At 73.5% G+C, this 57671-nt stretch carries 45 protein-coding genes (2 of these 45 cut by a window edge); 32 read left to right on the top strand and 13 right to left on the bottom strand.

The window, feature by feature from the left end; all coding sequences use genetic code 11:
* Positions 1 to 255, bottom strand: partial view of an NUDIX hydrolase gene (locus tag ACZ6C1_RS12385; RefSeq protein ID WP_469240210.1) — the 5' portion only. The gene continues 201 nt to the left of window position 1, outside the view; 255 of the gene's 456 nt are visible here — the first part of the coding sequence; it begins with the start codon at positions 253 to 255; its stop codon lies off the left edge, out of view.
* Between the two features lie 271 nt (positions 256 to 526).
* Here ACZ6C1_RS12385 and ACZ6C1_RS12380 point away from each other — a divergent pair, with 271 nt between their 5' ends.
* The 8 genes from ACZ6C1_RS12380 to ACZ6C1_RS12345 all read left to right on the top strand — a co-directional run bounded on the left by ACZ6C1_RS12380 (position 527) and on the right by ACZ6C1_RS12345 (position 12379).
* The gene (locus ACZ6C1_RS12380) at positions 527 to 3838 is read left to right on the top strand and encodes a S8 family serine peptidase (RefSeq protein ID WP_469240209.1); all 3312 of its coding nucleotides are present in this window, start codon (positions 527 to 529) and stop codon (positions 3836 to 3838) included.
* Between the two features lie 177 nt (positions 3839 to 4015).
* Positions 4016 to 5035, top strand: a complete 1020-nt coding sequence (locus tag ACZ6C1_RS12375; protein ID WP_469240208.1) for an aspartate-semialdehyde dehydrogenase — start codon at positions 4016 to 4018, stop codon at positions 5033 to 5035.
* 179 nt (positions 5036 to 5214) lie between these two features.
* Positions 5215 to 7779 (top strand): aminopeptidase N, encoded by a 2565-nt coding sequence (gene pepN / locus ACZ6C1_RS12370; protein WP_469240207.1) that lies wholly within the window; start codon positions 5215 to 5217, stop codon positions 7777 to 7779.
* Between the two features lie 183 nt (positions 7780 to 7962).
* A complete protein-coding gene (locus ACZ6C1_RS12365; RefSeq protein WP_469240206.1) occupies positions 7963 to 9606 on the top strand; it encodes a sensor histidine kinase in 1644 nt (547 codons plus the stop codon).
* The gene (locus tag ACZ6C1_RS12360; RefSeq protein ID WP_469240205.1) at positions 9603 to 10010 is read left to right on the top strand and encodes a roadblock/LC7 domain-containing protein; all 408 of its coding nucleotides are present in this window, start codon (positions 9603 to 9605) and stop codon (positions 10008 to 10010) included. The genes ACZ6C1_RS12365 and ACZ6C1_RS12360 overlap by 4 nt, the downstream gene beginning before the upstream one ends.
* A complete protein-coding gene (locus tag ACZ6C1_RS12355) occupies positions 10007 to 10384 on the top strand; it encodes a DUF742 domain-containing protein (RefSeq protein WP_469240204.1) in 378 nt (125 codons plus the stop codon). Before ACZ6C1_RS12360 ends, ACZ6C1_RS12355 begins: the two co-directional genes overlap by 4 nt.
* Positions 10365 to 10985 carry a GTP-binding protein gene (locus ACZ6C1_RS12350; protein WP_469240203.1) on the top strand — a complete coding sequence of 207 codons (621 nt, stop codon included), beginning with the start codon at positions 10365 to 10367 and terminating at the stop codon, positions 10983 to 10985. The genes ACZ6C1_RS12355 and ACZ6C1_RS12350 overlap by 20 nt, the downstream gene beginning before the upstream one ends.
* A complete protein-coding gene (locus tag ACZ6C1_RS12345) occupies positions 10982 to 12379 on the top strand; it encodes a cytochrome P450 (RefSeq protein WP_469240202.1) in 1398 nt (465 codons plus the stop codon). The genes ACZ6C1_RS12350 and ACZ6C1_RS12345 overlap by 4 nt, the downstream gene beginning before the upstream one ends.
* Positions 12380 to 12392: 13 nt before the next feature.
* Here the strand turns inward: ACZ6C1_RS12345 and ACZ6C1_RS12340 are convergent, their stop codons facing one another.
* The 3 genes from ACZ6C1_RS12340 to ACZ6C1_RS12330 all read right to left on the bottom strand — a co-directional run bounded on the left by ACZ6C1_RS12340 (position 12393) and on the right by ACZ6C1_RS12330 (position 14939).
* Positions 12393 to 13502 carry a terpene synthase family protein gene (locus ACZ6C1_RS12340; protein WP_469240201.1) on the bottom strand — a complete coding sequence of 370 codons (1110 nt, stop codon included), beginning with the start codon at positions 13500 to 13502 and terminating at the stop codon, positions 12393 to 12395.
* 2 nt (positions 13503 to 13504) lie between these two features.
* Positions 13505 to 14434, bottom strand: coding sequence for an SAM-dependent methyltransferase (locus ACZ6C1_RS12335; protein WP_469240200.1), 930 nt, complete (start codon positions 14432 to 14434; stop codon positions 13505 to 13507).
* A 184-nt stretch (positions 14435 to 14618) separates the two neighbouring features.
* Positions 14619 to 14939, bottom strand: coding sequence for a hypothetical protein (locus ACZ6C1_RS12330; RefSeq protein ID WP_469240199.1), 321 nt, complete (start codon positions 14937 to 14939; stop codon positions 14619 to 14621).
* 195 nt (positions 14940 to 15134) lie between these two features.
* Here ACZ6C1_RS12330 and ACZ6C1_RS12325 point away from each other — a divergent pair, with 195 nt between their 5' ends.
* Positions 15135 to 15803: a TetR/AcrR family transcriptional regulator gene (locus tag ACZ6C1_RS12325; protein ID WP_469240198.1), complete on the top strand. Its 669-nt coding sequence runs from the start codon at positions 15135 to 15137 to the stop codon at positions 15801 to 15803.
* A 12-nt stretch (positions 15804 to 15815) separates the two neighbouring features.
* On the opposite strand, the gene ACZ6C1_RS12320 is transcribed toward ACZ6C1_RS12325, so the two are convergent.
* The 3 genes from ACZ6C1_RS12320 to ACZ6C1_RS12310 are packed head-to-tail and all read right to left on the bottom strand — an operon-like array spanning position 15816 to position 18637.
* Positions 15816 to 16718, bottom strand: a complete 903-nt coding sequence (locus ACZ6C1_RS12320) for a LysR substrate-binding domain-containing protein (protein WP_469240197.1) — start codon at positions 16716 to 16718, stop codon at positions 15816 to 15818.
* Positions 16719 to 16732: 14 nt separating this feature from the next.
* Positions 16733 to 17653 carry a DMT family transporter gene (locus ACZ6C1_RS12315; protein ID WP_469240382.1) on the bottom strand — a complete coding sequence of 307 codons (921 nt, stop codon included), beginning with the start codon at positions 17651 to 17653 and terminating at the stop codon, positions 16733 to 16735.
* 57 nt (positions 17654 to 17710) lie between these two features.
* Positions 17711 to 18637 (bottom strand): EamA family transporter, encoded by a 927-nt coding sequence (locus ACZ6C1_RS12310; protein WP_469240196.1) that lies wholly within the window; start codon positions 18635 to 18637, stop codon positions 17711 to 17713.
* A 107-nt stretch (positions 18638 to 18744) separates the two neighbouring features.
* Here ACZ6C1_RS12310 and ACZ6C1_RS12305 point away from each other — a divergent pair, with 107 nt between their 5' ends.
* Positions 18745 to 19257, top strand: coding sequence for a MarR family winged helix-turn-helix transcriptional regulator (locus ACZ6C1_RS12305; protein WP_469240195.1), 513 nt, complete (start codon positions 18745 to 18747; stop codon positions 19255 to 19257).
* Between the two features lie 102 nt (positions 19258 to 19359).
* Here the strand turns inward: ACZ6C1_RS12305 and ACZ6C1_RS12300 are convergent, their stop codons facing one another.
* The 3 genes from ACZ6C1_RS12300 to ACZ6C1_RS12290 are packed head-to-tail and all read right to left on the bottom strand — an operon-like array spanning position 19360 to position 22001.
* On the bottom strand, positions 19360 to 19587 hold the full coding sequence (locus ACZ6C1_RS12300) for a hypothetical protein (RefSeq protein WP_469240194.1): 228 nt from the start codon (positions 19585 to 19587) through the stop codon (positions 19360 to 19362).
* Positions 19588 to 19607: 20 nt separating this feature from the next.
* Complete coding sequence (gene malQ / locus ACZ6C1_RS12295) at positions 19608 to 21731, bottom strand: 4-alpha-glucanotransferase (protein WP_469240193.1); 2124 nt, start codon at positions 21729 to 21731, stop codon at positions 19608 to 19610.
* Positions 21732 to 22001, bottom strand: a complete 270-nt coding sequence (locus tag ACZ6C1_RS12290; protein ID WP_469240192.1) for a hypothetical protein — start codon at positions 21999 to 22001, stop codon at positions 21732 to 21734.
* A 269-nt stretch (positions 22002 to 22270) separates the two neighbouring features.
* Between ACZ6C1_RS12290 and ACZ6C1_RS12285 the strand changes: the two genes are divergently transcribed.
* The gene (locus ACZ6C1_RS12285) at positions 22271 to 25270 is read left to right on the top strand and encodes a beta-N-acetylglucosaminidase domain-containing protein (protein ID WP_469240191.1); all 3000 of its coding nucleotides are present in this window, start codon (positions 22271 to 22273) and stop codon (positions 25268 to 25270) included.
* Between the two features lie 169 nt (positions 25271 to 25439).
* Here the strand turns inward: ACZ6C1_RS12285 and ACZ6C1_RS12280 are convergent, their stop codons facing one another.
* The gene (locus ACZ6C1_RS12280) at positions 25440 to 25973 is read right to left on the bottom strand and encodes an HNH endonuclease (protein WP_073751115.1); all 534 of its coding nucleotides are present in this window, start codon (positions 25971 to 25973) and stop codon (positions 25440 to 25442) included.
* Between the two features lie 234 nt (positions 25974 to 26207).
* On the opposite strand from ACZ6C1_RS12280, the gene ACZ6C1_RS12275 reads away from it, so the two are divergent.
* The 14 genes from ACZ6C1_RS12275 to ACZ6C1_RS12210 all read left to right on the top strand — a co-directional run bounded on the left by ACZ6C1_RS12275 (position 26208) and on the right by ACZ6C1_RS12210 (position 45198).
* Positions 26208 to 27269, top strand: a complete 1062-nt coding sequence (locus ACZ6C1_RS12275) for a mechanosensitive ion channel family protein (RefSeq protein WP_469240380.1) — start codon at positions 26208 to 26210, stop codon at positions 27267 to 27269.
* A gap of 211 nt (positions 27270 to 27480) precedes the next feature.
* On the top strand, positions 27481 to 28641 hold the full coding sequence (locus ACZ6C1_RS12270; protein WP_469240378.1) for an ROK family transcriptional regulator: 1161 nt from the start codon (positions 27481 to 27483) through the stop codon (positions 28639 to 28641).
* A gap of 23 nt (positions 28642 to 28664) precedes the next feature.
* The gene (locus ACZ6C1_RS12265; RefSeq protein ID WP_469240190.1) at positions 28665 to 29993 is read left to right on the top strand and encodes an ABC transporter substrate-binding protein; all 1329 of its coding nucleotides are present in this window, start codon (positions 28665 to 28667) and stop codon (positions 29991 to 29993) included.
* Positions 29990 to 30931, top strand: a complete 942-nt coding sequence (locus ACZ6C1_RS12260; protein ID WP_469240189.1) for a carbohydrate ABC transporter permease — start codon at positions 29990 to 29992, stop codon at positions 30929 to 30931. Before ACZ6C1_RS12265 ends, ACZ6C1_RS12260 begins: the two co-directional genes overlap by 4 nt.
* A gap of 5 nt (positions 30932 to 30936) precedes the next feature.
* Positions 30937 to 31818, top strand: coding sequence for a carbohydrate ABC transporter permease (locus ACZ6C1_RS12255; RefSeq protein WP_469240188.1), 882 nt, complete (start codon positions 30937 to 30939; stop codon positions 31816 to 31818).
* Between the two features lie 6 nt (positions 31819 to 31824).
* Positions 31825 to 33090 (top strand): 6-phospho-beta-glucosidase, encoded by a 1266-nt coding sequence (locus ACZ6C1_RS12250; protein WP_469240187.1) that lies wholly within the window; start codon positions 31825 to 31827, stop codon positions 33088 to 33090.
* Positions 33087 to 34064, top strand: a complete 978-nt coding sequence (locus tag ACZ6C1_RS12245; protein ID WP_469240376.1) for an N-acetylglucosamine kinase — start codon at positions 33087 to 33089, stop codon at positions 34062 to 34064. The genes ACZ6C1_RS12250 and ACZ6C1_RS12245 overlap by 4 nt, the downstream gene beginning before the upstream one ends.
* Before the next feature lie 158 nt (positions 34065 to 34222).
* Positions 34223 to 35632: a hypothetical protein gene (locus ACZ6C1_RS12240; RefSeq protein WP_469240186.1), complete on the top strand. Its 1410-nt coding sequence runs from the start codon at positions 34223 to 34225 to the stop codon at positions 35630 to 35632.
* 17 nt (positions 35633 to 35649) lie between these two features.
* Positions 35650 to 36798 carry a glutamate ABC transporter substrate-binding protein gene (locus tag ACZ6C1_RS12235; protein WP_469240185.1) on the top strand — a complete coding sequence of 383 codons (1149 nt, stop codon included), beginning with the start codon at positions 35650 to 35652 and terminating at the stop codon, positions 36796 to 36798.
* Between the two features lie 37 nt (positions 36799 to 36835).
* On the top strand, positions 36836 to 38107 hold the full coding sequence (locus ACZ6C1_RS12230; RefSeq protein ID WP_469240184.1) for a zinc ribbon domain-containing protein: 1272 nt from the start codon (positions 36836 to 36838) through the stop codon (positions 38105 to 38107).
* Between the two features lie 41 nt (positions 38108 to 38148).
* Complete coding sequence (locus tag ACZ6C1_RS12225; protein WP_469240374.1) at positions 38149 to 40749, top strand: serine/threonine-protein kinase; 2601 nt, start codon at positions 38149 to 38151, stop codon at positions 40747 to 40749.
* Between the two features lie 3 nt (positions 40750 to 40752).
* Entirely contained in the window at positions 40753 to 42357 is a 1605-nt protein-coding gene (locus tag ACZ6C1_RS12220; protein ID WP_469240183.1) for a PP2C family serine/threonine-protein phosphatase, read from the top strand.
* 79 nt (positions 42358 to 42436) lie between these two features.
* The gene (locus ACZ6C1_RS12215) at positions 42437 to 43795 is read left to right on the top strand and encodes a vWA domain-containing protein (protein ID WP_469240182.1); all 1359 of its coding nucleotides are present in this window, start codon (positions 42437 to 42439) and stop codon (positions 43793 to 43795) included.
* Positions 43796 to 43848: 53 nt separating this feature from the next.
* Positions 43849 to 45198 carry an FHA domain-containing protein gene (locus tag ACZ6C1_RS12210; protein WP_469240181.1) on the top strand — a complete coding sequence of 450 codons (1350 nt, stop codon included), beginning with the start codon at positions 43849 to 43851 and terminating at the stop codon, positions 45196 to 45198.
* Here the strand turns inward: ACZ6C1_RS12210 and ACZ6C1_RS12205 are convergent.
* Positions 45195 to 46193, bottom strand: a complete 999-nt coding sequence (locus tag ACZ6C1_RS12205) for a methyltransferase domain-containing protein (protein WP_469240180.1) — start codon at positions 46191 to 46193, stop codon at positions 45195 to 45197. The two genes, ACZ6C1_RS12210 and ACZ6C1_RS12205, sit on opposite strands and share 4 nt — an antisense overlap.
* A 110-nt stretch (positions 46194 to 46303) precedes the next feature.
* On the opposite strand from ACZ6C1_RS12205, the gene ACZ6C1_RS12200 reads away from it, so the two are divergent.
* The 7 genes from ACZ6C1_RS12200 (at position 46304) to ACZ6C1_RS12170 (ending at position 57363) form a co-directional block, all read left to right on the top strand.
* A complete protein-coding gene (locus ACZ6C1_RS12200; protein ID WP_469240179.1) occupies positions 46304 to 46708 on the top strand; it encodes a globin in 405 nt (134 codons plus the stop codon).
* A 162-nt stretch (positions 46709 to 46870) separates the two neighbouring features.
* The gene (locus ACZ6C1_RS12195; protein WP_469240178.1) at positions 46871 to 47218 is read left to right on the top strand and encodes a hypothetical protein; all 348 of its coding nucleotides are present in this window, start codon (positions 46871 to 46873) and stop codon (positions 47216 to 47218) included.
* Positions 47191 to 47925, top strand: a complete 735-nt coding sequence (locus ACZ6C1_RS12190; protein WP_469240177.1) for an ABC transporter ATP-binding protein — start codon at positions 47191 to 47193, stop codon at positions 47923 to 47925. The genes ACZ6C1_RS12195 and ACZ6C1_RS12190 overlap by 28 nt, the downstream gene beginning before the upstream one ends.
* Positions 47926 to 47939: 14 nt before the next feature.
* Positions 47940 to 50156, top strand: a complete 2217-nt coding sequence (locus ACZ6C1_RS12185) for a hypothetical protein (RefSeq protein WP_469240176.1) — start codon at positions 47940 to 47942, stop codon at positions 50154 to 50156.
* 163 nt (positions 50157 to 50319) lie between these two features.
* Entirely contained in the window at positions 50320 to 53553 is a 3234-nt protein-coding gene (locus ACZ6C1_RS12180) for an FtsX-like permease family protein (RefSeq protein ID WP_469240175.1), read from the top strand.
* A gap of 1 nt (position 53554) precedes the next feature.
* Entirely contained in the window at positions 53555 to 56290 is a 2736-nt protein-coding gene (locus ACZ6C1_RS12175; RefSeq protein WP_469240174.1) for an ABC transporter permease, read from the top strand.
* Positions 56287 to 57363 carry an ABC transporter ATP-binding protein gene (locus ACZ6C1_RS12170; RefSeq protein ID WP_469240173.1) on the top strand — a complete coding sequence of 359 codons (1077 nt, stop codon included), beginning with the start codon at positions 56287 to 56289 and terminating at the stop codon, positions 57361 to 57363. The genes ACZ6C1_RS12175 and ACZ6C1_RS12170 overlap by 4 nt, the downstream gene beginning before the upstream one ends.
* A gap of 13 nt (positions 57364 to 57376) precedes the next feature.
* On the opposite strand, the gene ACZ6C1_RS12165 is transcribed toward ACZ6C1_RS12170, so the two are convergent.
* Positions 57377 to 57671 carry the final stretch of a DUF8010 domain-containing protein gene (locus ACZ6C1_RS12165; protein WP_469240172.1) on the bottom strand. The gene runs 365 nt beyond the window's last position, so 295 of the gene's 660 nt are visible here — the last part of the coding sequence; its start codon lies beyond the right edge, outside the window — the gene reads right to left on this strand; it ends in the stop codon at positions 57377 to 57379.

Genomic DNA, 57671 nt, shown 5'->3' with positions numbered 1-57671 from the left:
GGTGGCGGCGCCCAGCCGGCGGGTGTAGCGCCGGCGTATCGAGTCGATGCCGAGGAGAGCCGTCATCTCGGCCCGGTAGCCGGTCTCTTCCTCCACCTCGCGCACGACGGTGTCGAGGGGGTCCTCCCCGTGGTCCATGCCACCGCCGGGCAGGGTCCATTCCCTGGTGCCGTCGGTGACGATTCCCCGGGCCAGCAGGATCCGTTCGTCCCGTACGCACACGGCGTAGGCGGCGACTCTCAACCTCTCGTTCATGGGCCGAGATTAGACGGGCCAGGGCCGGACGCGCCGGTGGGATTTCGGACCGCACACGGACCGCACACCCCTTGGAAAGGTGAACAGTCAACTACATATGGGCCTTTGAGGCCGATTCGTCTTCGATGGCGTACGGCCCGCGGTGGCGGATGTACGCCATAAACCCATCCTGACCTCCGACAACCCTCCACAAAACCCCGTCACTTACGAAAGGGTGAGCGGTCATCCGGCACCGAATTCCGGACTCTCTCTTTCACATACAGGGATGCTGATGACCACCCTCGAATCCCAGGGCTCCATATCAGGGAGCCCGGCCCCCGGCCACAGACGGGCGGCCCGCGTGGCCGCCGCAGCGGGGCTGGTGGCCGCGCTCGTCGCGGCCGGCACCGCCCCGGTCTTCGCCGCCGAACCGGCGGACCCCGCGCCGCCCAAGCCGGCCCCCTCGTCCGCCACCGCGGACAAGCTCGGCTCGGCCGACACCGAGCGGCTCGCCGAGGCGGAGGCCACCGGCCGCAAGACCGTCACCGTCATGGTGGCCACCGCCCCCGGTCAGACCGAGCAGGTCGCCGCGCAGCTTGACGGAGTCGCGGGCGCCACGGTCGGCACGACGTACGACAAGCTCGGCTACGTCCGCGCCACCCTGCCCACCCCGAAGGCGGAGTCCGCGCTCGACCAGGCGGCGAAGCTGCCCTCCGTCAAGGGCATCGACCTCCAGTACGAGATCGAGCTGGACGACCCGTCGCCGGACGCCGGCCAGTCCGCCGCCCGGGGCGCCGCCACCGGCACGACGACCACGTACCCGGGTCCGAGCGCCAAGACCCCCGCGAAGAACCCGTACAACCCGTCCTTCGAGACGGGCGCGGTCGACTTCGTGAAGAAGTACCCCAAGGCCGACGGCCGGGGCGTGACCATCGGCATCCTGGACTCCGGGGTCGACCTGGACCACCCGGCGCTGCAGAAGACCACCACCGGTGAGCGCAAGATCACCGACTGGGTCACCGCCACTGACCCGGTCGGCGACGGCGACGGCACCTGGCGGCGGATGAACGTGGCCGTGGAGGGGCCCACGTTCACCGCCGACGGGCGCACCTTCACCGCGCCGGCCGGCAAGCACGCCTACAGCCGGTTCGCCGAGGCCGTCACCAAGGGCGGCGACATGGCCGGTGACCTCAACCGGGACGGCGACACCACCGACGCGTGGGGCGTGCTGTACGACGCCGCCGCCGGCACCGTGCGGGTCGACCTCAACGACAACGCCGACTTCACCGACGACGTGGCGATGAAGCCGTACAAGGACGGCTTCCAGATCGGCCACTTCGGTACGGACGACCCGGCGACCGAGGTCGCCGAGCGCATCCCGTTCGTGGTCGAGATCCGCAAGGACGTCGAGTACAACGACGCCGGTGACAAGGCCGACTACGTCAACATCGGCATCATCAACTCCGACCACGGCTCGCACGTCGCCGGCATCACCGCCGCCAACGGGCTGTTCGGCGGAAAGATGAACGGTGCCGCGCCCGGCGCGAAGCTCGTCTCCTCGCGCGCCTGCACCTGGTCCGGCGGCTGCACCAACACCGCCCTGACCGAGGGCATGGCCGACCTCGTCGTCAACCGCGGTGTGGACATCGTCAACATGTCCATCGGTGGTCTGCCGGCGCTCAACTCCGGCGACAACGCGCGTGCCGAGCTGTACGGCCGGCTCATCGACACCTACGGCGTCCAGCTCGTCATCTCGGCCGGCAACGAGGGCCCCGGCATCAACACCATCGGCGACCCCGGCCTGGCCGACAAGGTCGTCTCGGTCGGCGCGGCGATCTCCAAGGAGACGTGGGCGGCGAACTACAACTCGGTCGTCGAGAAGAAGTACGCCATGTTCCCCTTCTCCTCGCGCGGCCCGCGTGAGGACGGCGGGTTCACCCCGACGATCTCCGCGCCCGGCTCGGCGGTCAACACCATCCCGCTGTGGATGGCGGGTGCGGGGGTGCCCGAGACCACCTACAAGCTGCCCGCCGGCTACGGGATGCTCAACGGCACCTCGATGTCCTCGCCGCAGGCGGCGGGCGCGAGCGCGCTGCTGATCTCGGCCGCCAAGGCGAAGAAGATCGAGCTGTCGCCGCTGACCCTGCGCACCGCGCTGACCAGCACCGCCAACCGCATCTCCGGTGTCGCCGCGCACGAGCAGGGCTCCGGCCTGATCGACGTCGTGGACGCCTGGGAGTCGATCAAGGACGGCGCGACCGCGCACGACTACAAGGTCGCCGCCCCGGTCGACACCGCGCTGGACCAGCACCTGAAGAAGCCCGGCACGGGCATCTACGACCGTGAGGGCGGCCTCAAGGCCGGCCAGAAGAAGGTCTACGACGTCACCATCACGCGCACGACCGGCCCGGACCGGCCGATCGAGCACGAGCTGGACCTGAAGTACAACGACGGCACCTTCCGCATCCTCGGCGACGACGAGGTGGACCTGCCGCTGAACAAGCCGGTCACGATCAAGGTGCAGGCCAAGCCGGGCTCCGCGGGCGTGCACAGCGCGATCGTGGAGGCGGACGACGAGGACACCGAGGGCGTCGACAAGCAGATCCTCGCCACCGTGGTCGTCGCGCACGACCTGGCGAAGCCCTCGTACACCTTCTCGGCCGGCGGCAGCGTCCAGCGCAACAGCCACAAGTCCTACTTCGTCACCGTGCCCGAGGGCGCCAAGGCGCTGGAGGTGGCGATCGGCGGGCTGAAGGAGAAGAGCCAGACCCGGTTCATCTCCATCCACCCGTACGGTGTGGCCGTCGAGGACACCGCGTCCAACCTGTGCTACCCGCACTACAACCCGGCCAACACCTGCCGCCCGGACGTGCGCTCGTACGCCGACCCGGCGCCGGGCGTCTGGGAGATCGAGGTCGAGTCGCGGCGTACGTCGCCGGACCTGGACAACCCGTACAAGCTTGACGTCACGCTGCTGGGCGCGGCCTTCGACCCGGCCGTGAAGACGGTCCCGGAGGCCAAGGTCGGCACGCCGGCCGCGGTCGACTGGAAGGTCACCAACACCTTCGCGGCGATCGACGGCAGGCTGAAGGGCGGATCGCTCGGTTCCGCGAAGGTCGCCGCGCCGACGATCAAGAACCACGAGTCGCAGACCAGCACGGTGACGGTCGGCGAGGGCGTGGAGCGCCTCGACGTCGTGATCGGCAACACCTCCGACAAGGGCGCCGACCTGGACCTGACCGTCCTGAAGGACGGCAAGGTCGTCGGCCAGTCGGCGGACGGCGACTCGGAGGAGTCGGTGTCGGTGGCCAAGCCCGCGCCGGGCACGTACACGATCGTCGTCGACGGGTACGCGGTGCCCGCCGGGACGACCACGTACGACTACAAGGACGTGTACTTCTCGTCCGCGCTCGGCACGCTCAAGGTCGACGAGTCGAAGCCGGTCACCCTGGCGAGCGGGGCGTCCGCGCAGGTCGCGGCCGAAGTGCTGGTGAACGGCGCGGCCCCCGAGGGCCGGCAGTTCTTCGGCGAGGTGTCGCTGCTGACGGCGCGCGGCACGGCCGCGGGCACGGGCAGCGTCGTGATCGAGAAGGTCACTCCGTAGCTCCGTACGTACGGTGAGTGAGGGCGGGCGTCCGGACCGGGCGCCCGCCCTTTCCGTCGCCTCGCGTGCTGCTTCTCACGTCCCGGACAATGAATTGGACAAGCCGGGCCAGGTGATACGCATCATGGGTGCGGCACCCAGGCCGCCAGGCCCGTAAGCACGTACGGAGGAGTCCCCGTGAAGGTAGGAATCGTCGGAGCCACCGGTCAGGTCGGCACGGTCATGCGCAAGATCCTTGCCGAGCGGAACTTCCCCGTCGACGAGCTCCGGCTGTTCGCCTCCGCCCGGTCGGCGGGCTCGGTCCTGGACGGCGTGACCGTCGAGGACGCCTCCACGGCCGACTACACCGGCCTGGACATCGTGCTCTTCTCGGCCGGTGGCGCCACCTCCAAGGCGCTCGCCGAGAAGGTCGCCTCGCAGGGTGCCGTGGTGATCGACAATTCCTCCGCCTGGCGCCGGGACCCCGAGGTGCCGCTGGTCGTCTCCGAGGTGAACCCCCACGCGATCAAGGACCGCCCGAAGGGGATCATCGCCAACCCGAACTGCACCACCATGGCCGCCATGCCGGTGCTCAGGCCGCTGCACCAGGAGGCGGGGCTGACCGCCCTGGTCGCCACCACCTACCAGGCCGTCTCCGGCTCGGGCCTGGCGGGCGTCGCGGAGCTGGACGGCCAGGTCAAGGCCGTCGCCGACAAGGCCGCCGAGCTCACCCACGACGGTGAGGCCGTGGCGTACCCGGAGCCCGGCGTCTACAAGCGTCCTATCGCCTTCAACGTGCTGCCGCTGGCCGGCTCGATCGTCGACGACGGCTCGTTCGAGACGGACGAGGAGCAGAAGCTCCGCAACGAGTCCCGCAAGATCCTGGAGATCCCGGACCTCAAGGTCTCCGGCACGTGCGTGCGCGTCCCGGTCTTCTCCGGCCACTCTCTGCAGGTCAACGCCCGCTTCGAGCGTCCGATCAGCGTGGAGCGCGCCTACGAGCTGCTGAAGGACGCCGAGGGCGTGGAGCTCTCGGAGATCCCCACCCCGCTCCAGGCGGCCGGCAAGGACGCCTCCTACGTGGGCCGCATCCGGGTCGACGAGACCGTCGAGAACGGCCTGGCGCTGTTCCTGTCCAACGACAACCTCCGCAAGGGCGCCGCGCTGAACGCGGTGCAGATCGCGGAGCTGGTGGCCGAGGAGCTCAAGGGCGCCTGACGGCGGCACGCACGACGCGGGGGCGGTCACCTTGACGGGTGGCCGCCCCCGTCTCGTGCCCGGGCTCCGGACGGCTCGGACCATGGCCCGTCGCCGACTGTCGGTGGTAATGGGTCGTCGCCTTCCGCACCCGCCGTGGAAGGATGACCGCAAACGTCACACAACGAGGAGATGACCGGGTGCCTGGCACGAACCTGACCCGTGAAGAGGCCCAGCGGCGGGCGGAGCTGCTGACCGTGGACTCGTACGAGATCGACCTCGATCTCAGTGGCGCGCAGGAGGACGCGACCTACCGGTCGGTGACCACCGTGCGCTTCGATTCCGCCGAGGACGGGGCGGAGACCTTCATCGACCTGGTGGCCCCCGCCGTGCACAAGGTCACCCTGAACGGCCACGCGCTGGACGTCGCGGCCGTCTTCCGGGACTCGCGGATCGCGCTGAAGCACCTGAAGCAGGGCCGCAACGAGCTGACGGTCGTCGCGGACTGCGCGTACACGAACACGGGCGAGGGCCTGCACAAGTTCGTCGACCCGGTCGACGACCAGGCGTACCTCTACACCCAGTTCGAGGTGCCGGACGCGCGGCGCGTGTTCGCCAGCTTCGAGCAGCCCGACCTGAAGGCCACGTTCCGGTTCACCGTGAAGGCGCCGTCCGGCTGGACCGTCATCTCGAACTCGCCGACGCCGGAGCCGAAGGACGACGTCTGGGCCTTCGAGCCGACGCCGCGTATGTCCACGTACGTCACGGCCCTGATCGTCGGCCCGTACCACGCGGTGCACAGCACCTACGAGGGCCCGGGCGGGCAGGTCGTACCGCTGGGCATCTACTGCCGTCCCTCGCTCGCCGAGTACCTGGACGCGGACGCGATCTTCGAGGTGACGCGGCAGGGCTTCGACTGGTTCCAGGAGAAGTTCGACTACGCATACCCCTTCGCCAAGTACGACCAGCTCTTCGTGCCGGAGTTCAACGCGGGAGCGATGGAGAACGCGGGTGCGGTGACCATCCGCGACCAGTACGTCTTCCGGTCGAAGGTGACGGACGCGGCGTACGAGGTGCGCGCGGAGACCATCCTGCACGAGCTGGCGCACATGTGGTTCGGTGACCTGGTCACCATGGAGTGGTGGAACGACCTGTGGCTGAACGAGTCGTTCGCCACGTACACGTCGATCGCCTGCCAGGCGGCGGCCCCCGGCTCGCGCTGGCCGCACTCGTGGACGACGTTCGCGAACTCGATGAAGACCTGGGCGTACCGGCAGGACCAGCTTCCGTCCACGCACCCGATCATGGCCGAGATCAACGACCTGGACGACGTCCTGGTCAACTTCGACGGCATCACCTACGCCAAGGGCGCCTCCGTGCTGAAGCAGCTCGTGGCGTACGTCGGCGAGGATGCCTTCTTCCGGGGCGTGCAGGCCTACTTCAAGCGGCACGCGTTCGGCAACACCCGTCTGTCGGACCTGCTGGGCGCGCTGGAGGAGACCTCCGGGCGCGACCTGCGGACCTGGTCGAAGGCATGGCTGGAAACGGCCGGTATCAACATCCTCCGTCCGGAGATCGAGGTCGACGGCGACGGTGTGATCACCTCCTTCGCCGTCCGGCAGGAGGCCCCCGCGCTGCCGGCCGGCGCGAAGGGCGAGCCCGTGCTGCGTCCGCACCGGATCGCGATCGGCCTGTACGACCTGGAGGGCGGCAAGCTGGTCCGCACCGACCGGCTGGAGCTGGACGTCACGGCGACCGAGCGGACCGAGGTGGCGCGGCTGGTGGGCGAGCGGCGCCCGGCCGTGGTGCTCCTCAACGACGACGACCTGTCGTACGCCAAGGTCCGCCTGGACGAGGTGTCGCTGGAGAACGTCACCAGGCACCTGGGGGACTTCACCGAGTCGCTGCCGCGGGCGCTGTGCTGGGCGTCGGCCTGGGACATGACCCGGGACGCCGAGCTGGCCACGCACGCGTACCTGGAGCTGGTGCTCTCCGGCATCGCGAAGGAGTCGGACATCGGCGTGGTGCAGTCGCTGCACCGCCAGGTGAAGCTGGCCCTGGACCTGTACGCGGCGCCCGAGCGGCGTGAGGCGGCGCTGGGACGCTGGACCGAGGCGACGCTGGCGCACCTGCGCACGGCCGAGCCGGGCAGCGACCACCAGCTCGCGTGGGCGCGGGCGTTCGCGGCGACCGCCCGTACGCCGCAGCAGCTGGACCTGCTGACGGGGCTGCTGGAGGGCACGGAGACGATCGAGGGCCTGGCCGTCGACACCGAGCTGCGCTGGGCGTTCGTGGAGCGGCTGGCGGCGACGGGCGTGTACGACGAGACGGAGATCGCGGCCGAGTACGAGCGGGACCGGACGGCGGCGGGTGAGCGGCACGCGGCGACCGCCCGGGCGGCGCGGCCGACGGAGGAGGCCAAGGCCGAGGCGTGGGCGTCGGTCGTCGAGTCGGACAAGCTGCCCAACGCCGTGCAGGAGGCGGTCATCGGCGGCTTCGTGCAGACCGACCAGCGCGAGCTGCTGGCCCCGTACACGGAGAAGTACTTCGCGGCGGTCAAGGGCGTGTGGGAGTCCCGGTCGCACGAGATGGCCCAGCAGATCGTGGTCGGGCTGTACCCGGCGCTCCAGGTATCCCAGGAGACTCTGGACGCGACGGACGCCTGGCTGGCGAGCGCCGAACCGAACGCGGCGCTGCGGCGGTTGGTGTCGGAGTCGCGGGCGGGTGTCGAGCGTGCGCTGAAGGCGCGGGCGGCGGACGCGTAGGCGTCCGTCAGGCACCTTCGGGCGCCCCGGACCCGGTGGGGTCCGGGGCGTCTTCCGTTCGCAACTCGCCTTTTACGTCCACATCATGACCCGTTGTCAAGGCTCATGCACGGAACCGATAAGCTTTCGGGCCGTTGCGTCCTTGTCATTTGATCTTTCGTTTTCGATCGTTTGAGGGTTTTGATGGTTCGACTGGGATCGTCGCCCGGAAGTCCAGGGCCCGCTTCTCCCGCCCTATGGGCCTTGCCCGCCATCGTCGTCGCAGCGGGCACCGCCGTCGCCGTGGCTCTGGTCTCCGCGCCGGCCCGCACCCCGGTCGCCTGGCTCGGGGCCGCCGCGTTCGTCGCGGTCGCCATCGCCTCGGGTGCGGCCGCCCGGCGCGGCGGGGAGCTGGCGCACCTGCGGGCCACGGTGGCCGAGCAGCGGACGGCCCTCGCACGGCAGGAGGCGGAGACGGTACGGCTCGCCGACACGCTGCTGCCGGACGTGGTACGGCGGCTGCGCGAGGGTGAGTTCCCTGAGGACGTCCTGGCCTCGCTGGAGGCACCTGACGCCTACGGGCCGGGGCTGACGCCGGAGTTCCGGGCCGCCCACCTCGCCGTGCTGCGCTCGGTGCTGGACGCCGTGGTCGCCGAGGAGGACCTGCGCGAGTCGGCGCAGCGGGCCTTTGTGAACATCGCCCGCCGCGTCCAGGCCATCGTGCACCAGCAGGCCCAGGAACTGCGGGACATGGAGGACCGGCACGGCCACAGCCCGAGCGTCTTCGGCGACCTGCTGCGGCTCGACCACGGCACCGCGCTCATCGGCCGGCTCGCCGACTCCATCGCCGTGCTCGGCGGCGCGCGGCCCGGCCGCCAGTGGAACAGGGCCGTGCCGCTCTACAGCGTGCTGCGCGGCGCGATGTCCCGGATCATCGACTACCAGCGCGTGGAGCTCCACTCGGTCTCCGAGGTCGCCGTCGTCGGCCCCGCCGTCGAACCCCTCATCCACGCGCTGGCCGAGCTCCTCGACAACGCCACCCGTTACTCACCGCCGCAGACCAAGGTCCATCTGACCGCGGTGGACGTGAACGCGGGCATCGCCATCGAGATCGAGGACGGCGGTGTGAGCATGAGCGAGGAGGCCCGGAACCGGGCCGAGCGCATGCTCCGCCAGGCACAGCAGGGCATCGACCTCAACGACCTGGGCGAGACGCCGCGCCTGGGCCTCGCCGTGGTGGGCCGGCTGTCGCAGGCGTACGACTTCCAGGTCTCGCTGCGGTCGTCGGCGTACGGCGGTGTCCGCGCCGTCCTCGTGGTGCCGCAGGAGCTGATCACCACCACCTCGTCCGCCACCGGCATCGCCCATGGCATCGGCACCTCGTCCGGGCCCCGGGGCGCCCTGGCACCGGCCGCACGGGAGGCGGCCGGGCAGCCCTCGGGCGCCCCCTCCGGCACCCCGGGAGCGTCCACCGCCTCGAGCGCCCCGGGCGCGTCCGTCACCTCCGGCGCGCTCGCCGCACGCGGCCCGTCCCGCCCGGTCACCGGCCCGTCCGACCCCGACGCGCCGGTCGTGACCGAACGGACGCCCAGCGGCCTGCCGCAGCGGCGCCGCAAGACCCGCGTGACGGCGCCGGCACGACCCGCCGCCTCCGACGGCGCCCCGGAGGCCTCGGGCACCACCACGACCACCCGGACCGCCACGACCGAACCGGAGCCCACGCCCCACGTGCAGCCCGGTATGTGGCTGGCCGCCTTCCAGAGCGGCCTGTCCGGGGAACGCCAGACCGGCGCAGACCAGAACAGCGACGCCTCGCCGGCCTCGGCGAGCAAGGGGGAACAGCCATGAGTCAGCAGCGGCCCGATATGGACTGGATGCTCAAGGACCTGGCCGAGAGCGTTCCGCAGACCCGTCATGTCATCGTGCTCTCCGCCGACGGCCTGCGCATGGCGCAGTACGGGGCCGAGACCGACACCGCCGACCGCCTGGCCGCCGCCTGCGCCGGCCTGCAGAGCCTGGCGGGCGCGGTCGGCGCCGAACTCCCGCACAGCGAGGGCCGGATGCGGCTCGTCGTGATCGAGATGGACGGCGGTTTCTTCTACCTGATGGCGGCCGGCGCCGGGGCCTACCTGGCCGTCCTGGCCGACGAGGGCGTCGACGCGGGTCTCATGGGCCAGCGGATGCGCGACCTGGTGGCGCGGATCGGAGAACACCTGAGCAGCCCGCCCCGCCGCGACGGGCAGCCCGCGTGAGCGACCCGGATCACCGGCGCGGTGACGACACCGACTGGGAGGACGGCAGCCCCGAGCGGCTCTACGTGATCACCGGTGGCCGCAGCGGTTCATTAGAGTCCACCCCTCTCGACCTGGTCACCCTGATCGTGGCCAGGTCGGGGCCCAGGCCCGGTATGCAGCCGGAGCACGCGGCGATCATGCGGATGTGCCAGGCTCCGCTGTCGGTGGCCGAGATCTCCGCGTACCTCTCCCTGCCGGTGAGCGTGGTGACCGTCCTGGTGGGTGACCTGCTCGCCGACGGAGACGTGCTCGCACGGGCGCCCGTCGCCCGCGCCCAACTCCCCGACCTGGCACTGATTGAGGCAGTGATCGATGGACTTCAGAAACTCTGAGCCACCCGCCGGGCCACGCCGTGCGGACGCCCTGCCGGCGACGACCACCGCCGCGGTCAAGGTGGTGATCGTCGGCGGCTTCGGGGTGGGCAAGACCACCCTGGTGGGGTCGGTGAGCGAGATCCGGCCACTGACCACCGAGGAGACGATGACCCAGGCCGGGGTCGGCGTCGACGACACGGCGGGCGTGGAACGCAAGAGCTCCACCACCGTGGCCATGGACTTCGGCCGGATCAGCATCAACGAGGAACTGGTGCTGTACCTGTTCGGAACCCCCGGCCAGGAGCGCTTCTGGTTCCTGTGGCGGGGGCTGTTCGAGGGGGCGCTGGGCGCGGTGGTCCTGGTCGACACCCGGCGCCTGGAGGTCAGCTTCGACGTCATCGGCAGGCTGGAGGAGCGCGGTGTTCCGTTCGTGGTGGCCGTCAACTCCTTCCCCGGCGCGCCCGAGCACCCCCTGGAGGAGCTGCGGGGCGCCCTCGACCTGCCCGAGTCCGTGCCGATCGTCGTGTGCGACGCCCGGCGGCGCGACTCCAGCCGTGACGTCCTGATGACGCTGATGCGCTACCTGCACTCCCTCGCCGTGACCCCGGAGGCATCGTGACCACGCCGTCCACTCCCCCGACCGCGCCGGGCCCGTCCGGGCCACCACCGGGCTGCCCCGCGCACCGGCTGTACGGCCCCGAGGCCGAGGCCGACCCGATGGCCCTGTACGAGAAGCTGCGCGCCGAGCACGGCAGCGTCGCCCCGGTCCTCGTCCACGGCGACCTGCCCGCCTGGCTGGTGCTGGGCCACCGGGAGAACCTGGACGTGGCGCGGACGCCGTCGCGGTTCTCGCGGGACCCGCGCCACTGGGGCGACATGCGGGAGGGAAACGTCCCGCCCGATCATCCGCTGACCCCCATGACGGCATGGCAGCCGGTGTGCCACTTCGTCGACGGCGAGGAGCACCAGCGGCTGCGCCGGGCGGTCACGGAGTCCCTCGAGCGCTTCGACCGGCGAGGAGTACGCCGCTATGTGAAGCGTTTCGCCGACCAGTTGATCGACGACTTCGCCGAGACCAGCCGTGCGGATCTGATCACGGACTTCGCCGAGCCGTTGCCGATGCTGGTGATGACTCAGTTGGTCGGCGCGCCGGACTCGTACGGGCCACGGCTCGTCGAGGCGGCCCGCGACATGCTCCGGGGCACGGCGACGGCCGTCACCAGCAACGAGTACGTCACGGCGGTGCTGCGGGAGCTCGTCGAGCGGAAGAAGACCGTGCCGGGGCAGGACTTCACGTCCTGGCTGCTGGAGCACTCGGCGGCGCTCAGCGACGAGGAGGCCGTCGAACACCTGCGGCTGGTGATCATCGCGGCCTTCGAGTCGACCGCCAATCTGATCGCCAACACCCTGCGCATGGTTCTCACCGACCGGCGCTTCCGCGCCAACCTGTCCGGTGGGCATATGACGCTCCCCGACGCACTGGAGCAGGTGCTGTGGGACGAGCCGCCGTTCACGACGATCCTCGGGCGGTGGGCCACCGGGGACACCCAGCTCGGCGGCAGGCAGATCAGGGCCGGCGACATGCTCCTGCTGGGTCTGGCGGCCGGCAACGTCGATCCGGAGATCCGGCCGGACCTCACGCTCCCCGTCCACGGCAACCGCTCCCACCTGGCCTTCAGCAGCGGTCCGCACGAGTGCCCCGGTCAGGACATCGGCCGGGCGATCGCCGACACGGGCATCGACACCCTGCTGTCCCGGCTGCCCGACCTGGAGCTGGCGGTCCCGGAGGGCGATCTGCGGTGGCGGTCGTCGCTGATGTCCCGGCAGCTGGTGGCCCTGCCGGTGACCTTCACTCCTCGTGGGGCCACGGGCACCACCGCCGCTCCCGTCGCCGGTACCGGCCCCTCCCAGCCGCTGCCCGAGGCAGTGGTTCCCCCGGCCCGCCCTGCCCCCGTGCAGGCCGGGCGGGAGGGCCGGAGGTCCTGGTGGAGCCGCCTGCTCGGACGCCGCTGAGCGGAGCCGGCCGTCAGCCGTCGAGCTGCTGCCACCACCAGGCCATGGCCGGGAGGGGCGGCGGCTCGGGGCTGGGGTCGCTGGGAGTGTCCCGCCAGGTGATGTCGTACGAGGCCCCTTCGACGGGCAGAGCGTTGCGGTTGCGCGGACTGGTGTAGCGCGGGGCCCGGTTGTGGTACTCGATGTCACCCGCGATCCAGTGCTCCAGCGAGCGGAGATAGCGGCGCAGCTCATCGTCGGCACCGCGCCCGACCTGGTCACCCAGCCGGACGAACAGCGTCACCGTGCGGTCCCGCAGGGCGCTCGCGAGGGGAAGCGCCTCCCCGGGCGTACAGCCGTGGTGCCGGGCGAGGACGTTGAGCAGGTTCTGCTCCCGGGGTTCCTGATGGTCGTCCTTGTTGTACGAGCAGAAGTCGTTGTCGCAGCTCACGATGAAGCCGGCGGCTTCGGTGAGGGCCTGGACCGGGGCCGAGTACAGAACGTCCGCCGGCACGTCGATGCCGTTCGCCACGTCGCACCAGGCGAGGGTGAACCGCGTTCCGTTGCCGGAATTGCGCATGGCCACGAAGTCGTTGAGACCGGGCATGAGGCGCCGCTCGGCGTGAGCGGTCTGCCAGGCCGCGCCGAAGACCCAGTCCCTGACGCCCTCGGCGAACCGGCGTAGCTGTAAAGGGGTGAGCATCGCCCGCGTGCGGGTCACCAGGTCGTGCAGCGCGTCGGTGTGCGGTCCCGGAGGCAGCATGGCCGAGCCCGGTGCCTCGACGGCGCGGACGAGCCGGGCCCCGTGGTCGGCGATGGTCGCCGTCCGGCTGGCGGCGGCATCGGAGTCCTGCCAGTCGTCGGTCGCGAACGCCCAGTAGTTCCATTCGGTGAACAGCAGCATCGGCTCGACATCACCGAACGGGATGATGCGGCTGGTGAAGTCGGCGCTGTGGGTGGCCAGGCCCCAGGCGCGTTCGGTGGCGTCCGGGTAGATGTTGTACGTGTCGATCCACTCGATCGCCCGCTCTTCGAGCTCGGCGGCCTTGGGGTGGATGAGGCCGGTGTCGAAAGGGCAGTAGAACGGCGGCAGTCGCCAGCCGATGCGGGACGGCGGGGCGTCCTCGTCGTACGCGGGTGGCATCGTCAGACGCCCCCGCCCAGGCGGAAGAGGAGCAGCCGGGTCTCCATGGCGTGGTCGCGCCAGATGCGGAACAGCTTGCCGTGCGTGATCGTGGATTCCTGGAGCCGCTCACGGGACCAGGCGGTCCTCTCAGGGGAGCCGGGCCGGCCGGTGCCGCGCTCGACGCGCTCCAGTTCGGCCGTGTTCCAGGCCATGGACTGGACCCAGAACTCGGCGACCCGGTCGGTGACGTCCTCGTCCTGTTCGAGCTCGAAGCCGGCCGCTTCGGCGGCCAGGATGTACTCGGTGAGGGTGCCGAGCCGGGTCTTGTAGTAGCCGTCGATGAACTCGGTCCACTCGGGGCGGCGGATGAAGTGCTCCTGGATGCCGAACCAGCCGCCCGGCTTCAGGGCCCGGGCCACGACCTGGAAGAGCCGCTCGCGGTCCATGTAGCCGGAGCTCTCGTTGGCGTAGGCGGCGTCGTACTTGCGCTTGGTGGTGAAGTCGTGGATGTCGCCGAGGACCGGTGTGACGCGGCCTGCGACACCGGCGCGGCGGGCGAAGTCCGCGATGAGCGGCACGTGTTCGGTGGCCACGGTGATGCCGGTGACCTTGCTGCCGTGTTCCTGGGCCCAGTAGATCGAGCCGCCGCCGACACCGCAGCCGATGTCGAGGAGCTTGCCGGGCGGGGTGGCGTACGCGCCCCAGCTGCGGGCCGCGTGCGCGACGATCGCCTCCTGGGACTCGACTATGCGGCGCTTGAGGGCCCGCTGCGAGACGGTGGTGTTGGGGGTGGCGCCGGGGGCGAACAGCCCTACGTGGAAGTGGACGCGGGGGCCCGGTCCGTACTTGTGGAGGATGTCCGCCGTCTTGCGGCTGTAGTAGAGCGGGACTTGCGCGTGGTCGAATGCCTGGCCATCAGTGGTCGGCTGAATGGCGAGGTTGCTGTCCATCGGTTCTCCGGTCCTGCGGTCATGTGGGGGTGTTCATCGGCCGCCCCACCCTGCCCAAAAGTGACTGAAAAAAGTCCTCAGTCACCCAGGGTTTGAGCATAGTCACGCGCAAAAGGGCCACATTCTGCGCGAGTTGGCCCGGCGGAAGCGGAATGAAGGGGCGACTCCCCTGTGGGGCGCCCCCTCATGGGGCCAGAAGGGGTGAAGCCCGCCGGGCGGGTGGGTGATCGGCGCGCGGCCCCCGCCCGGGCGGGGGCCGCCGGCCGCTCGGCGCGGCCCAGCGGGCACGCGGGGCGGCGGCGCCCTCGTCGGTGAGCGAGCCGGGCAGCCGCATCCGGGCGATGCCGCCGCCGGGGAAGGCGTCGAGCCGGAGGTGGGTGGCGACGGCCGGGCCGGGCAGCACGAACCGGTGCGGGATGTCGGGATGGAGCCGGGTGCACGGCATGATCTCGAACCACTCGCCCCTCTCGCCGTCGCGGCCCTGGAGAGCAGTAGTTCCGGCCACTCGGGGCCGGGCACGGCCTCACCGTGGACGCGCGGGCGGGCGACGCCTCCGTTGGGGGGCTGACACGGGCGCACAGGGGTGGAGCGGTGCTCGGCGACGATCCTGGAGCCGTTGGCGTTGTGGCCGCGTACGAGGGTGGGCGGGGCGAGCGAGCTCAAGCGGATAACTTTCCGTTACCGGGGTTATGCTGGGACCATGGACCAGCCGCCGCGTCCCCACCTTCCCCTCGCGGGCGGCCCCGCCGGAGACCGGGCGGGACACGCCGGACACGCCGGACACGCCGGACACGCCGGACGCGCCGAGCGCGCGGACGCCGCCGACAACCGCCGCCGGATCCTGGAGGCGGCCACGCGGATCGTCGCGGAGAAGGGGCCGGACGCGCTGACGATGAACGCCGTCGCCCACGAGACCGGTATCGGCGTGGGCACGGTCTACCGCCGCTTCGGGGACGTCGCCCAGCTCCTGTTCGCCCTGCTCGACGAGCGCGAGAAGCAGTTCCAGGAGGCGTTCATGACGGGCCCGCCCCCCTTGGGCCCGGACGCCCCGCCCCTGGAGCGGCTGCGTGCCTTCCTGCACGCGCTGGCCGACCGGGTCGCCGACCAGCTGGACATGATGCTCGCCGCCGAGACGGCCGCGCCGAGCGCCCGCTACAGCAGCGGGGCGTACGCGACCATGCACACGCACGTGACCGTGCTCGTCACCCGCATCCGCCCGGAGGCCGACGCGTCGCTGCTGGCCCACATGCTGCTCGCCCCGTTCCTTCCCAGCCTGACGCATCATCTGACGCGCGACGGCGCGCGGACGGTGGACGAGATCAAGGCAGCCGCGGACGAGCTCCTCCTGGGCCTCGCCCGCCCCCGCTGACCGACCCGCGGCCTACCGCCGCGCCGCCACCTCCCGCAGCGCCGCCAGCAGGCGGGACACGGCGGGGGCGGACTCCGCCCCGCGGCGCACCGCCGCCACGACGTGACGGCGCGGCTGGTCCGCCGCCAGGACCCGCATCACCACCCCCGAGGCGCGCTCGGCGGCCGCCATGCGCGGCACCAGCGCGATGCCCATCCCCGCCTCCACCATCGCCAGGATCGCCGTCCATCCGGCGGCCGAGTGCGCCTGTTCCGGCACGAACCCGGCCGCTTCGCACGCCGCCCTGGTGATCTCCGACCAGGGCCCGCTGCCCCCGAAGATCCACCGCTCCCCCGACAGGTCGGCCAGCCGCAGCCCCGGCGCCCCCGCCAGCGCGTGCCCCGCCGGAAGGGCCACGTCCAGCGGGTCCGCCAGCAGCGGTACGCGGCCGAACCGGGCGTCCCGGGCCGTCGGCGCGTGGGCCGCCAGCGAGAGCGCCAGGTCCACCTGCCCGGCCGACAGCAGCTCGTACGCCTCGGCGGCCTCGGCCTCCCGCACCCGTACCTCCAGACCCGGGTGCGCGGCGCGGAGCCGCAGGACGGCCGGAACGACCAGCGCGGGCACGGCGGTGGAGAACGCCCCGACCCGCACCTCCCCCGCGTCCCCCCGGAGGTAGCCGGCCAACTCGGCGTCCGCCCGCTCCAGTTGCGCGAACACCACCTCGGCGTGCCGCAGCACCAGCCGCGCCGCGTCCGTGAGCCGCACCCCGCGGCCCTGCGCCTCCAGCAGCCGTACCCCGAGCTGCTTGGAGAGGTTCGTCAGTTGCTGCGACACGGCCGAAGGGGTCATCAGCAACGCCTCCGCCGTCGCGGTCACCGTTCCCCGGTCGCGCAGGGTGCGGAGGATCTGGAGCTTCTTGATGTCCCACTCGGTCATGTCCCGCAACCTACTCACCTGCCGCGGGCGGTCCCGAGGACCACACCACCGAGGATCAGGGCCATGCACAGGAATTGCAGCGGCCCCATCGCCTCGCCGATCAGCGCCCAGGACAGCAGCGCCACGCACACCGGCTGGAGGTAGTACACGACTCCCGCCCGGGCCGCGCCGATCAGGGCGATCGCCTTGTTCCAGGCGAAGAAGGCCACGGCGGAGGAGAAGACCCCGACGTACACGAGCGGACCGACCGTGCCGGCGGTGGGCTCGAACCCGCCCTGGACGGTGAGGCTGACCACGTACGCCGGCAGCAGCATCAGCGTGCCGAGCACGAAGGTGGCGAAGAGGAAGGCCGGTCCGCCGAGTCCGGCCGGCCGCCGCTTCAGCAGGGCGCTGTACGAGGCGAAGCAGACCGCCGCGGCGACGATCCACAGGTCGCCGGCCGCCAGGTCGGGCACCAGGGAACCCCGGCCGACCAGGAGGAGGACACCGGTGCAGGCGATCAGCATGCCGGTGGCACGGCGCGGTCCGAGCCGGGCGCCGCCGAGCCTCTCGTACACCGCCATCAGGACCGGGGAGGCGGCCATGACCATGCCCATGGTGCCGGCGGAGGTGGTGAGGCCGGCCTGGTTGACGAGGGTGTTGTAGACGGCGACGCCGAGCAGGGAGGCGAGGGCGACGAACCCGAGGTGACGCCGGATCAGTTCCCGCTGCCGCCAGGCCTCGCGGGCGGCGAAGGGGGCGACGGCGACGAGGGCGACGATCCATCGCCAGAAGGCGGCCTGGACGGGCGGGACGGAGTCGTGGAGGGCCCGGGAGGCCACGAAGCTGCCCGACCAGACGACCGTCGCGAGGGCCGCGAGGAGCAGGCCCGTGCCCGAAGCCCGGACGGCCACCCCTCTCGTGGTCTTCCGCTCATCGACACGGACGCGGTCCAGGATTGCCACGGGTATCCCTTGCCTCTCTCCCCACGAAGGGGATCTCGGTTGCGGGACCTACCGTCGCACCGCCGGATCTCTTAGGTCCATCGAAACTTTCTCATCGGTTTCTTCAGATGAGCTGAACGGTTGGCGGGGCGTCCACTGACCGGCCACCGTCGCGCCGAACGCGATGACCATGCCGGCCAGCTGGACCGGCCCCAGCGCCTGACCGAGCGCCGCCCAGCCGATGACGGCCGCGGTGATCGGGGACAGCGGCCCGAGGAGCGTCACGGAGGTGGCGGTCAGCCGCTCGATGCCGCGGAACCAGAGCCAGTACGAGACGGCGGTGTTGGCGAGCGCGAGGTACGCGTACCCGGCGACGCCCCGCCCGTCGAGCGCCGGCGGGGCACCCTCCACCAGGAAGGCGACCGGCGCGATCAGGAGCCCGCCCGCGCCGAGCTGCCAGCCGGTCATGACCAGGGGACCGACTCCCTCGGGGCGGCCCCAGCGCTTGGTGAGCACCGTGCCCGCCGACATGGAGGCCGCGGAGGCGAGCCCGGCGACCACCCCCACGAGGTCGAACGCCGCACCCGCCTTCAGGACGACCAGACTCACCCCGAAGGCGGCACCGACGGCGGCCAACAGGGCGCGCGCGCTGGGCCGGTCGCCCAGCAGCAGGGCGGCCAGTCCGACCACGAAGAGGGGCCCCACCGAGCCGACGACGGCGGCGACACCGCCCGGGAGGCGGTACGCGGCCAGGAAGAGCAGGGGGAAGAACGCACCGATGTTGAGCGCCCCGAGCACCGCCGCCTTCCACCACCAGGCACCGCGCGGCAGGGTCCGGGTGAGGGCGAGCAGGGCCAGCCCGGCGGGCAGAGCGCGCACCATTCCGGTGAACAGCGGGCGGTCGGGCGGCAGGAACTCGGTGGTGACGGCGTAGGTGGAGCCCCAGGAGACGGGCGCGAGGGCGGTGAGGGCTATGACGGCGGCCTTGCGGGACATCGGTTGTTCCCCCTTGGAGTAGCTCGGCAGTAAGTAGCTTAGCGCTAAGCTACTTACACGCAAGCATCTTTCTTGCGAACAAGGGAGAGGACGCCCACACTGCGCCCATGACCTCCTCGACATCCCCGGCCCCGGACCCCGTCGACGCCATCACCGCCCAATGGGCGGTGGTTCGCCCGGACCTCGACACCGTCCCGATGGCGGTCTACGGGCGCATCTACCGGCTCAGCCACACCATGGCGGCCCGCATGGACAAGGCGTACGCGCCCTTCGGCATCTCACGCGGCGAGTTCGACGTCCTGGCGACACTGCGGCGCTCGGGCGAGCCGTACACGCTCTCGCCGCGCGAACTGTCGGCGACGCTCATGCTGACGACGGGCGGCATGACGGGACGGCTGGACAAGCTGGAGCGGGCCGGGCTGCTGAGCCGCAGCCCCGACCCGCACGACCGGCGGGGCCTGCGGGTGACGCTCGGCGAACGCGGGCTCGCGTTGGTGGACGAAGCGGTGGCGGCCGGTCTCGCGGTCCAGCGGGAAGCCCTGGAAGCGGCCCTGGACGACCAGGAGGCCGAGCAACTCGCGGGCCTGCTGCGCAAGCTGCTCCGGGCCACGGGCGCCTAGAACGGGCCCGCGGTGAGGCGCGGGCACCGGGGAGTGAGCGCGCGAAGGCGCTGTCCGGCGGGGCGACCGCGGGACAGCGCCTTCAGCGAAGCGAGGAGGGCCTCAGACCTTCTTGGACTTGTCGAGCACCATGACCAGGCCCGCGATCACCGCGAACAGCACGATCGGGGCGGCGACGTACAGGCCGAGGGTCTCGGCCACGCTCAGGCCGGGACCCGGGTCGTCACCGTCGTCGCGGGTGAGCGCGAGCGCGGGGGACGACAGGAGCAGCATCATCAGCGTCGTACCGGCCGCGACGGCGCCGGCGCGCAGGGCGTTCTTCTTGTCCACGGTGCAAACGTAGCGAACGCCTAAAGACCCCGCGCGTCCGGGGGTGCCGTAGACGGCCGCAGCACGTCCATCAGGGCGTGCAGGCGGGGCGAGGCGGCCAGGTCCTCCAGGGTGACGGGGCGGCCTTCCGCGTCGGCGATCGGCAGCCGCCAGTTCGGGTACTGGTCCCAGGTGCCGGGCAGGTTCTGCGGGCGGCGGTCACCGACCGCGTCCGGGAGCCAGACCCCGGTCATCCGGGCGGGGGTGCGGCGCAGGAAGCGGTAGACCGCCCGGATCTCGGCCTCCTCGTCGCGCGGCCCCTCCTCCAGCAGCCCCAGCTCGCGCAGGTACGCCAGCCACTCGGCGACCTCCTCGGCGTCCTCGGTCCGCTCCTCCTCCAGCGGACGGGTGAGCAGGCCGAGCCGGTGGCGCAGCTCGACGTGCTCGCCGGTGAGCCGGGCCGCGGTGGACGGCAGGTCGTGCGTGGTCGCGGTGGCCACGCAGTCCGCCCGCCAGGTGGCGGGCGCCAGGGGCCGCCGCGTTCCCTCCCAGTCCCGCTCGAACCAGAGCACGGACGTACCGAGGACGCCGCGCCGCTGGAGGGACTCCCGTACGCCGGGTTCGACCGTGCCGAGGTCCTCGCCGATCACGACGGCGCCCGCGCGGTGGGCCTCCAGGGCGAGGACGGCGAGCATGGCGTCGGCGTCGTACCGGACGTACGTCCCCTCCGTGGGCAGGCGGCCCTGGGGCACCCACCAGAGCCGGAACAGCCCCATGACGTGGTCGATGCGCAGCGCGCCGGCGTGCCGCAGCAGCCCGCGCAGCAGGTCCCGGTAGGGGGCGTAGCCGGAGGCGGCCAGCGCGTCGGGGCGCCAGGGCGGCAGGCCCCAGTCCTGGCCGCGCGCGTTGAACGCGTCCGGCGGGGCGCCGACCGACATCCCGGCGGCGAACGCGTCCCCCTGCGCCCACGCGTCGGCGCCGTCCGGGTGGACGCCGACCGCGAGGTCGTGGACGACGCCGACGGACATGCCCGCCTCCCGGGCGGCCCGCGCCGCGGCGCCGAGCTGCTCGTCGGTGAGCCAGGCGAGCCGGCCGTGGAAGTCGACACGGTCGGCCAGCTCGTCCCGCTCCCGCGCGGTGGCGGCCGAGCGCGGGTCGCGCAGGCCCTCGGGCCACTGCCGCCGGTCGGCGCCGTACCGCTCGACGAGGGCGCACCAGGTGGCATGGTCCAGCAGCGCCTGCCCCTGCGCGGCGCGGAACTCCCGCAGGGCGGCCTGCCGCCCGGGGCCGAGCGGCACGCGCCACAGCAGCTCCAGGGCCTGCCGCTTCAGCACCCACACCGCGTCCCGGTCGATCAGCTCGCCCTTGCGCAGCACCCCTTCGCGCAGCTCCGCCGCGCGCCCGGTGAGCGCGTCCAGCTCGGCGCGCTCCTCGGCGCCGAGATGGCCGCGCACGTACGCGTACTCGGGGATGTCCTCGATCCGCAGGTGCACCGGGTCGGGGAAGCGCCGGGAGGAGGGGCGGTAGGGGGACGGGTCGGTGGGCGTCCCCGGCACGGCCGCGTGCAGGGGGTTGACCTGGACGAACCCCGCACCGAGGGCCCGGCCCGCCCAGCCGGCCAGCTCACGGAGGTCGCCGAGGTCACCCATGCCCCAGGACCGGGTGGACAGCAGCGAGTAGAGCTGCACGAGGACCCCGTGCGCGCGCTTCGGCGGTCGCGGCATGCGCGCGGGGGCGACGACGAGCGTGCTGTGCGCGGTGCGCCCGTCGCGCGCCCGGGCGTCGAGCCGGTGCACACCCAGCGGCAGCCGGGCATAGCGGGGCGTGCCCGAGATCTCGTCGCCGTGCTCGGTGGTGATCCGAACCTCGGTGCCCGGCGGGAGCGCCGCGAGCGGGCGCGGCAGCTCGGGCGGCCGCCCCTGGGGCGGTGCCCCCTCGGCCGGGTCGTCGTGCCACAGGACCAGGGTCGGCGGGAGGAGCCGGGCGTCCCTGGCCGCCTCGGTGGCGGCCAGGGACGTGCGCAGCGCCTCGGGCGTGGTGGCGTCGACGTCCAGGGCGGCGAGGACCTCCACCACCGTGGCGTCGGGGACCGGGACGGTGACGCCCGCGGACGGGGAGTACGCGGTGGCGACACCGTGCAGCGCGGCGAGCCGGGCAAGGGTCATTCAGGCTCCTGGTGACTCCGGTCCGCCGGCCGTGCGGTGCGCGGTCGGCTCGCTGGTCAGGGGGGTGAAGTCGGTGAGGGCGGGTTCGCTCGTCAGGGGTGTGGCGTCGGCGAGCGGCGGCTCGCTGGTCAGCGGGGTGCCGGCGGCCGGCAGCCCGGTGAGGGGGCAGTAGCCCGGGCCGTGGCCGGCGGCCGGGGGCTCGGTGGCGGGCGCGGGACCCGGGACCTGTTTGGAGAGGGCGGAGAGCAGGAGCTGGGCGGAAGCGGCCACGGTGGCCTCCCTGTGAAGGTGACGGTGGGACACAGCAGCCCTACCCAGTGGGCGGCCACACATCCGCCCAACGTGGCGTCGGTCACATGGCGCTCCCGTGCCGGGAGTTGGACCGCACCCCGTACCCCGGTAGGCAAATACGACACAACGGCCACGCACATTGACACCTTCGGCGAGTCGGTGGTGGGCTCGAAACCGACCGGTTCGGCCATCGGTCCGGCCACCGGCAAAGCTACTCGCAGAACAACGAAAGACGAGGGGAGACGCGCGTGCAGTTCGGGCGCTTCGGCCGCGGAAGGCGGACCGCGACGGCCGTTGCCGTCGCCGTGATCGGCGGCCTGCTCAGCGGCGCTCCCGGCGCGCAGGCCGCGCCCGGCGGCCCCGGCTCCCCCACCACGACCGCGCCCGGGCGGGAGGGCGCCGCCCTGCCCCCGGTGTGGCCGCGGCCGCAGTCCCTCCGCCCGGCCGGCACCGCGGTACCGCTCGGTGACGAGGTGACGATCCTCACGGGCGAGGGTGCCGACCCGTACGCCGTGACCGCGCTGGAGGGCGTCCTGCGGGACGCCGGTGTCCATACCGTCTACACCGGGCGGGACGGGCGGGGCCCGGTTGTCCTGTTGGGCGGCACGGGCGCGCAGAACGCGCTGCGCGCCCTCCGCGCGCCCGAGCGCGGCGACCTGCCGTCCGGCGGCTACCGCATCGCCACCGGCCGGTACGAGGGCCGTGACACGGTCGCCGTCGACGGCGTCGGCAAGGACGGCCTCTTCCACGCCGTCCAGACACTGCGCCAGCTCATAGCCGCCGACGGGTCGGTGCCGGGCGTCCTCGTGCGCGACTGGCCCGGCACGGCCGTGCGCGGCATGACGGAAGGTTTCTACGGCCGCCCCTGGAGCCACGAACAGCGCCTCGCCCAGCTCGACTTCATGGGCCGCACCAAGCAGAACCGGTACCTCTACGCGCCCGGCGACGACCCGTACCGCCAGAGCCAGTGGCGCGAGCCCTATCCGGCGGCCCAGCGGACCGAGTTCCGGGAACTGGCCGAGCGGGCCCGGCGCAACCACGTGACGCTCGCCTGGGCGGTGTCGCCCGCCCAGTCGATGTGCCTGGCCTCCGAGGACGACCTGACGGCGCTCAGGCGCAAGGTCGACGCGATGTACGCGCTCGGGGTGCGCGCCTTCCAGGTGCAGTTCCAGGACGCCTCCTACGACGAGTGGCACTGCTCCAGGGACGCGGACACCTTCGGTTCCGGCCCCGCCTCGGCGGCCCGGGCGCACGCGCGCGTGGCGACGGAACTGGCGCGGCACCTGGCCGGCCGGTACCCGGACGCCGAGCCGCTGACGCTGATGCCGACGGAGTACTACCAGGACGGTGCCACCGAGTACCGCACCGCGCTCGCCGCGGAACTGGACGACCGGGTGCAGGTGGCGTGGACGGGCGTCGGTGTCGTCCCGCGGACGATCACCGGCCGTGAACTGGCGGGCGCGCGGGACGCGTTCGAGCACCCGCTGGTCACCCTGGACAACTACCCGGTCAACGACTACGCGCAGGACCGTATCTTCCTGGGCCCCTACATGGGCCGCGAGCCGGCCGTCGCGGCCGGTTCCGCCGCCCTGCTGGCCAACGCGATGGAGCAGCCCGCCGCGTCCCGCATCCCCCTCTTCACCGCCGCCGACTACGCCTGGAACCCCAAGGGCTACCGCCCCGGGGAGTCCTGGCACGCCGCGCTCGGCGACCTGGCGGGCGGCGACCCGAAGGCCCGTGAGGCGCTGCACGCCCTCGCCGGCAACGACGCCTCCTCGATCCTCAGCCGCACCGAGTCGGCGTACCTCCGCCCGCTGCTGGCCGGCTTCTGGAGCACGCGCGCCAGCACGACGGCGGACGCGGCGGCCAGGGACCGGGCGGCGCGCGAGCTGCGGGCGGCGTTCTCCGTGATGCGCCAGGCGCCCGAGCGGCTGACGGGCACGGCGGGCGGTGCGCTGGACGACGAGGTGCGGCCGTGGCTGGACCAGCTCGCGCGGTACGGCCGCGCCGGCGAGGCGGCCGTCGACATGCTCCAGGCGCAGGCGCGCGGTGACGGGGCCGGTGCCTGGCGGGCCTCGCTGGAGCTGGAGCCGCTGCGGGGCGAACTGGCGGCGAGCCCGGTCACGGTGGGCGAGGGGGTGCTGGACCCGTTCCTGTCGCGGGCCGTCGAGGAGGCGGCACGGTGGACGGGCGCGTCGCGGGACGCGGGCACCGTGGCCCGGGAGGACGGGACGTACACCGTGCGCCTGGACCGGGCCCGGCCCCTGGACACGGTCACCGCGATGACGCTGCCGGGGGCGCACCCCGGTGACGGCCCCGGCGGCGTTCCGGCGAACGGCTCCGTCGAGGCGCACGTCCCCGGGCAGGGGTGGCGGCCGCTGGGCGCCCTGTCGGCGAGCGGCTGGACCCAGGCGGCCGCGCGCGGGCTCACCGCCGACGCCGTCCGGATCACCTGGAGCGGCCGGTCCCCCGGCGTCCGGGCCCTGGTGCCCTGGTTCGCGGACGAGCCGCAGGCCCGCCTCGACCTCCCGCACGCCGAGACGGACGCGGTCATCGGCGGCGCCCCGCGCCGGGTGAACGCGGTGCTGGCCGCCCAGCGGCCCGGCGAGGTGCACGGCACCCTGACGGCGAAGGCCCCGAAGGGCCTGAAGGTCACCGTCCCGAAGCAGACGGTCGTTCCGCGCGGCACGGCCGCGACCGTCCCGGTCGACATCACCGTCCCGGCGGACACGCCGTCGGGCGACTACCGGGTGCCGCTGTCGTTCGCCGGCCAGGAGCGCACCCTGACCGTCCGGGCCTACCCGGCGACGGGCGGCCCGGATCTGGCCCGTACGGCCAAGGCGTCCTCGTCGGGCGACGAGACCCCCGACTTCCCCGCCCCGGCCGCGATCGACGGCGACCCGGAGTCCCGCTGGTCCTCCCCGGCCGAGGACGGCGCCTGGTGGCAGCTGGAGCTGGCGGGGCCGGTCCGGCTCGGCCAGGTCGTCCTGCACTGGCAGGACGCGTACGCGGCGAAGTACCGCGTCCAGGTGTCGGCGGACGGCCGCGTCTGGCGCACGGCGGCGACCGTGCGGGACGGGAAGGGGGGCCGCGAGACGGTCCGGATGGACGCCCCGGGCACCCGCTTCGTCCGTGTCCAGGGCGACGAGCGGGCGACCGAGTACGGCTACTCCCTGTTCACGGTCGAGGCGTACGCGGTGACGGCGCCGGCTCCCCCGGGGGCACCTGCCGGGGCGCCTGGCGAGTGAGGCGCAGGGGCGGCCCGGCAGTCGGGGTGCTCCCGGTTCGTGGCGGCGAGTGAGGCGAAGGGGCGCGGCTGTGCCGAAAGGGAGAACGCGCGGAGGGCCCGAGGCACGAGGGACCGAGCACGATCGACCGTCGACACAGCCTTAGGCGCCCCGGAGCCGAACCGAGCCCTCAAGAAACCCTGTCGATCCGGGCCATGGCGTCGTCCGCGCCGTACGGCTGGAGGTACGGCAGCCAGCGCGGATCCCTGTGTCCGGTCCCGATGATGCGCCAGGCCAGGCCGGTCGGCGGGGCGGGTTGCTGGTGGAGCCGCCAGCCCAGCTCCCGCAGGTGCCGGTCGGCCTTCACGTGGTTGCAGCGGCGGCAGGCCGCCACGACGTTCTCCCAGGCGTGCTGTCCGCCGCGGCTGCGCGGCACGACGTGGTCGACGCTGGTTGCGACGCCACCGCAGTACATGCAGCGCCCGCCGTCGCGGGCGAAGAGGGCTTTGCGGGTCAGAGGAACGGGCCCCCGGTAGGGGACCCGTACGAACCGCTTCAGGCGGACCACACTGGGTGCGGCGATCGCACGGGTCGCGCTGTGCATGAAGGCGCCGGATTCCTCGAGGCAGATGGCCTTGTTCTCCAGGACGAGGACGAGCGCGCGGCGGAGCGGTACGACGCCGAGGGGCTCGTACGACGCGTTGAGGACCAGGACATGCGGCACGGATGCCTCCTATTACGCCGGCGGCGCGTGGCTCGCGCCGGGACGATCTGCTCTCAGTCTCTCCTCATGCCAGGTCGAAGCGCCACCACGTACCGGTAACGGGCCCGAAGTGTTTTCGACCACACTCCGATCATCCCCAGGTGAGACGCAGCTCTCCCTCGAACATGGCAACGAAGCACCCCCGATGCGCCGTTAATGTAATTGGTCCGCTTGTCCATCCTGGAGGTTCCCGCCGTGCTCTGGTCCGCCGTTTCGGCTGCAGACCCCACACCCGCCCCGGTGTCGCTCGACGAAGCCGCCAAGCAGGCCGGTGAGGCCGCCGGCTGGGTGGAACAGAACTGGTCCACCTGGCTGAGCACCGGTCTGCGCATCCTGCTGATCCTGGCCGTGGCGGTCGTGCTGCGCCACCTCGTGCGCAGGGCGCTGACCAAACTGATAGAGCGCATGAACCGCAGCGCCCAGGCCGTCGAGGGGTCCGCCCTGGGCGGACTGCTGGTGAACGCCGAGCGGCGCCGGCAGCGCTCCGAGGCCATCGGCTCGGTACTGCGCTCGGTCGCCTCGTTCCTGATCATGGGCACCGCCGGCCTGATGATCCTGGGCGCCTTCAACGTCAACCTCGCCCCGCTGCTGGCGTCGGCGGGTGTCGCGGGTGTCGCCATCGGTTTCGGCGCCCGCAACCTGGTCACGGACTTCCTCTCCGGCGTCTTCATGATCCTGGAGGACCAGTACGGGGTCGGTGACTCGGTCGACGCGGGGGTCGCCTCCGGTGAGGTGATCGAGGTCGGCCTGCGGGTGACGAAGCTGCGCGGCGACAACGGTGAGATCTGGTACGTCCGCAACGGCGAGATCAAGCGGATCGGCAACCTCAGTCAGGGCTGGTCCACGGCGATGGTCGACGTGACGGTCCGCCCGACCGAGGACCTGGACCGCGTCCGCACGGTGATCACCGAGGTCGGCGACGCGCTGGCCAAGGAGGAGCCGTGGAACGAGCGCCTGTGGGGCCCGGTCGAGGTCCTCGGCCTCAACGAGGTGCTGCTGGACTCCATGACGATCCGCCTGTCGGCCAAGACCATGCCGGGCAAGTCGCTCGGTGTGGAGCGTGAGCTGCGCTGGCGCATCAAGCGGGCCTTCGACGAGGTGGGCATCCGGATCGTGGGCGGCCTGCCCGCGGCTCCTTCCGAGGACGCCCCGGACCCGACCGCGTCCATGGCGCCCCCGTCCGCCTTCGCCTCCACCACCTCCCCCCAGTCGGTCGCGGCCACCCCGCTGAACCCGCCGGCGAACCTCACCAAGTAGCACCCGGTACGGACACGAGGGCGCGCCCACCGCGACGGTGGGGGCGCCCTCGTTCGTGTCCCGGGCCTTCCCGGGTCTTGACGCGTCCCTGACGTGCGTCCTACCGTCTGGCCACCGCAACAGGAAAGTTTCCTAACAGTGTGGGCAGGTGCATCGTCCCGTGACCGGAACCGTCGGCAACACCCCCGGCACACCACGTGTCCTCCGTGCCATGAACGACCGGGCGGCGCTCGATCTGCTGCTGGAACACGGACCCCTGTCCCGCACCCGCATCGGCAGGCTCACGGGCCTGTCCAAGCCGACCGCCTCCCAGCTACTGGCACGGCTGGAGGCGGCCGGACTGGTCGTGGCGACCGGGGTGACCGAGGGGCGCCCCGGACCGAACGCGCAGCTCTACGCGGTCAACGCCCGCGCCGCGTACGCCGCCGGGCTGGACGTGAACCCCCGGCGCATCCGCGCGGCCGTCGCCGACGTGACCGGGGCGGTGGCCGGCGAGTTCGAGCTGGCGACCCCGAAGAAGACGGCGGGGAACGTCGTACGTCAGGTGACCGAGGCGCTGGACGGGGCCGTGAAGGCGGCCGGGATCACCCGGGGCGAGGTGCACCGGCTGGTGATCGGCACGCCCGGCGCGTTCGACCCGTCGACCGGGCGGCTGCGGTACGCGTCCCACCTGCCGGGCTGGCACTCCCCCACGCTGCTGGACGAGCTGGCTGCCGCCCTGCCGATGCCGGTCGAGTACGACAACGACGTCAACCTGGTGGCGGTGGCCGAGCAGCGGCTGGGGGCGGCACGGGGGCACGACGACTTCGTCCTGCTGTGGAACGAGGAGGGCCTCGGTGCCGCGCTCGTGCTCGGCGGGCGGCTGCACCGCGGGTTCACCGGCGGCGCAGGCGAGGTCGGCTTCCTGCCCGTGCCGGGCGCGCCGCTGGTGCGGCAGGTCACCAAGGCGAACAGCGGCGGCTTCCAGGAGCTGGCCGGCGCGCAGGTGCTGCCCCGGCTGGCCCGCGAGTACGGCATCGAGGAGATCCCGCGCGGGGAGCACGCCGAGGTCGGTGCCGAGCTCGTCCGGCGGGCGGCGGACTCGGACGCGGAGCCGTACCGCAGGCTCCTCGACGCCTTCGCGACCGGTCTCGCCACGGGTCTCGCCTCCATGGTCGCCGTCCTCGACCCGGAGCTGGTGGTGCTGTCCGGCGAGGTGATCGTCGCCGGCGGGGAGGCGCTGCGCGAGCGCGTCCAGGCCGAGCTGGGGGAACTGGCCGCGTCCAGGCCACGGCTCGTCCTCGGCGGCGTACAGGGACACCCGGTGCTGCGCGGCGCGCTGGAGAGCGCGCTGGCCGCCACGCGCGACGAAGTCTTCGACACCTCCCGTTGAACCCCACCTCAGGAGTCACCGCCATGAACCGCAAAGCCCTTGGCGTGCTCGCTTCGGCCGCCGCCATAGCCGTGCTCACGTCCGCCTGCACCGGCTCGGCCGGGGCCGGCGCGAGCGACGACCCCGACGCCCGGGTCACGCTGACGTTCTGGCACGGCTGGTCCGCGCCGTCCGAGGTGAAGGCGGTCGACGCCAACATCGAGCGGTTCGAGGCCGCCCACCCCGACATCACGGTGAAAGTCGTCCCCAACATCACCGACGACAAGATCCAGCAGGCGCTGCGGGCCGGCGGGTCCAACGCCCCGGACGTGGTGTCGTCGTTCACCACCGACAACGTGGGCAAGTTCTGCTCCTCCGGTGCCTTCGCCGATCTCGCGCCGTTCATCGAGAAGTCGGGGATCGACCTGGAGAAGACCTTCGCGAAACCGCGCCTGGACTACACCCAGTTCCAGGGCAGGCGCTGCACACTGCCGCTGCTCGGCGACGCGTACGGGCTGTACTACAACAAGGACGCCTTCGAGGAGGCGGGGATCACGGCGCCACCGAAGACCTGGAGCGAGTTCGACGAGGTCGCCCGGAAGCTGACCAGGCCGAAGGGCGACTCGTACGAGCAGCTGGGCTTCATGCCCAATTTCCACGGCTACGAGAGCACCCCCGGGCACCTCGTCGCCCAGTGGAGCCCCACGTACTTCGCCGAGGACGGCACGTCGAAGATCGCCGAGGACCCCGCCTTCGCCGCCATGTTCACCTGGCAGAGGAACCTGATCCAGAAGCTGGGCGGGTTCGAGAAGCTGGAGAGGTACCGGAGCACCTTCGGTGACGAGTGGGGCGCCAAGCACCCCTTCCACACCGGTCAGGTCGCCATGCAGCTCGACGGCGAATGGCGCCTGGGCATGACCACCGACGCCAAGGTGCCCTTCGAGGTGGGCGTCGCCCCGCTGCCGGTCCCCGACACCCAGGCCGCCGATTACGGCAAGGGCTATCTCTCCGGCACCATCGTCGGCATCGCCTCCACCAGCCGGAAGCAGAACGCCGCCTGGGAACTGGTGAAGTACCTGACCACCGACACGGACGCGGTCGTGAACTTCGCCAACGAGCTGCGCAACGTCCCCTCCACGCACGACGCGCTGGCCTCGCCGAAGCTGAAGCTGGACCCGCGTTTCCAGACCTTCCTGGACATCGCCCGCCACCCCAGGTCCAACACCACCCCCGCGTCCGTCAACGGCGGTGCCTACCAGGTGACCCTGCAGGAGTTCGGCTACCTGTACGAGGCGGGCAAGGTGCCGGACCTCAAGGCCGGGCTGGAGAAGACGGCCGCGCAGATCGACACCGACATCGAGAAGGCGAAGTGACGGTCCGCACGCTCCGCGCGAAGCGCACCCGTGGCGCGCTCAGGACCGTCACCTTCCTCTCCCCCTGGCTGGTCGGCTTCGGCGTCTTCTTCGCCTACCCGCTGGTGTCGACCGTGTACTTCTCGTTCATGGACTACGACGGCTTCCAGGCGCCCGTCTTCAACGGTCTGGAGAACTGGCGTTACGTCTTCGCCGACTACCCCGCCTTCTGGCCGTCCATGGGGAACACCCTGTGGCTGGTGGCCGTCATGGTCACCTGCCGGGTCGTCTTCGGACTGGGCGTCGGGCTGCTGGTCACCAGGATCAAAACGGGGGCGGGGGCCTTCCGGACCCTGTTCTACCTGCCCTACCTCGCCCCTCCGGTCGCCGCCACCCTCGGGTTCGTCTTCCTGCTCAACCCCGGTACGGGCCCGGTCAACGCGCTACTCACCGACCTGAGCCTGCCGGCCCCCGGCTGGTTCACCGACCCGGCCTGGTCCAAGCCCGCGCTGACCGTGCTCGCGGTGTGGGGCGTCGGCGACCTGATGGTCATCTTCATGGCCGCCCTGCTCGACGTACCGAAGGAGCAGTACGAGGCGGCCGAGCTGGACGGGGCGTCGGCCCGGCAGCGCTTCCGCTACGTCACCCTGCCCAACATCTCCCCGATCGTGCTCTTCGCCGTCGTCACCGGGGTCATCCAGACCATGCAGTACTACACACAGCCCCTGGTCGCCGGGAAGGTCGCCTCCGGCGTCATCGGCAACAGCGGGCAGCAGTTCGAGCCGGGATACCCGGAGAAGTCGACGCTGACCCTGCCGCAGCTCGTGTACAACCTCGGCTTCCAGCGGTTCGACTACGGATCGGCGTGCGTCGTCGCCCTGGTGCTGTTCGCCCTCGCCATGGCCTTCACGGCACTGCTGATGCGGCGGCGCGGCGGCCTCGTACAGGTGGGTGACTGACCGCCATGACGTACGCTCCCGCAACGCTGACGAAGGCCACGCCCGCGTCACGCACGGCCCGCCGCAGGGCGGTGATGCACTGGATCGCCGTGCACGCGCTGGGCGTCGCGGCGGCGCTGTTCTTCGTGCTGCCGTTCGTCTTCCTCTTCCTCACCTCGCTCATGAGCGACCAGCAGGCCCTCACCCGCGACCTCAGCCCCGACACCTGGGAGTGGGGCAACTACGCGCGGGTGTGGAACACCCCCGGTTTCCTGACCTGGTGGCGCAACACCCTCCTGTACGCCGGGCTCGGCACGCTGCTGACGGTCGTGTCGTCGATCCCCGTCGCGTACGCCCTCGCGAAGTTCCGCTTCCGGGGGCGGCGGCTCGCGCTGATGCTGGTCGTCTCGGCGATGATGCTGCCGCCGCAGGTGGTGATCATCCCGATGTACCTGTTCTGGGCGAGGCAGATGGACCTGTCGGGCTCGCTGTGGCCGCTGATCATCCCGATGGCGTTCGGCGACGCGTTCTCCGTCTTCCTGCTGCGGCAGTTCCTCCTCACCGTCCCGAACGAGTACCTGGACGCGGCGAGGGTCGACGGCTGCGGCGAACTGCGCACACTCGTCCGGGTGGTTCTGCCCATGGCGAAGCCGGGCATCGCGGCGGTCGCGCTGTTCCAGTTCTTCTACGCCTGGAACGACTACTTCGGGCCGCAGATCTACGCTTCCGAGAACCCGGCCGCCTGGACCCTCAGCTACGGCCTGGAGTCCTTCAAGGGCGCGCACCACACCGACTGGAACCTGACCATGGCCGCGACCGTCCTGGTCATGGCCCCCGTGATCCTCGTCTTCTTCTTCGCCCAGAAGGCGTTCGTCGAGGGCGTCACCTTGACCGGAGTGAAGGGCTAGAAGGGTATGAAGCTGGCTGTTGTGGGGGGCGGCTCCACCTACACCCCCGAACTGATCGACGGGTTCGCGCGGCTGCGCGACACCCTCCCGATCGCTGAACTGGCCCTCGTCGACCCGGCCACCGAGCGCCTCGACCTGGTCGGCGGGCTGGCCCGGCGGATCTTCGCCAAACAGGGCCACAACGGGCTCATCACGACCACGTCCGACCTGGACGCCGGCGTCGAGGGCGCCGACGCGGTCCTGCTGCAACTGCGCGTCGGCGGGCAGGCGGCCCGGCAGCAGGACGAGACCTGGCCGCTGGAATGCGGCTGTGTCGGGCAGGAGACGACCGGCGCGGGCGGCCTCGCGAAGGCGCTGCGCACGGTACCGGTGGTGCTGGACATCGCCGAGCGCGTACGACGGGCCAGCCCCCACGCGTGGATCATCGACTTCACCAATCCGGTCGGCATCGTCACCCGGGCCCTGCTCCAGGCCGGGCACCGGGCCGTCGGGCTGTGCAACGTGGCCATCGGCTTCCAGCGGAGGTTCGCGAGGCTGCTGGACGTCGAGCCGGGCGCGGTGCACCTCGACCACGTGGGGCTCAACCACCTCACCTGGGAGCGGGGGGTGCGGCTCGGCGGGCCGGACGGCGAGGACGTCCTGCCGGAGCTGCTCGCCGAACACGGTGACGCCATCGCCGACGACCTGCGGCTGCCGCGCGCCGTGCTCGACCGGCTGGGCGTCGTCCCCTCGTACTACCTGCGGTACTTCTACGCGCACGACGAGGTCGTCCACGAGCTGGGCACCAGGCCGTCCCGGGCGGCGGAGGTCGCCGCGATGGAACGACAGCTCCTGACGATGTACGGCGACCCCGCGCTGGACGAGAAGCCGGAGCTGCTGGCCAAGCGGGGCGGCGCCTTCTACTCGGAGGCGGCGGTGGACCTGGCGGCGGCGCTGCTGGGCGGCTCCGCCCCGGGGACGCAGGTGGTCAACACGTACAACGCCGGGACGCTGCCGTTCCTGCCGGACGACGCGGTGATCGAGGTGCAGGCAGCCGTGGACGGCTCGGGGGCCTCGCCGCTGGCCGTACCGGAACTCGATCCGCTGTACGCGGGGCTCGTCGCGCACGTGACCGCGTACGAGGAACTGGCGCTGGAGGCCGCGCTGCGCGGCGGGCGCGACCGGGTGTTCCAGGCGCTGCTGGCGCACCCGCTGATCGGCCAGTACGCGCTCGCCGAAGGGCTGACCGACCGGCTGGTCGCACACAACCGGGAGTACCTCACGTGGGCATGACGGCCGCCGTCCTCGCGATCGACGCGGGCAACAGCAAGTCGGACGTGGCGTTCGTCGGCGAGGACGGCTCGGTCCTGGCCGCGGCGCGCGGGCCGGGCTTCCAGCCGCCGCGGGTGGGCGTCGGGGCGGCGCTCGACGTGCTGGCGGCCACCGTCCACGAGGCGCTGGCGTCCACGGACCTGTCCGTCGGGACCGTACGGCACGTGTCGGCCTGCCTGGCCAACGCCGACTTCCCCGCCGAGGAGGCGGAGTTGGCCGCCGCGCTGCACGCGCGCGCGTGGGGGCGGACCGTCGAGGTGCGCAACGACACGTTCGCCATCCTCCGGGCGGGCGTCGACGAGCCGCGCGGCGTCGCGGTGGTGTGCGGCGCGGGCATCAACTGCGTGGGCATGCTGCCGGACGGGCGCACCGCCCGGTTCCCCTCGATCGGCCGGATCTCCGGCGACTGGGGAGGGGGTTCGGCTCTCGCGGAGGAGGCGATGTGGTGCGCGTCCCGGGCGGAGGACGGGCGCGGTGAGCCGACGGAGCTGGCCCGGACCCTGCCCGCGCACTTCGGTCTGGACTCGGTGTACGCGCTGATCGAGGCGCTCCACCTGGGGCGGATCCCGGCCGAGCGGCGGCACGAGCTGACACCGGTGCTGTTCGCGACGGGCGCGGCGGGCGACCCGGTGGCACGGTCGGTGGTGGAGCGCCAGGCGGAGGAGGTCGTCGCGATGGCGACGGTCGCCCTGGACCGGCTCGGTCTGCTGGACGAGGAGGTCCCGGTGCTGCTGGGCGGCAGTGTCCTGGCGGCCCGGCACCCGCAGCTGAACGGGCGGATCGCCGAACTGCTGGCCGTCAAGGCCCCGAAGGCCGCCCTCCACGTGGTGACCGAGCCCCCGGTGCTGGGGGCGGCCCTGCTCGGCCTGGACCACGTCGGTGCGTCCGCCGGGGCCCGCGCGCGGGTGCGGGCGCACTACGCGCGGCGCGTCTGACGGGGAACCGGCGGGGGCCGGGCGGCGTATACAGAGTGGGGAGAGCGAGGGGTGGTGCGGCGGGGCGGCGGGCACGATAAGAACAAGATCGAGTCAAGCCTGGTGTGCACACCGGCCCCTCCAGCCATACTGCGGTGAGCGACCGAGGGGGAGGTCACGTGACTTACGCACCGGATGCGCCGGCCGTGCCGAGCGCACCGCCCGCGCCGGGCGCGCCCGCCGTGCTGCCGCCACCGCCGCCGCCGGCAGGGCCCCCCGCGGGGCGGGGCGCCTGGGCCGAGGGTGCGGCACGGCTGCGCGCGGCGGCGACGACCGAACCGGGTCGGCTGCGGATCCTGGGTGCCGTACTGGCCGCGCTGGTCGTGGCGTTCGGGGCGGTCACCGCGTTCGAGGTCTCCGACCGGGCGGCCGCCGCCGACGACGTGGTGAGCCGCAGTCAGCCGCTGAGCGCGGACGCGGCGGACATCTACCGCTCCCTGGCGGACGCCGACACCGCCGCGGCGGGCGGCTTCCTGGCCGGCGCGCAGGAGCCCGCGGATGTGCGCGAGCGGTACGAGGAGGACATCACCACCGCTTCCCGGCTGATCGTCAAGGCCGCGGCGAACACGGACGGTTCCTCGCGCTCCGCCCAGGACATCGCCACCCTCAACGAGTACCTGCCGCGTTACACGGGCCTGGTGGAGCGCGCCCGCGCCGCCAACCGGCAGGGCCTGCCGCTGGGCGGGGCGTATCTGCGGTACGCCAACCAGCAGATGAGCACCCGGCTGCTGCCCGCCGCCGAGCGGCTGTACGAGGCGGAGACCGCCCGGCTCGGCCAGGACGACCGGGACGCCCGGACGTGGCCCTCCCTGTCTCTCGGCGCGGGGATCGTCGTCCTCGCCGCCCTCCTGTGGGCGCAGCGCCGCACGTACCTGCGCACGAACCGGGTGTTCAACCATGGCCTGCTGGCCGCCACGGCCGCGTCCACGGTGGTGCTGCTGTGGCTGGCGGCCGGGCACACGGTGGCCCGGGCGGAGCTCAACGAGGCCAAGGTGCACGGGCAGGATTCGCTCAAGGTGCTGAACGAGGCACGGATCAACTCCCTGAAGGCCCGCGCCAACGAGAACCTGACGCTGGTGGCCCGTGGCGCGGTGCTGACCGCGGACGGCAAGAGCGACAAGTACGAGACCGAGTACGGCACGGGCATGAGCAGGCTGGCCACCGCGCTGGACGAGGCGGACCGGCTCGCCGACGACCCCTCGGGCGACGGGCCGGTCCTGGAGGCCGCGCGGGGGGTGGCCGAGTGGAAGAAGCGCCACAAGGACGCCCGTGACACGGACAACGGCGGCGACTACGAGGGCGCGCTGGCCAAGGTGATCGGCGCCGAGAACTCCACCGGGGAGTCCTTCGACGAAGTGGACGCGGCACTGGAGAAAGCCCTGGACCATGAGCAGGGTGAGTTCACCCGGGCCGCCGAGGACGGGCGCGGCGCGCTGACCGGCCTGCCGGCCGGGGCGGCAGGCCTGGCCGTGGTGGGCGCGGCCGGGGCCATCATGGGCATCAACCGCAGGCTGTCGGAGTACCGGTGAGGGCGAGGGGAGGCACGATGAAGGACAACGACGACACGACGCCACGGACGAGGGGCGCGGCGCCCGCTCCGGCCCCGAGTGCCCTTGTCGGCACCCCGGACCCCGGCACGCCCCCCGGCGGGGCGCCCGTCCCCGTCCGTACGGACACACCCGGCACCGGCACGGCGGGGCGCCGGGGCGCGGCCGGGCGGTTGCGGGGCTGGGGCGGGGTCGCGGCGATGGCCGTGGCGTGCGGGCTGACCGCCGCCCTGACCCTGGTGCCGCTCTCCAGGAGCGGCCTCGGCTCCGCCCAGGTGTCCGGCGCGGACAGCGTCCTGCCCGCCAAGGCCGACACGTGCCAGGACCCGGAGGCCTCCCTCCCGCCGTCCACCGCGAACGGGCCGTCCGTCGACGCCATCAGGACGCGCGGCAAACTGATCGTCGGCGTGGACCAGAACAGTTACCGGTGGGGGTACCGCGACCCGGCGACCGGCAGGCTGGAAGGTTTCGACATCGACCTCGCGCGGGCCATCGCCGAGGACCTCCTCGGCAGCCGGGACGCCGTCATCTTCCGCGCCGTTCCCACCAACCAGCGGATCGCCGCCCTGGAGAACGGCACGGTCGACCTGGTGGTGCGGACGATGACGATCAACTGCAGCCGCATCGAGCAGGTCGCCTTCTCCACCGCCTACTTCCAGGCGGGGCAGCAGGTACTGGCGCCGGAGAAGTCCACGGTCACGGGGTACGACTCCTCCCTCAAGGGCAAGCGGGTCTGCTCGGCCGAGGGCTCGACGGCTTACGAGGCGCTGGAGAGGAAGTCGTTCGGCGCCGTCTTCAAGGACGAGCACGACGGCCTGCCGGAGGACGAGGACATCCACACCGTGCCCAACCAGCTGGACTGCCTCGTGCGGCTCCAGATGGGCGAGGTCGACGCGGTCGTGACGGACAACGCGCTGGCCGCCGGGCAAGCGGCTCAGGACCCGGCCGTCACCCTGAAGGGCAAGCCGTTCACCACGGAGTACTACGGCGTCGCCGCGAAGCTCGGCAACGACGACCTGGTGCGGCGGGTCAACCAGGTGCTCGTCGACTACCGCAAGGGACCGTGGCAGAAGGCGTACGACACCTGGCTGCGCCCGGTCCTGCCCGGGATAGCCGGACCGCCGGCGCCGAAGTACCGCACCAACTGACCTGCCGACCTTGCGTGTACGAGTGGAGAGGTGATCGATGGGCGTCACGGGACCCCCTGGGCCGGTGATGGACCGGGACGAGGTGGACCGTGCGCTGGCGCGGCTCGGGGCGGAGCACAAGGCGGTCGAGGACTCGCTGCTCGCCCTCCAGGACCACGCGGGCCGCCGTCTCCTCGAGGGCGCCGAGCTGACCGGCACGACCAAGGACCGCTGGGCCACCACCGAGCAGACGATCACCCTGCTGTGGACGTACTTCGACGCGTACACGGCGGCGTTGCACGAGGCCCGTGAGGTACGCGCCCGGCGCCGGTGGCCCGGCCGCGAGGAGCTGGCCGAGCTGACGGAGCGGCTGCGCGGCGAGAGCGTGACGGTGTCGGGCACGTCGTCCAAGCTGGCCGAGCGGTTCACGCTGGAGCGGCTGGTGGACCGGATGAACGAGCTGTACGCCTCCTCGCTGGACATGGTGGTCACGGCGGACGCGGTGTGGTCCGCGCTGCCGGCCCGGATAGACCTGCTGGCGGCCGAGCTGCACCGCACCCGTTCGCTGGCGCACTCCGTGGGCGTACGGCCCGGGGAGCACCCCGCGGGGGACGACCTGGAGTCCATCACGCACGAACTGGCCACCCTGCGGGCCCAGGTGGTGACCGACCCGCTGGCGTTCTGGCGCCCTGCGGTGGGCAGTTCGGCGCCCGGGGGCGGGCGGCCGGACACGGACAGGTACGACCGGGCGGCCCGCGCGCTGGAGGACGTGCGCCGCGAGATCGAGGCGGTGCTCCAGGTCCGGCAGGACTCGGAGGCGCGCCTGTTGCGGCTGCGGGACGTCCTGTCGCGCGCCGACCGGACGCTGGCGGAGGCTCGGGCGGCCAGGGGCGAGGTGCTGGCGAAGATCGCCGCCTCGGAGGTGCCCGTGGTCAGCGGTCCGCCCACCGCGCTCCAGGAGCGGCTGGCGACGGCCGCCGAGTACCGGCGCCACGCCCAGTGGCACCGGCTGTCCCCGCTGCTGGAGGCGTTGGAGCAGGAGGCGGAGGACGAACTGATGCGGGCGCGCGAGCAGTTGACGGCGGTCACCGCGCCGCTGGCCGTCCGGGCGGAGCTGCGCGGACGGCTCGACGCGTACAGGGCGAAGGTCGCCCGGCACGGCATGGCGGAGGATCCGCTGCTGATCGAGCGGTACGACGCGGCACGCCGGATGCTGTGGAGCGCCCCGTGCGACCTGAGGGTCGCCGAGCAGGCGGTGCTGCGCTATCAGCAGGCGGCCGCGGAAGTCCTGTCGGGGGCGGGTCCCGTGGACCGTAGGGGGAGCCAGTGAAGTCGTGTCAGCGGCCCGGTTGCGAGGGCTCGTACGAGGACATGGGCGGCGGTGAGCTGTACTGCGACACGTGCGGCCTGGCGCCTGTCGTCTCGCCGTCGGGGATGGTGTCGTCGCCGCCGACGGGCGTCGCGGGCGGCGGGCGGGGGTCGACCGGCAGCTCGCGGTCGTCGTCCCGTTCGTCGCGGTCCTCCCGGTCGTCGCGGCGCTCGGTGTCGGGGCGGCTCTCCCGGTCGCTGTCCGGCGGGCCGGGCTCGTCGCGGTCGGTGTCGGTGCGCAGTTCCGGTTCGTCCACCGGCCAGTCCGGGCGGGGCAGGCTGGGCGCGGGGCTGGTGTCGATCCCGGCGGTGCCGCGTCCGGATCCCCACGCGGTGGTGATGGCGAACCCGGAGGTGCCGGAGCGGAAGCGATTCTGCTCGCGGTCCGACTGCGGGGCGCCGGTGGGGCGGGCGCGCGGTGACCGGCCGGGGCGTACGGAGGGGTTCTGCACCAAGTGCGGGCACCCCTACTCGTTCGTGCCGAAGCTGCGCGCGGGTGACGTGGTGCACGGCCAGTACGAGGTGGCCGGGTGCCTGGCGCACGGCGGACTCGGCTGGATCTACCTCGCCGTGGACCGCGCGGTCTCCGACCGGTGGGTCGTGCTCAAGGGCCTGCTGGACACCGGTGACCAGGACGCGATGGCGGCGGCGATCTCGGAGCGGCGGTTCCTCGCCGAGATCGAGCACTCCAACATCGTCCGCATCTACAACTTCGTGGAACACCTGGACCAGCGGACGGGCTCCCTCGACGGCTACATCGTCATGGAGTACGTCGGCGGCAAGTCCCTGAAGGACATCGCCAACGAGCGGCGCGGCCCGGACGGGCGGCGGGACCCGCTGCCCGTCGAGCAGGCGTGCGCGTACGGCATCGAGGCCCTGGAGGCGCTCGGGCACCTGCACAGCCGGAACCTGCTGTACTGCGACTTCAAGGTGGACAACGCGATCCAGACCGAGGACCAGCTCAAGCTGATCGACATGGGCGCGGTGCGCAGGATGGACGACGACGAGTCGGCCATCTACGGCACGGTCGGCTACCAGGCCCCGGAGGTGGCGGAGGCCGGCCCGTCGGTCGCGTCCGACCTGTACACGGTGGCGCGGACGCTGGCGGTGCTGACGTTCGACTTCCAGGGCTACACGAACGTGTTCGTGGACTCCCTGCCGAACCCGGACAACATCGAGGTGTTCCGGACCTACGAGTCGTTCTACCGGCTCCTGGTACGGGCGACCGATCCCGACCCGGCGCGCCGGTTCGCCTCGGCCCAGGAGATGGCCGAGCAGCTGACCGGAGTGCTGCGGGAGGTGGTGGCCGTACAGACGGGCCGTCCGCGCCCGTCCCTGTCGACGCTGTTCGGTCCGGAAGTGCGCGTGACGGACACGGAGCTGTTCGCCGACGCGGACGCGGACGTGTCGGTGCTGGGGGCCCGGGAGGTCCCGAAGGGCCTCGGTCTTCGCGGCCGTGGGCCAGGTCCCGGCGCGGGCCACGGCGCCGGCCACGGCGCGGGCTCCGGTAGGGGCGCCGTCCCCGCGCCGCGTACGGAACACGCGGGCGCTGCCCCGGGCGCCCCTGTCGCCTTGCCCGCCCCAGCGGCCCCTACTGCCCCTCTGGCCTCAGCGGCCTCTGCCGCCCCTACGGCCTCAGCGGCCCCTGCCACTCCTCCCGCCCCTGCCGTCACGCCGATGCTCGCCCCGCTGGACGCACGCGCCACCGCGCTGGCACTGCCGGTGCCGCACGTCGACGCGGGTGACCCCAACGCGGGGTTCCTCGCCGGGCTGATGGCCTCCGCGCCTGCCGAGCTGATCGCCGCTCTGCTCACCGCCCCCGCGCCCTCCCTCGAACTGCGGCTGCGCGAGCTGCGTGCCCGTCTGGAAATGGGTGAACTGGGCTCGGCGGCGCGTGCGCTGGAAACCCTGGAGGCGCAGCACCCGGACGACTGGCGGGTGGTCTGGTACCGCGGGGTCGCGTCCCTGGCGACGGGCGACAACGAGAACGCCGCCCTGTCGTTCGACGCGATCTACGACGCGTTCCCCGGCGAGCCGGCGCCCAAGCTGGCGCTGGGCGTCTGCGCCGAGGTGCTGGGCCAGTTGGACAACGCGGCCGAGTACTACCGCCTGGTGTGGACGACGGACCCGGGCTTCGTGAGCGCCGCGTTCGGCCTCGCGCGGGTCCGGCTGGCCGCCGGCGACCGGGCCGGCGCGGTGCACGCACTGGAGTCGGTGCCCGAGGCGTCGATCCACTACACGGCCGCGCGCGTGGCGGCCGTACGGGCCCGGCTGCGGCGCCGTTCCGCGCACGAGCCGCTGATCGCCGACCTGACGGCGGCGGCGGAACAGGTGTCCGCGCTGCAGCAGTTCGGACTGGACGCGGTGCGCCGCGAACAGTTGTCCACAGAGGTGCTGGGCAAGGCGCTGGACTGGGTACTCTCCGGTAGTCCAGGAGCGGGAGCCGCACGGACCCCGCTGCTGGGCAGCGAACTGGACGAGCGCGGTCTGCGTTCCGGACTGGAACGCTCCTACCGGGTGCTCGCCCGGCTCGCTCAGCGCGGCGAGGAGAGGATCGACATGGTGGAGCGGGCGAACCGCTTCCGCCCCCGGACATGGGTGTGATTGATGTCGCAGAGGCACCAGCTGTCCGCCTGCCCCAGCTGCGAGGAGCCGCTGGAGTCGGGTGATCTGTTCTGCGGTGCGTGCGGGTACGACCTGTCGGCCGTACCGCCGCCGCCGGAGGACCGTCCGACCATGGTCATGGGCTCCCCCGTGGGCGGCGCCGCGTGGCCCGCGGCCCCGGCAGTGCCCGGGCCGGACCAGGCGGCCGTCGGCCTGCCGGGGGATCAGCCCCGCCCGGGCGCTCCGGCGGTGCGGTTCGACGCCCGCGCCACGGGCGACTCCGGCGACTTCGCCCTCCCGGCCCCGGCGCCCGCACCGGCCCCCGCGCCGGCCCGGCCTCCGGCGCCCGCGTCGGTCCCTGAGCCCGCACCGCCGCCGAGCGGCCCACCCGCGCCCGGGCCGTTCGGGACGGATGAGCCCGAGCACACCGGTTCGGAGTCGGCGCACACGCAGGATGCCCACGGCGGTCCGGCGCAGGCGGGCGCGCACGAGGCGGGTCACGCGCCGGGTGCCGCGCCCGCCCCCGTACCGGAGGCCAGTGCCGTGGCCGGGCCGACGCCCCCGCCGTGGGCGGCGCCCGGGACCGGGCCGGGGACCTCGGCCGAGCCTTCGCCGGGCGGTGCGGGCGGCGGCGGGACGCCCGATCCGCGCGCGGTGGAGCACGCGGCGGCTCCGCCCGCCGGGACCCGGCTGTGCGTGGCCTGCCGGGCCGGGCACGTGGACCCGGACGGGTACTGCGAGAACTGCGGGCACGCGCAGCCACGGGAGCGGGACCACATGGAGGAGGAGCTCGGCGCCGTCGCCGCCGTCAGCGACCGCGGGCTGCGCCACCACCGCAACGAGGACGCGTTCGCCGTGTCCACGACGGCCCTGCCGGACGGTTCGCCGGCCGTCGTCGCGATCGTCTGCGACGGGGTGTCGTCGGCGACGCGCCCCGACGAGGCGTCGGAGGCCGCCGCGTCGGCGGCCAATGAGTCGCTGCTGGAGTCGCTCCCGCGCGGCACGCATCCGCAGACGGCGATGCACGAGGCGATCGTCGCGGCCTCCGAGGCGGTCAACGCCTTGGCGGACGGCGAGGACGCGGCGGCCAGGGAGCACGATCCCCACCGCCACCAGAACGCGCCGGCCTGCACGCTCGTCGGCGCGGTCGTCGCGAGCGGTCTGCTGGTGGTCGGCTGGGTCGGTGACAGCCGCGCCTACTGGGTGCCCGACGACCGCAGCGGTCCGCCCGCCCGCCTCACCGAGGACGACTCGTGGGCCGCGCAGATGGTGGCGGCGGGCCTGATGAACGAGGCGGAGGCGTACGCGGACGAGCGTGCCCACGCCATCACGGGCTGGCTGGGAGCCGACGCGTACGAACTGGAGCCGCACACGGCCGCGTTCAAGCCGGACCGTCCCGGTGTCGTCGTGGTGTGCACGGACGGTCTGTGGAACTACGCGGAGGCGGCCGAGGACATGGCCCGTGTGGTGCCGCCCGACGCCGCCGGCCGGCCCCTGCACAGTGCCCGGGTCCTGGTCGGGCACGCGCTCGACGGCGGTGGCCACGACAACGTAACAGTGGCTGTCGTGCCGTTCGCCATCGCGCCCGGAGGGGCAGGATCGGCCTGACCGTTTCACCCGCCGACCAACCCCCCGCCGTCTTCCGTCCGTTGCGGGTGCGTCAGTCCGAGTCCCAGGAGCCGATGAGATGGCGATTTTCTCCAAGTCGAACGTGCCGCAGTTCTCGGTGGACGTGTACCAGAACGAGTACCTGCCGGAGGGCGGGCGCGAGGTCAACGCGATCGTCACGGTCACCTCGACGGGCGGCGGCACCAGCGGAGGGGTGCCGCTGACCGGGGCCGCGGTCTCCCCCTCGTCCATACCGGGGCAGGCGCCCACCGCCGCCGTCGTGATCATGGTCGACTGCTCGGGTTCCATGGAGTACCCGCCGACGAAGATGCGCAACGCGCGGGACGCCACGGCCGCCGCGATCGACACCCTGCGCGACGGCGTCGCCTTCGCGGTCGTCGCCGGCACCCATGTGGCGAACGAGGTCTACCCGGGCGGCGGCGGGCTGGCCACCGCCGACGCGCGCACCCGGGCCCAGGCGAAGGAGGCGCTGCGCAGGCTGAGCGCCGGCGGCGGCACCGCCATCGGCACATGGCTGACACTCGCCGACCGGCTCCTGGCGACCGCCGACGTACCGATCCGGCACGGCATCCTGCTCACCGACGGCCGCAACGAGCACGAGTCGCCTGAGGACCTGCGCGCGGCCCTCGACGCCTGTGCCGGGCGTTTCACCTGCGACGCGCGGGGCGTGGGCACGGACTGGGAGGTCAAGGAGGTCACCGGGATCGCCTCGGCGCTGCTCGGTACGGCCGACATCGTCGCCGATCCGGCGGGGCTGGCCGCCGACTTCACGCGGATGATGGAGCACGCGATGGGCAAGGAGGTCGCCGACGTCGCCCTGCGCCTGTGGACACCGGTCGGGGTGGAGATCGTCTTCGTCAAACAGGTCGCGCCGACGGTGGAGGATCTGACGGACCGGCGCACGGAGGCGGGCCCCCGGGCCGGGGACTATCCGACCGGCTCGTGGGGTGACGAGTCCCGCGACTACCACGTGTGCGTCCGGGTGCCGGAGGCCGGTGTCGGCCAGGAGATGCTCGCGGCGAGGGTCTCCCTCGTCCTTCCCGACCCGGCGGGCGGCACGCCGCAGACCCTGTCGCAGGGTCTGGTACGCGCGGTGTGGACGGACGACATGGCGGCCTCCACCTCCATCAACCCCCAGGTCGCGCACTACACGGGTCAGGCCGAACTGGCGCAAGTGATCCAACAGGGGCTCGATGCGCGCAAGTCGGGCGATTTCGATGGCGCGACGGCGAAACTCGGCCGCGCGGTACAGCTCGCCGCCGCCTCCGGCAACGCGGACACTGCGAAACTCCTTTCGAAGGTGGTGGACGTGGTCGACGCGGCGACAGGTACTGTGCGACTGAAGGCGAAGGTCGCGGAAGCGGACGAGATGACCCTCGAGACGCGCTCCACCAAGACCGTTCGCGTAAAGAAATAGGTCACGATCTGCTCGGCCCGCGGGGCCGGATGAGGAGAGGGGGAAGCGCCGACATGCCGACCTGCCCGAACGGACACCAGTCGGGTTCCGACGACTGGTGCGAGGTCTGCGGCCACCGCATGGCCGGGGCGGGCGCGCCTGCGGGTGCCGTTCCGCCGCCGCCTCCCCCGCCGCCGGCGTACGGCTACCCCGGTCCGCCCGGGCCGCCTCCCCGGCCCGGCGGCCCCGGCGGACCGGGAGGCTTCCCGAACGGCGACCCGAACGCCACCGCCCAGGCGGAGCTGTGCCCGCAGTGCCGCACCCCGCGCGAGGCCATGGCGCCGTTCTGCGAGGAGTGCCGGTGGAACTTCCTCACCAACACGGCGACTTCGTACACCCCCGTCGCACCGCCCCCGGCCCCCGGCGGCCAGGGCCGTCCCGGCGGTCCCGGCGGTCCCCCGCCCGGGCTCAACCTGCCGCCGGGCTTCCAGTCGCAGCCGCAGGGGCCGTCCCAGCCGCAGGCGCCGCGCCCGCCGGACCCGTTCGAGTACCAGGGCTCACGCCCGTCGCAGGTGAACCGCCCGGCCGAACCGCTGCCGCCCGAGCCGTCGACGCCCCAGCGGCCGCCGCAGGGCGCCCCGCAGGGACCGCCGCCGGTTCCCCAGGCGTTCCAGCAGCCGCCCGGCCCGCCGCGGCCGCCGCAGGCCTTCCAGCAGCCGGGCCCGCCGCCCCCGCCCCAGCCGACCGGTGGCGGCGGGGACGACTGGATGCTGCCCCCGCCCTCGCAGCCGCAGGCGCCGCAGCCGCACGCCCAGCCGCAGCGCCCGCAGCCTCCGGCGCCCCAGCCCCCGGTCCGCCCCGAGCAGCCCGAGGGCCCGCGCGAACCCGGGCCGCAGGGCCACCAGGGATCGCAGGGCCACCAGGTGAACCAGGGGCCGCAGAGCCATCAAGGACCCCACGGCCACCAGGGACCGCACGGGTCTCAGGCACCCCAGCCCCCGCAGTACCAGACGGCGCCCGCCGGCTGGACGGCGGTGGTCGCGCCCGACCGTGAGTACTTCATGGCGATGATGCAGCGCAGCGGCCCCGAGGCCGCGGGGCTCAACCTGCCCGCGTACTCCCCGGAGCAGCGCCTGTCGCTCTCCGGCAACCAGATCAGCATCGGCCGCCGGCGGCACTCCACGGGCGAGTCCCCCGACATCGACCTGTCGGTGCCGCCGGAGGACCCGGGCGTCTCGCACCAGCACGCGGTGCTGGTGCAGCAGCCCGACGGCTCCTGGGCGGTCGTCGACCAGAACTCCACCAACGGCACCACGCTCAATGGCGCCGAGGAGCCGATCCAGCCCTACGTCCCCGTCCCGCTCAGGGACGGCGACCGGGTGCACGTCGGCGCCTGGACGACGATCACCATCCGGCGGGGCTAGGCGGAGCCGGCGGGGCCGACCGTGGTGCCGAGGGGCCAGCTGTAGGGCCCCTCGGGGTCGTCCAGCCAGGCCCACTGGTGTCCGCCGGCGACCGTCACGCCGAACCGTTCCCGCACGGGGCGACGCTCCCGCTGCCACAGCGAGTACGCCTCGTGCGGGTCTAGGCTGCCCGCGGTGAGCGCCAGCAGGAAGCGGAACAGCTCGTTGTCGGTCGCGCGCCGGGGCAGCCCGCCCGTGTGCACCGCCGGCGCGGGCGAGGTGCCGCCGCGCAGCGGCACGAAGTACGCGGACGTGTGGAGGAACCGGCCCTCCGCGTGCTCGGCGTCCCGTACCCGCAATCGCAGCAGCCCCGTGGACAGCGGCGCCAGGACGCGGGCGCCGGGCCGGCACTGCGCGAGCCACGCGGGCGGTACGGAGGGCACGGCGCAGGTCGCGATCACCGCGTCGAACGGCGCCCGCCCCGGACAGCCGAGCACCCCGTCGCCCGTGACCACTGCCGGGTGGTGACCGGCCGCCTCCAGGTGGGCCCGGGCCGCCTCCGTGATGTCCTCGTCCAGGTCGACGGTGGTCACCCGCTCGTCGCCGAGCCGGTGCGCCAGGAGCGCCGCGTTGTACCCCGTCCCGGCGCCGATCTCCAGGACACTGTCCCCGTCCCGCACCTCGAGCGCGTGCAGCATTCCGGCCATCAGGGACGGCTGGCTGGCGGACGACACCAGGTCCCCGTCGCGTATGTGGGTGGCGAGCGGCCGGTCCAGGTACGCGCCCTCCAGCCAGCGCCGGCGCCGGTCCGGATCCGGGTCGCCGCACCACAGCCTCTCGTATCCCCCCATGACACCCACGTAGAAATGCGGCACGAACAGGTGCCGTGGCACCTCCTCGAACGCCGCCCGCCAGGCCGGGTCCTGGAGGTCCCCGCCCGCGGCGATCTCGCGCACGAGCTCGCGCCGCGCCTCGGCGGCGGCCTCGGCGAACGGATCCTCTCGCTGTGTGCCCATGTCTCCACTGTGCGGCCCGGGGGGATCGGTGGCGAGTGGCCAGGAGGGGCCTGGCGGCCAGGAGTCCTAGGGCCCGGGTCCTCGGCCGGGGCGTCTGAGACGATGGAGGCGTGAATGAGATCCCGCGCGGCACGCTTCAGGAGCAGACCTTCTACGAGCAGGTCGGCGGCGAGCCCACCTTCCGGCGCCTCGTCCACCGTTTCTACGAGGGGGTCGCCGAGGACCCCCTGCTGCGGCCGATGTACCCGGAGGAGGACCTGGGCCCCGCCGAGGAGCGGCTGGTGCTGTTCCTGATGCAGTACTGGGGCGGCCCCCGCACCTACAGCGACAACCGCGGCCACCCGCGCCTGAGGATGCGGCACGCGCCCTTCACCGTGGACCGGGCGGCGCACGACGCCTGGCTGAAGCACATGCGGGCGGCGGTCGACGAGCTCGGCCTGTCCGAGGAGCACGAGCGGACGCTGTGGAACTACCTCACGTACGCCGCCGCGTCGATGGTGAACACGTCCGACTGACCGTCGCGTACCGTCCGTGACCGGGAAGTGACAGAAAAGGTTCCGGCCAACTCCGTTCTGCCCGGTCCCCATGGGCACCCTCGACCCCCTAAATTCACAGCCGCAACACATCGAACGGGCATCCGCAGTGGGCGGATGCCCCTCGTCTTGTGGAGGTGCAACGTGCGACGGAGGACCATGCGGCTGGGCGCCGTGGCGATCGCGACGATCTCGGCGCTGCTCGGGGCCGGTACCGCCTTCGGTGACACCTTCTACGTCTACGAGGGCGAGGACTTCGGCTACATCGGCAGGGACCACAAGTACGCCGGGGTCTGCGACCGGGAGTACGACGGCTTCAACGTCTACGTCAACTTCAAGCGGACCACGCCCGACACCGTCGTACGCATGGAGGAGACGGGCGGCTACTGCAAGACGTCCACGACCGGCACGTACTCGATCTACACCATCCAGACGTGCGAGAACCGCCCGCTGATGACGGACGCGTGCTCCGGCTGGAAGAGGCACCCCTGACCGTCATGGCCGCACCCACCGTGATGGTCGCCGGCCTGACCTGCGAACTCGGCGGCCGCACCCTGCTGCGTGACGCCGGGATGACCGCCCACGCCGGCGAGTCCCTCGCCGTCACCGGGCCCAGCGGCAGTGGCAAGTCGACCCTGCTCTCCTGCCTCGCCGGGCTGCACCGGCCGGGGGCCGGCACCGTGCGGGTGTGCGGCACCGACACGGCGGCGCTGCGGCCCGCCGAAGCGGCGGCGTGGCGGCTGAAGACCCTGGGCTTCATCTACCAGTTCGGCGAGCTGCTGCCCGAACTCAGCGCCCTGGAGAACGCCGCGCTGCCCCTGCTGATCGCCGGGAAGGGCCGCCGGGAGGCGTACGGGACGGCCCAGCGGCTGCTGCGCGAGCTCGGCGTCGGCGCGGTGGCGGACTCGGCGGCGGGTGTCCTGTCCGGCGGCGAGCGCCAGCGGGTGGCGGTGGCCCGTGCGCTGTCGACCCGGCCGCCGCTGATCCTCGCCGACGAGCCGACCGGGGCGCTCGACGAGCGCGCCTCGGACGACGTCTGCGCGCTGCTGTTCGGGCTGCCCGCCCAGTACGGCTGCACGCTGGTCGTCGTCACGCACAATCCGGTGGTCGCCTTCTACGCCGACCGGCAACTCGCCCTCAGGGACGGTGCCTTGTACGAGACCACGGACTCCACCGGCACCACCGCGGCCGGCGCATGAGCGGTACCCGGCGCATGAGCCGCCCCCGCCGCCGCGGTGCGACCGCGCACCTGCTCGCCATCGGCCGTCGGGCCTCGGCCGGGACGGCCCGGCGGCGTGATCCGCGCCTGACCGTCCAGGCGCTGTGCCTGGTCCTCACCGGGGTGGCGGCGGCGCTGCTGGTGTGGAGCGCGCAGACGGTCCACGCCGTGCACGAGGGGAGGGACGCGCGCATCTCGGCCCGGATCCCCGTGCCGGCCGCGCCGGGCGCACGGCCGGCCGCCTGGTGGAGCCAGAGCGACGACAGCTGGCGGGAGCGGGACTTCTCGGTGGTGTACATCGAGCCCGCCGCCCCGTCCGCCCCGCTGCCGCCCGGCCTGCCCCGCTGGCCGGAGCGGGGAGAGGCGTTCGTGTCACCGGCGCTGCTCGACGTCATGCCGCCGGCCGCCGACCGGTACGGCAGGCTCGCGGGCACGGTCTCGGCACAGGGACTGGCCGACACGGGGGAGCTCTTCGTGTACGTCCGCCCACCGGCCGAAGTACGGATCCAGGGGTACGAGACGACGCTGGGGATCACCGGCTTCGGGGCGGAGCGGCCGGACGGCGACCCGGCGTACTTCGTCAGCCAGTCGTTCGACCGGCCGGAGTCCGACCTGTACTGGCTGCTGGCCCCCCAGCTCGGGCTGCCCGTCGCCGTCCTGCTGATCGTCGCCGCCCGGCTCGGGGCCCGGCAGCGCGACCGGCGGCTGGCGGTGCTGTACGCGATGGGCGCCGGGCGTTCCGTTCGGGCGAGGATCGCGGCCGGTGAGTGCGTCCGCCCGCTGGGGGCCGGGGCGGTCCTCGCGGGCGTGCCATTGATGGTCCTCACGCTGACCGGCGTACGGCTTCCGTTGACGGGGTACGAGGTGTCGGCCGCCGATCTGGCCCCGCTGCGGTGGTGGTTCCCGCCCGCCCTGGCCTCGGTGTGGGCGGTCCTGTGCCTGTCGTTCGCCGCGCTGCACCTGCGGGTGCGCCCCGCCGGCTCCGGGCGGCCCCGGGCGGCGCGGCCCCTGCCGTCGGCCTGGCCGGGGGTGCTGTGCGGGATCGGCGCCCTGGCGGTGGTCTCCGGCGCGGCGGCGGGCCAGGCGTCGGGGACGCGGCTGTTCGTCGTGGGCACGACGCTGACGCTCCTCGGGCTGCCACCGCTCCTGGGGCGGGCGGCGGCCCGGGTCTCCGTCCGGCTGACCGGGCGTGGCACGGGGGACCCGGCGCGGCTGGTCGGCGGGCGCTGGGCGGCCGCGCATCCCGCGGTGATCGCGCGGGCGGGCGCGGCCCTCGTCGTCATGCTGGGGCTGGTCGCCCAGGCCATGGTGATGGTGACGGACCTGACGAACGAGGCGAGGAACGCCACCGTGCTCGGCGAACGGCTGGACGAACGGCTCCTGGAGGTCCACAGCGCGCCCGCCGACGAGCGGGCGCACGCGCGGTTCGTGGCCGCCCTGGCGCCGGGGGACCGGGTGCTGCGGGTGGTGGCGGGCGGTGGCGCTTCGGGTACGGGTCCGCCCGTGCTCCGGGGGGCCTGCGGCGACCTGGCCGACCTGGGCGCCATGCGCTCCTGCCCGAGTGAGCGGCCCGTACCCGCGCACGAGGTCTACCGCGAGCGCACGCCGCGCACGGAGGCGCTGCGCTGGATGGGCTTCGGGCCGGTCCACCTCCAGGCCTCCGGCTCCAGGGCGCAGTTGCTGAAGGAGCGGGGTCCTTTCGTCGTGCTGACGAGCGGGCCGGAGGGGCGTGAGCGTGCCGAGCGTGCGGCCCTCGCGACGCTGCCGCTGCCCCATGTCGGTGTTCCCGGGGACGGCAACGTGATCGGCGGCCAGGCCCGCGCCCGGCAGGCCGACTGGGTGCTGCTCGTGGCGGTGGCCGGGTTCCTGCTGCTCGCGCTCACGGGGGCGGCGGGATTGCTGCACGCCTTCCTCGACCGGGCCGACGAGTTGCGGCCGCTGGCGGGATACACCTCGGGCGCGCGGTTCCATCTGCGGGTGGCGTGGTGGGGCATGGGTGTGCCGATGGTGTGCGCGCTGGGGCTGGCCGCGCTGTTCGCGGGGCTGCTCGCCGGGGTGAACCTCGGTTTCCTCTCCCCGTCGGGGGGTTCGCCGCTCGGTCTGCTCGGCGGCGGGCTGGTGGTGGCGGTCGCGGTGTGCGCGGCGGCGACCGTGGGGGGTGGTCTGCTGGCGGCCAGGTTCACGCACCGGTGGGTGCCGCGCGGCGACTGAACGTCGGGGTCGAGTAGGGAAACGTACGCAGGGCGGTACTCCGACGTCGAATAACGGTCACGATCCAGTCAAGGTCCGTCTGTAAGCGGTTACTTCGACGCATGCCCTCTGAAAGCATCCGAAGGACGTCCAGGCGTTCGGACGTACGACGGTGGGGGGCTGTGTGACCGGGTTGGTGTTCCTGCGCGTCCGCGCGCACCGGTTACTGACGGCCGCCGCCCTCCTCGCCGTGCTGCTGACCACGTCCGTGCTCACCGCACTGGCCGCGTTCTCGGGCACCGTCGGCGATGCCGCCCTCCGTCACACCCTGCACGGCCGGGCCGCCCCGGCCTCCTCCCTCGTCGTCACCGCCCACGTCCCGCCCCAGCGGCGCACCGCGGCCGACCAGGCCGCCCGCGAAGGGGCGCGCGGGACGTTCGGCGGGCTGCCGGTGACCGTACGACGGCTGGAGCGCTCCGGTTCCTACGCGCTGCCCCGCGCACTCCGGCCGCCCGCCGCCCGCGCGGGCGAACCCGACCTCACCCACTTCGCCGCCCTCGACCGCTCGCGCGTCCGCCTGCTCCGGGGGGCCTGGCCGGCGAACGCACCCGGTGGCCCCGTCCAGGCGGCCCTGCCCGAAGCCGCCGCCCAGCGGCTGAAGCTGACGCCCGGGAGCGTGCTCACGCTCACCGACCGGATCGGCGGGAAACCCCTCGCGGTCCGGATCACCGGCCTGTACCGGCCCGCCGACCTCTCAGACCCCTACTGGCGGCTGGACACCCTGGGCGGCCGAGGCGTCCGTACCGTCGTCTTCACCACCTACGGTCCGCTGCTGACCCACCCGGCGGTGTTCGGCACCGGCCGGGTCAGTGCCGACGAGACCTCCTGGCTCGCCTCCGCGGACTTCCGCACGCTCACCACCGACGGGATCGGCGCTCTGCGGGAGGCGGCGACGGCCGGTCCCGCCGCCCTCGCCGCCGACCCGGCCTTCGCGGGCGCCGCGTCCGCCCGCACGGCGCTGCCGACGGTCCTCGGGGAGAGCGAGCGGGCGCTGCTCGTGGCGCGCTCCACGCTGTTGATCGTAGCCGTGCAACTGGTGCTGCTCGCCACGTACGCGCTGCTGCTGGTCGCGCGGCTGCTCGGAACCGAGCGGGCGGGCGAGACCGAGCTGCTGCGGGCTCGTGGCGGTTCGGCACGACGGATCGGCGCTCTCGCGGCGGCCGAGGCGCTGCTGCTCGCCCTGCCCGCCGCGGTGGTCGCGCCCTTGCTGGCGGGGCCGTTGACGCGGCTGCTCGCTTCCTGGGGTTCGCTCGACCGGATCGGGCTGCGGCTCGGTCAGGCCCCGGCCGGTCAGATGTGGCTCGTGTCCGTGGGGGTGGCGGTGGCCTGCGCGGTCGCCGTGGTGGCTCCGGCGCTCGCTGCCGCCGCCGGGCCGGTGCGGCTGCTGCGCGGGCGGGCGGGAGCGCTGCCGGGACCCGTGCGGGCGGGGGCGGACGTCGGGCTGCTGGTGATCGCGGCGGTGGCGTACTGGCAACTGGACCGGCAGACCTCCGAGTCGGGCAGCGGGGTGCTGAGCAGAGGCCGCGACGGCACTCTGAGCGTCGACCCGCTCCTGGTGGTGGCACCCGCGCTGGCGTTGCTGGCCGGCACCGTGCTGACGTTGCGGCTGCTGCCGCCCGCCGCCCGGCTGGCGGAGCGGCGCGCGGCGGCCGGGCGGGGGCTGTCGGTGGCGCTGGCGGGCTGGCAGTTCAGCCGGCGGCCACTGCGCGGGACGGGCCCGGTGCTGCTGCTGGTGCCGGCCGTGGCGATGGGCATGCTGGCGATCGGCCAGAGCGCGTCGTGGGACCGTTCGCAGCGTGACCAGGCGGACTTCGCGACGGGCGCCCCGATCCGGGTGCTGGACGACCGGGCCGGTGATCCGGGACAGGCCGGGGCGTACACGCGGCTGCCCGGGGTACGGGACGCGGCACCCGCCCACCGCGCGGTCACCGAACTGCCCGGCGACCGCTCGGCGACCGTGCTGGCGCTGGACACCGCCCGCGCCCGCGAACGGCTGCTGCTGCGCGGCGACCTGGCGGAAGGCCCACCCGGCCGGGTGCTCGCCGCGATCGCCCCGCCGCGCCAGGCACGGCCCGGCGTCGCACTGCCCCGGGGCACGGTACGACTGCGGGCGGACGCCCGGACGACCGGAGCCGGCGCACCCGTCGACGTCGCCGTGACCGTGGAGGACCGCCACGGCCTCACCTACCGGCTGCCCGTCGGCAAGGACGGCACCGCCGACCTGGGGGCCGCCTCCGGAGGTCCGGCATGGCCGGTGACCCTGACCGGCGCGGAGCTGTCCGGACCGCTCCCCCACAAGGAGCGCGAGCGTCACCGGTTCATGTTGGAGCGGCTGGTGGCCGTCACGGCGGACGGCGCCGAGCGGCCCGTACCGGCATCGTTCGGCGCCTGGCGCGGACGGCTGACCGACAGCGAGGACCCGGCGCGGTCCCGCCCGGTGACGGTCACGTCCTCCGCCGGCACGCCGCTGGCCCTGGCGTACGACACGGGTGCCACGGCCGTCGACCCGCGCTTCGACCCGCACCACTTCACCGTCCGCGCGAGCGCGCCGCGTCCGCCGGCCGGGGATGCGGTGCCCGCGATCGCGACGGACGCCTTCCTCGAGGCCGCCGGGGCGGAGAAGGGGCAGAGCCTCGAAGTGCCCTTGGCGGGCGGGCAGACGCGGGTGACGATCGTCGACACCGTGCGCGCCCTGCCGACGACCACTCCCGAAGGGGGCGGTGGCGCCCTCCTGGTCGACCTGGACGCGGTGAACCGCACCGGCCTCGCCCTCACGCCCACCGAATGGTGGCTGACGCCCGCCCCCGGCCGGACCGGCGAGGTCGCGGCGGCGCTGCGCGCCCGGCCCGACAGCGACCCCGCGCGGGTCCTGGTGCGCGAGGAGGCGGCCGACGAGCTGCTGGGCGACCCGCTGGGCGCCGGTCCACGCGCGGCGCTGACGGCGGTGGCGGTCGCCGCGGCGGCCCTCGCGGCGGTGGGGTTCGCGGTGAGCGCGACCGGGTCGCTGCGGGAACGCGCGGCCGAGTTCGGGGTGTTGCGGGCGCTGGGCGCGCCGCGGCGGCGTCTGGCCCGGCTGGTGGCGGCCGAGCAGGGGCTGCTCGTCGGCATCGCGCTGCTGGTGGGCCTCGTCCTCGGATCCGTACTGACCCGGGCGGTCGTGCCGCTGGTGGTGCTGACAGGCCGGGCGACGCGGCCCGTGCCGGGCGTCCTGGTCGAGCTGCCACCGGGCCGGGTCGCCCTGCTGCTGGCCGCCGTGGCCGCACTGCCCCTGCTGACGGTGGCCGCGATCGCGCTGCGCCGCCGCCAGGACCCGGCCGTGACGCTCCGGCACCAGGCGCCGGCCCAGGGAGGCAACTGACATGCGTCGGCCCGCTGTTGTCGCGCCCTGGGTACGGACCCGGCTGCGGACCTTCCCCGGAGCCGCCGTCGCCCTGGGCCTGCTCGTGGCGGTGACCGCGTTCCTCGCCGCCGCGTTCCCGCGCGCCGCCGACGCGTACGAGACGGAGGGGCTGCGCCACCGGATCACCACCGCCGCCCCGCGCGACACCGTCGTCGAACTGACCGTCTCCGCCGACCGGGGCACCCGGGCCGCGGACGTCGGGCCGGAGCCGCTGCGCTCCCTGCACCGGACGGTCGTCGAAGCGCTCCCCGAACCCGTACGGGCCGATGCCGCGCAGTCGTCGTACGGGATGCGGACCACCGAACCGCTGCCCGCGGCCGACAAGGCGCTCCCCGCACCCGACGGCCTGCCGCCGGAGTTCACCCTGGCCACCCCCTCGGACCTGCCCGGGCACGCCGCCGTACGCGCCGGCCGCCTGCCCGCCGCTCCGGCGAAGGCGACCGAGGTCGAGGCGGCCGTCACCGCCGAGACCGCCGGGAAGCTCGCCCTGAAGGTCGGCTCGGTGGTGCACCTGCCACGGGACGGCCGCAGGCCGCTCGCCGTGCGGATCACCGGCGTACTCCAGCCGCGGTCGCCCGAGGGGGCGTACTGGTCGGTCGAGCCGCGCTTGCGTACCCCGGTGCTCACCGCCAGGAACGCGGCGGGCGCGCCCCGCTTCTTCTGGGAGGCGGCGCTGCTCCTGCCGCCCGAGGCGGCGCCCGTGCTGCTGGACACCGGCGCGGAGCCGCAGGCCTTCTGGCGGATCGCGCCCGCCGCCACGCACCTGACCACCCGGGACGTGCCCGCGCTGACCGCCGCGGTCGCCTCACTGGCGGGCGGCCCGGACCTGCTGGCGCTGCGCGAAACGGTGGGCGGCAACGCCACGGTGGACACCCGGCTCGGGGAACTGCTCGCCGACCACGAGGGCATGCGCGCCGCCATCGCACCGGTCGTGGCGGTCGCGGCGTACGGGATCGGAGCGGTCGCCGTGGTCGTGGTGGCCATGGCGGGCGGGCCGTCCGCCGCGCGCCGACGCGACGAGCTGGCGCTGCTGCGGGCGCGGGGCGGGTCGCTGCGCGGGATCGGCGGGCGGCTGCTGGCGGAGACGGCCGTGGTCACGGTCCCGGCCGCCGCGCTGGGGCTGCTGCTCGCCGTGTGGCTGGTGGGCTCGGGGCCGGTGCGGTACGCGGCGGCCGGCGCGGGCGCCGTGGCACTGGTGGCGTGCGCCGCGCTGCCGCTGCGGGCGGTGTACCCGCACCGGCGGCCCGGTGCGCCCACGGGCCGGGACGACCTGGTCGACGCCCGGCCGTCACGGCGGCGCACGGTCGCCGAACTGACGTTGCTGGTCCTGGCCGTCGGCGCGGTGACGGCACTGCGGCGGCGGGGTGTCGCGGCGGACTCGGGCGATCCTCTCACCGGCTCGGCGCCGGTGCTGGTGGGCCTGGTCGCCGCCCTCGTCCTCGTACGGCTGTATCCGCTGCCGCTGCGGTGGCTGGCCCGTCCCGCGCGGAGGCTGCGGGGCGTGGTGGGGCCCCTGGCGCTGGCGCGGGCGGGACGTTCGTCGGCGGCCGGGACACTGCCGCTGCTGGCGCTGCTGGTCGCGCTGACGACGGCGGCGTTCGGCGGCTCGGTGCTGGCGGGGGTGGCGGAGGCCCGGGAGGACGCATCGGTGCTGGCGACGGGCGCGGACGCCCGGGTGGCGGGGACGGCGGAGGCGGTGCCACTGCCGGACGGGCTGGTGGAGGCGGTACGGGGCGTCGAGGGCGTGCGGGGCGCGGTACCGGTCCAGCTCGAGTACGGCGTGCCGCTGGCGGACCGGCCGGGTGTGCCGGGTTCGATGAGCGTGACGCTGATCGGCGTGGCCCCCGAGGCGTACGCGGAGCTGGCGCGCCGCACCGGGCTGGAGGCCTTCCCGGCCGGTGAGCTCGCGGACACCGGCCCGCCGGACGGGGGCCGGGTGCCGCTGGTGCCCGCGGTCGTCTCGCCGTCCGTCGCGGAGATGATGGGGTCGGAGCAGCGGTTGATCCAGTCGCGCGCCGGGGACTTCCGCGTCCGGGTGGCGGGGGTGCGGGAGCGGACCCCGGCGGTGCGCGGGGCGGACTTCGTCGTCGTGAACGCCGCCCACCTCACCCACCGGGCGGACACGGTGCTGCTGGTGAGCGGCCCCTTCGACGGCGGGGAACTGCGGGCCGCCGTCCGCTCCGTGTCCGGCGGCTTCTCCGTCCTGCTCCGCACCGAGGCGCGTGCGGCGTTGGTCGCCTCGCCGATGCAGACGGGCGCCGAGCGGCTGTACGCGGCGGCCGTCGCGGCGGGTGCCGGGTACGCCGTACTGGCGCTGCTGCTGTCCCTGCTGCACAGCGCGCCCGAGCGGGCGGCGCTGCTGGCGCGGTTGCGCACGATGGGGCTGTCGAGGCGGCAGGGACGGCGGTTGCTGGGCCTGGAGGCGCTGCCGCAGGCGCTGCTCGCGGCGGTCGGCGGGACGTGCGTCGGGTGGGCGGCCATCGTGCTGCTGTCGCCGGGCGTCGACCTGGCGAGGCTGGCGTCGGCGGCGGGGCCGGCCACGCTCGGCGGCGCGGCACTGCGGGCGGACCCGTGGTCGCTGGTGCTGCCCTCGGTGGGGGTGGTGGTGCTGGCGGCGGCGGTCGCCGTGGCACAGGCCTGGTGGGTGACCCGCCGGGGCTCGATCGGGGAACTCAGGGCAGGGGACACACGATGACCGACACCACGGGCACGGACACCACGGGCACGACGGCGGGCGCGGCGACGGGTGTGGCGACGGGCGCCGCGGGTGCGGCGAGTGCGGCGAGTGCGGCGGGTGCGGCGGGTGCGGCGGGTGCGGCGACGGGCACGACGCTCGCGGCCTTGGAGGAGCGCGTCGCGGCGCGCCGGGCCGGCCCCGCGTACGGCGACGACGCGATGATCGCCTGCGACCGTCTCGTACGCGTCTTCACCGCCGACGGGGTGGAGGTGCAGGCGCTGCAGGGGCTGGACCTGCTGGTGCGGGCGGGCGAGTTGCTGGCGCTGGTCGGGGCGTCGGGCAGCGGCAAGTCGACGCTGATGAACATCCTCGCGGGCCTGGACGTGCCGACCGCGGGTGCGGCGCGGGTGGCGGGGTGCGATCTGCTCGCGATGGACGCGAAGGCACGGCTGCGCTACCGGCGCGAAGTGGTCGGGTTCGTGTGGCAGCAGACGGCCCGCAACCTCCTCCCCTACCTGACCGCCGCGCAGAACGTCGCCCTGCCGATGCAACTGCGCGGCCGTGCGAAGCGCGTGAAGCGGGCGAGACAGTCGGAACGGGCGCTGGAGCTGCTGTCGATGCTGGACGTGGCGGAGTGCCGCGACCGGCGCCCGCACCAGATGTCCGGTGGCCAGCAGCAGCGTGTCGCGATCGCCGTCGCCCTCGCCAACTCGCCGTCCGTGCTGCTCGCCGACGAACCGACGGGCGAGCTGGACTCGGCGACGGGCGAGCACATCTTCGCCGCGTTCCGGCGGGCCAACGAGGAGCTGGGCACGACGATCGTGATCGTCACCCACGACCAGGCGGTGGCGGGCGAGGTCAGCCGCTCGGTCGCCATCCGCGACGGCCGTACGTCCTCTGAGGTCCTGCGGCGCACGGAGGTGGACGCGGAGGGCCAGGAGTCGATGGTGGTCCGCGAGTACGCCACCCTGGACCGCGCGGGCCGGCTCCAGCTGCCCGCCGAGTACACCGGCGCGCTGGGCATGGAGCACCGGGTACTGCTGGAACTCGAACCCGACCACATCGCCGTCCGCCCCGACGACGCCCCCTGACCCGCCGAGGGGGTCAGACCGCGGTGACGCTCAGTCCGGTGCCGAGACCGGCCTTGCGGACGGCGATCGATCCGTAGGGGGTGCGCAGCCGCAGCCACGACCCCGCGGCGAGCAGGGCCACCGGCACCTCGTGCGGCGGCAGGAAGCCCAGCGACTGGGCGGCGTGCACGGCCCGCAGCGGCAGGCCCGTCGAACCGATCGTGCGGGACCAGATCTCCCGGCCGATCCGGTCGCGTTCGGCGCGCGTGCGGCGCTCGGCTGGCAACTCGCCGTCCCGCGCCCGGAATTCCGCCACCGCCGCACCCACC

This window comes from Streptomyces sp. NPDC041796, assembly GCF_055590785.1.
This window is presented reverse-complemented; position numbering and strand designations above follow the sequence as displayed.

Excerpts from the sequence above, each read along its gene's own strand:
- ACZ6C1_RS12380 (WP_469240209.1), top strand. The coding sequence starts at position 527 with ATGACCACCCTCGAATCCCAGGGCTCCATATCAGGGAGCCCGGCCCCC.
- ACZ6C1_RS12365 (WP_469240206.1), top strand. The coding sequence starts at position 7,963 with ATGGTTCGACTGGGATCGTCGCCCGGAAGTCCAGGGCCCGCTTCTCCC.
- ACZ6C1_RS12360 (WP_469240205.1), top strand. The coding sequence starts at position 9,603 with ATGAGTCAGCAGCGGCCCGATATGGACTGGATGCTCAAGGACCTGGCC.
- ACZ6C1_RS12350 (WP_469240203.1), top strand. The coding sequence starts at position 10,365 with ATGGACTTCAGAAACTCTGAGCCACCCGCCGGGCCACGCCGTGCGGAC.
- ACZ6C1_RS12340 (WP_469240201.1), bottom strand. The coding sequence starts at position 13,502 with ATGCCACCCGCGTACGACGAGGACGCCCCGCCGTCCCGCATCGGCTGG.
- ACZ6C1_RS12335 (WP_469240200.1), bottom strand. The coding sequence starts at position 14,434 with ATGGACAGCAACCTCGCCATTCAGCCGACCACTGATGGCCAGGCATTC.
- ACZ6C1_RS12325 (WP_469240198.1), top strand. The coding sequence starts at position 15,135 with ATGGACCAGCCGCCGCGTCCCCACCTTCCCCTCGCGGGCGGCCCCGCC.
- ACZ6C1_RS12320 (WP_469240197.1), bottom strand. The coding sequence starts at position 16,718 with ATGACCGAGTGGGACATCAAGAAGCTCCAGATCCTCCGCACCCTGCGC.
- ACZ6C1_RS12310 (WP_469240196.1), bottom strand. The coding sequence starts at position 18,637 with ATGTCCCGCAAGGCCGCCGTCATAGCCCTCACCGCCCTCGCGCCCGTC.
- ACZ6C1_RS12305 (WP_469240195.1), top strand. The coding sequence starts at position 18,745 with ATGACCTCCTCGACATCCCCGGCCCCGGACCCCGTCGACGCCATCACC.
- malQ (WP_469240193.1), bottom strand. The coding sequence starts at position 21,731 with ATGACCCTTGCCCGGCTCGCCGCGCTGCACGGTGTCGCCACCGCGTAC.
- ACZ6C1_RS12270 (WP_469240378.1), top strand. The coding sequence starts at position 27,481 with ATGAACGACCGGGCGGCGCTCGATCTGCTGCTGGAACACGGACCCCTG.
- ACZ6C1_RS12265 (WP_469240190.1), top strand. The coding sequence starts at position 28,665 with ATGAACCGCAAAGCCCTTGGCGTGCTCGCTTCGGCCGCCGCCATAGCC.
- ACZ6C1_RS12255 (WP_469240188.1), top strand. The coding sequence starts at position 30,937 with ATGACGTACGCTCCCGCAACGCTGACGAAGGCCACGCCCGCGTCACGC.
- ACZ6C1_RS12250 (WP_469240187.1), top strand. The coding sequence starts at position 31,825 with ATGAAGCTGGCTGTTGTGGGGGGCGGCTCCACCTACACCCCCGAACTG.
- ACZ6C1_RS12245 (WP_469240376.1), top strand. The coding sequence starts at position 33,087 with ATGACGGCCGCCGTCCTCGCGATCGACGCGGGCAACAGCAAGTCGGAC.
- ACZ6C1_RS12235 (WP_469240185.1), top strand. The coding sequence starts at position 35,650 with ATGAAGGACAACGACGACACGACGCCACGGACGAGGGGCGCGGCGCCC.
- ACZ6C1_RS12230 (WP_469240184.1), top strand. The coding sequence starts at position 36,836 with ATGGGCGTCACGGGACCCCCTGGGCCGGTGATGGACCGGGACGAGGTG.
- ACZ6C1_RS12225 (WP_469240374.1), top strand. The coding sequence starts at position 38,149 with ATGGGCGGCGGTGAGCTGTACTGCGACACGTGCGGCCTGGCGCCTGTC.
- ACZ6C1_RS12220 (WP_469240183.1), top strand. The coding sequence starts at position 40,753 with ATGTCGCAGAGGCACCAGCTGTCCGCCTGCCCCAGCTGCGAGGAGCCG.
- ACZ6C1_RS12215 (WP_469240182.1), top strand. The coding sequence starts at position 42,437 with ATGGCGATTTTCTCCAAGTCGAACGTGCCGCAGTTCTCGGTGGACGTG.
- ACZ6C1_RS12210 (WP_469240181.1), top strand. The coding sequence starts at position 43,849 with ATGCCGACCTGCCCGAACGGACACCAGTCGGGTTCCGACGACTGGTGC.
- ACZ6C1_RS12205 (WP_469240180.1), bottom strand. The coding sequence starts at position 46,193 with ATGGGCACACAGCGAGAGGATCCGTTCGCCGAGGCCGCCGCCGAGGCG.
- ACZ6C1_RS12185 (WP_469240176.1), top strand. The coding sequence starts at position 47,940 with ATGAGCCGCCCCCGCCGCCGCGGTGCGACCGCGCACCTGCTCGCCATC.
- ACZ6C1_RS12175 (WP_469240174.1), top strand. The coding sequence starts at position 53,555 with ATGCGTCGGCCCGCTGTTGTCGCGCCCTGGGTACGGACCCGGCTGCGG.
- ACZ6C1_RS12170 (WP_469240173.1), top strand. The coding sequence starts at position 56,287 with ATGACCGACACCACGGGCACGGACACCACGGGCACGACGGCGGGCGCG.